Here is a 57,671-nt window from a genome sequence, read left to right as displayed (position 1 = left end):
GGAGGGCGGCTTCACGGACGAGGGCCGGGCCGCCGTCACCGGCGTGCTGCAGAAGCTCGAGACCCTGCCGGACGTCCGCGGGACCGTGGACCCCTTCGCCACACAGGCCCAGGTGGACCAGGCAGGACAGGCCATTTCCGACGGCGAGCAGCAGCTCGCCGCCGGGCAGGCGCAGCTGGACGCCTCCCGCGCCACACTCGAGGCCGGCAAGGCACAGCTCGCGGCGGCCGAGCAGCAGTTGGCCGCGGCTGGCGCCCCCGCAGCCCTGGTGGAAGCCCAGCTGGGGCAGCAGAAAGCGGAGCTGGCGGCGGGCGAGGCCCGGCTGCAGGCCGGCCAGCAGGAGCTTGATGCAAACAAGGCGAAGCTGGAACTGGGCAAGCGCCAGGCCGAGGCATCGTCCGCCATCCGGTTCGTGTCCGGGGACGGCCGGGCCGCCGTCGCGCAGGTGCAGTTCAACACCTCCATCAACGGGCTGAGCCCCGAAACCCGGCAGCAGGTGCAGGACATCGCCCACGAGACGTCCTCCGCCGGCGTCACCGCACTGGCCAGCAAGGAAATCACCGAGGATATCTCCGAACTCTTCGGCGCCGCCGAGATCATCGGCATCGCCGTGGCGGCCCTGGTGCTGATCATCATGCTCGGCACGCTGGTGGCGGCCGGCCTGCCCCTGCTCATGGCGGTGGTGGGCGTTGGCGTCGGCGTCGGCACCACCTTCGCGCTGTCCGGCCTCTTCGACATGAGCTCCATCTCGCCCATGCTGGCCCTCATGCTTGGCCTGGCCGTGGGCATCGACTACTCGCTGTTCATCGTGAACCGGCACCGTACCCAGCTCCTGGCCGGGATGGACCCCGAGGAGTCGGTGGCACGCGCCACGGGCACGTCCGGCAACGCCGTGGTGTTTGCCGGGCTTACGGTCATCATCGCCCTCGCAGCCCTGGTGGTTCCCGGGCTGCCGTTCCTCACAGTGATGGGCCTCGCAGCTGCCGGCACGGTAGCCGTAGCGGTCCTCGTGGCCATCACCCTCACCCCGGCCATGCTGTCCCTGATTGGCCGCCGGATCATTTCCCGGCGGGCCTGGGCCCAGGCAGAGGCCCATAACGCCGAGCCCGGGCACGAAGCAGCGGACGAGGCGGCCGACCGTGAACGCAGCACGCACGGCTGGGGCGGCATGGTCACCCGGCATCCGGTGCTGGCACTGCTCGCCGGCGTGCTCCTGCTGGGAACCCTTGCCCTGCCCGCTGCGCAGCTGCAGCTTGCCCTGCCCGACGGCGGTTCGGAGCCCCTGGAGTCCGAGGCCTACCAGGCCTACGACCTGACGGCCCGGAGCTTCGGCGAAGGCGTCACCGGCCCCATCGTGGCCGTGGGCGAGTTCCCCGCCAACCTTGACGAGGCCCGGGCGCAGGCCCTGCAGTACGACGTCGCGGACAAACTGCGTGAGGTCGAGAACGTGGTGGCCGCGGTGCCCGTAGCGCTCAGCGAGGACCGCCGGACGGCCGTCTTCCAGGTCATCCCCGAGGAAGGCCCGGCCAGCGCAAGCACCGTCAAGGTGGTCTCCGAACTGCGCGGCCTGAACGATGAGATCCAGGCGGAGTACGACGTGGCCATGGGCCTGACCGGCCAGACCGCCGGCAACATCGACGTCTCCACCAAGCTCGGCGAGGCCCTGCCGCCCTACCTGGCAATCGTCGTCGGACTGTCCCTGATCCTGCTGCTGCTCGTGTTCCGCTCCATCGTGGTGCCGCTGCTCGCCACCGGCGGGTTCCTGCTCTCCCTCGCCGCGGCCTTCGGCGCCGTGGTGGCCGTGTACCAGTGGGGGTGGCTGGGAAGCGTGTTCGACGTGGCCAACCCCGGGGCGGTCCTGAGCTTCCTGCCCATCATCCTGATCGGTGTCCTGTTCGGCCTGGCGATGGACTACCAGGTGTTCATCGCATCCGGCATGCGCGAGGCCTACATGCACGGCTCATCGGCGAAGGAGGCAGTACGGGTGGGATTCCGGCACGCCGCAGCGGTGGTCACGGCCGCCGCGATCATCATGGTGAGCGTGTTCGCCGGCTTCATTTTCAGCCACCTCACCATGGTGCGGCCGCTCGGCTTTGCCATGGCCTTCGGTGTACTCCTCGACGCCTTCGTGGTCCGAATGACCATCGTCCCGGCGGTCATGTACCTGCTGGGCGAAAAGTCCTGGTGGCTGCCCCGCTGGCTGGACCGGATCCTGCCGGACGTGGACGTTGAGGGGGCCAAACTGGTGAAGCCGGGCAGCGGCCACCCCAAGCACGCCAAAGCGGCCGAGCCGGTCCACTAGGCTTTATCCGTGGTCCGCCTGATTCTCGCCTCCCAGTCCCCCGCCCGCACCAAGCTCCTGGCCGAGGCCGGCATCCAGCATTCCGTCCTGGTCTCCGACGTGGACGAGGCCGCCGTCCAGGCCCGCTACGGCGTCACCGACCCGCACGATACGGCCTTGCTGCTGGCCCGGGCCAAGGCCGAAGCCGTGGCGGCGCTGCCCGAAGCCGAGGGGGCCTTGGTCCTGGGCTGCGACTCGGTCTTCGAGTTTGACGGCGAGGCACACGGCAAGCCATACACGCCAGACATCGCGCGCGAGCGGATGCTCCGGATGAGCGGCAACGCGGGGGTCCTGCATACCGGGCACTGGCTGGTGGACTGCCGGGACACAGACGGGGACGACGACGGCGGGGAGCCCGGCTCAGGTGCCACGCTGGGGGCGGTTGCCTCCGCGGCAGTCGCCTTCATGGAGATGGATCCTGAGGAGATCGAGGCATACATCGCCACCGGCGAGCCCCTGCACTGCGCCGGTTCGTTCACCATTGACGGCCTGGGCGGAGCGTTCATCCGCAAGGTGGACGGGGACCCGCACGCCGTCGTCGGGCTGTCCGTATCCACGCTCCGGGGCCTGCTCGCCTCCGCGAACGTCCGCATCACCGATCTCTGGCCCGCGCCATAAACCATCACCAATTCGAAGCATTTTGTAGCTTCCCTACAAAGCCGTCCCGGTTTACACGCGGATTCCGCAAGTAATATCGGCGAAACCTCCAAAAGCGCGCTAGGGTTCCTGAAGGAAAGAAGGAGACGCCTTGTCAGCAAATTTGGAGCAGTCCGCAGGAACCACGCAGTCGACCCTCACAAAGGTGCTGATCGCAAACCGCGGAGAAATCGCCGTCCGCATCATCCGCGCCGCCCGCGATGAAGGCATCGCGTCCGTAGCCGTGTATGCCGACCCGGACCGCGATGCCCTGCACGTCCGCCTCGCTGACGAGGCCTATGCCCTGGGCGGCAACACCGCGGCCGAGTCCTACCTGGTGATGGACAAGATCATTGACGCCGCCCGGCAGTCCGGCGCGGACGCCATCCACCCCGGCTACGGCTTCCTGGCCGAAAATGCCCAGTTCGCCGCGCGCGTGATCGAAGCGGGCATCACCTGGATCGGGCCGTCCCCGGAGGCCATCTCCGCCCTCGGCGACAAGGTCCAGGCCCGGCATATCGCCGAAAAGGTTGGCGCTCCCCTGGTTCCCGGCACCGCCGATCCCGTGGAATCCGCCGAAGAGATCCTGGCCTTCGTGGACCGGCACGGGCTTCCCGTGGCCATTAAGGCGGCCTTCGGCGGCGGCGGCCGCGGCATCAAGGTGGCTCGTACCCGCGAGGAGATCCCCGAACTCTACGAGTCAGCGGTCCGCGAAGCCACCGCCGCCTTCGGCCGTGGCGAGTGCTTCATTGAGCGCTTCCTTGACGCGCCCCGCCACGTTGAGACCCAGTGCCTTGCCGACGCCCACGGCAACGTGGTGGTGGTTTCCACCCGCGACTGCTCGCTGCAGCGCCGCAACCAGAAACTTGTGGAGGAAGCGCCTGCCCCGTTCCTGACGGAGGACCAGAACCGCCGGCTCTACGAATCCTCCAAGGCGATCCTCAAGGAAGCCGGCTACCTTGGCGCCGGAACCTGTGAGTTCCTGGTTGGCCAGGACGGCACCATCTCCTTCCTCGAAGTGAACACCCGGCTCCAGGTGGAGCACTGCGTCTCCGAAGAGGTCACCGGCATCGACCTGGTCCGCGAGCAGTTCCGGCTGGCCCGCGGCGAGGAGCTCGGCTACGGCGACCCCGAGGTCCGCGGCCACTCGTTCGAGTTCCGCATCACCGGCGAAGACCCGGGCCGCAACTTCATGCCCGCCCCGGGCACCGTGCGCGTTTTGAAGAACCCCACCGGCCCCGGCGTCCGCATCGATTCCGGCATCGAACAGGGTGACGTGATCAGCGGCAACTTCGACTCCATGCTGTCCAAGCTGATTGTCACCGGCGCCAGCCGGCCGCAGGCCCTGCAGCGCGCCCGCCGGGCCCTGGAGGAGATGGTGGTGGAGGGCATCCCCACCGTCATCCCGTTCGACCTGGCAGTGGTTTCCGACCCCGCGTTCGCCCCCGCAGAGGGACCGTTCAAGGTCCACACCCGCTGGATCGAGACGGAATTCTCCAACAACCTCCCGGCCTGGACCCCTGACGGCACCGCCGAGGGCGAAGCCGCGGAGGACCGCCAGCGGGTGGTGGTCGAGGTAGGCGGCAAGCGCCTCGAAGTGGTGCTGCCCGCGTCGCTGGCGTCGGCAGGCGCAGGAGCGGCGGTGGCATCCAAGCCCGCCAAGTCCAAGAAGCGGTCCCGCTCCGGCGGCCCGGCCGCCGCGACCGGCAACGCCCTCGCCTCCCCCATGCAGGGCACCATCGTGAAGGTGGCGGTGACCGACGGCGACATCGTGGTGGAGGGCGACCTGGTGGTGGTCCTGGAGGCCATGAAGATGGAACAGCCGCTGACCGCGCACCGCTCCGGCACCATCACGGGCCTCACGGCAGCAGCCGGCGAAACGGTCAGCGCCGGGGCCGTCATCGCCATCATCGAAGACTAGCCGCCGGAGGCAACCATGCTCGCACCCAGCTTTCAGGAAGAAGTGGACCGCTACCACGCCGCGGTTCCCGAGATCACCCGGGGCAACCCGGAACCCATCAAGGAGCTGTACTCGCGGCTCGACGACGTCACCCTGGCCAATCCCTTCGGCGGCATCGCCAGGGGCTGGGCGCAGGTGGAGGCACGGCTCGACCAGGCCGCACGGCAGTTTCAGGACGGCGAAATGCTCGGTTTCGACACCATCACGTCCTACAAGGCCAGCAACACGGCATTCCTGGTGGAAACCGAACACTTCCGTGCCCGCCTGGACGGCGCCGGTGTCGCCGAGGAGTTCGCGCTCCGGGTGACCAGCGTTTTCCGCCGCGAGGAAGGCTACTGGAAGCTGGTGCACCGGCACGCCGACCCGGCTGCCAGGCCGCAGTCGCGCCGCTCCCTGAGCCAGCCGGCCGGCGGCTGACAGCGGGCGCGCAGCAAGGCACACTTAGCAGATGCTGCCATTCCTGCTGCTCGCGTCCAGGGCCGAAGATGCCGCGGCGGAGGACGAGTACGCCGCCTACCTCCGGTACGGCGGCCTGGAACCGCAGGAACTCCACCGGATCCGGCTGGAGGCGGCGCCCATGCCCAGCCTTGACTTCTCCCGCTACTCCGGCGTCATTGTGGGCGGTAGCCCGTTCACGTCCAGTGACCCGCCGGCGGAGAAGACTGCCGTGCAGCACCGGTGGAACGTGAGCTTTCCGGGCTGCTGGATGAGCTGGTGGCGCGGGATTTCCCCTTCCTGGTGCGTGCTACGGCGTCGGGACCCTGGGCAGGCACCAGGGCGCGGTCATCGACAGGACCTATGGCGAACCGCTGGGCGGGGTGGAGATTGAACTGACCGACGCCGGGCTGGCGGACCCGCTGCTCGAGGGCATGCCGCAGAGCTTTCCGGCGTTCACGGGGCACAAGGAAGCCTGCACCGTCCTGCCGCCGCACGCCGTGCTGCTCGCGCGTTCCGCAGCCTGCCCGGTCCACATGTTCCGCATCCGCAAGAACCTGTACGCCACGCAGTTCCATCCGGAGCTGGACGTGGAGGGCCTCATCACCCGGATCGACATCTACCGGCACGCCGGCTACTTCCCGCCCGAATCGGCGGAGGAGCTGATGGACAAGGCCCGGCAGTACACAGTCACGGAACCCATGAAGATCCTGCGGAACTTCGTGGCCCGCTACGCGGCCTAAACACGAAAATGCCCGGCGGGTCCGAGGACCACGCCGGGCATTTTCGCAACCTGCGGCTGTTAGGCCACGTTGTTCTCGTAGTCCACGTCGCGGGTTTCCTTGCTCACGAACAGGGCGATGAGCGTGAGCACGGCCATGGCGGTCAGGTAGACACCCACCAGGACGGGGCTGCCGTCCGCTGCTTCCCACAGTGCGACGGCGATGAACGGAGCCACCGCGGCGCCGAGGATGCTGGAGAAGTTGTAGCTGACCGCGGACCCGGTGTACCGGACGTTGGTGGGGAACAACTCGGGCAGCAGCGCACCCATGGGGCCGAAGGTGAGGCCCATCAGCGAGAACCCGATGACCAGCAGCGCCATGGTGCCGACGAACCCGCCGCTGAAGAGCGGGACGAACAGCAGGCCGAACACGAAGATCCCGCCCGTAACCGCCAGGAGCATCTTGCGGCGGCCGTACTTCTCAGCCAGCGGCCCGGAGACGAGCGTGAAGATGCCGAAGAACACGACGCCGGCAATCAGCATCCAGAGGAAGTCGTTGCGGGTGTAGCCCAGGCCGGGGACAAAGGCGGCGGCAGCGGCTTCCGTCATCGGCTTGCCGGCCTTCTCGGCGGCAGCGCGGGCAGCCTCCAGGCTGGCCGGACGGGTGCCGTAGGTCAGGGTGAACGTGGTCATCAGGTAGAAGAGCACGTAGGTGGCGAGCATGATGAACGTTCCCAGGATCAGCTGGCGCCAGCTGGACTTGAACACGCGGCCCAGGGGAAGCTTTGCCACCTCGTTGGATTCGATCACCTTGGTGAAGGCGGGGGTTTCGATCAACTTCAGGCGGACGTACAGCCCGATGATCACCATGATGGCGCTGAGCAGGAACGGAACCCGCCAGCCCCAGGCCATGAAGTCAGCCGGGGACAATGCGTAGCTGAACACCAGGAAGATCACGTTCGCGATGATGAAGCCGATGGGCGCCCCCAGCTGGGGGAAGGTTCCGTAGATTGCACGCTTGTTCGCCGGTGCGTTCTCGGTGGCCAGGAGGGCTGCGCCGCTCCATTCGCCGCCCAGGGCCAGGCCCTGCGCAAACCGCATGACCACCAGCAGGGCGGGAGCCAGAATGCCCAGCCGGCACCAGCGCCGTAGGCAGGCAGCCGATCAGGAAGGTGGCGATGCCCATGGTGAGCAGCGAGGCAACCAGGGTGCCCTTGCGGCCGAACTTGTCGCCGAAGTGGCCGAAGACAATCGAGCCCAGCGGCCGGGCGATGAATGCGACGCCGAAGACGGCGAAGGAGCTCAGGAGCTGGGTGGTCTCGTTCTGGCTGGGGAAGAACAGCTGCGGGAACACGAGGACCGCGGCGGTGGCGTAGACATAGAAGTCATAGAACTCAACCGTGGTGCCGATCAGGCTGGCGACGATCACGCGGCCGCGGGAGTTCACCGGCTGGGGTGCGCCCGGCAGCGTGGACGTATCGGTGGAAGACATAAAAGGTAAACGCTTTCGTGAGAACCCGCCGGACGCAGACAGCCCCCGGCTCGAAATAGTTAGAGTTCAATCTTAGTTCCCGCGGTCCAGTCAATGGACGAAAGGTCCACGATACGGACCCGTGTCGTCCGTCTCATTGGGTGGATCTCCGGGAAGTCCTAACGGTGGCCGCAACGGCCCGATAGGCAAATGTCACAACGCGTTAACATCCGGCGTCGGTCTGTGAAACGCGCCGTCCCTACCTTGGAAGGACAACATCCCCCCGAAGGAGGTAACCCGTGACTGTCGACCGCACCGCAGATGCCGGCACCGGCAATTCCCTGGACCTTGACGATGCACAAGGGCCAGCAGCCGCATCCGCCAGCGCACAGCCCGGCACTACCCGCACCACTGACGCCCCCGCCCTTGAATTCCGTCCCGGCCGCTGGATTGCCAACTGGGATGCCGAAAACAAGGAGCAGTGGGAAACCGCAGGCCGCTCCATCGCCCGCCGCAACCTGAACTGGTCCATCTTCGCCGAATTCCTCGGTTTTGTCGTCTGGCAGCTGTGGTCCATCGTGGTGGTCCAGCTCCCCGCCGCCGGATTCACCTTCTCCACGTCGGAAATCTTCTGGCTCATCTCGATGCCCAGCCTGGTTGGCGCCACGCTCCGCATCCCCTACACCTTCATGGTCCCCCGCTTCGGCGGCCGCAACTGGACCATCGTCTCGGCCCTGCTGCTCCTGATCCCCTCCATCGGCCTGGCCCTGTGTGTCTCCAATCCGGAAACGCCGTTCGGTGTCATGCTGCTGATCGCCGCCCTGGCCGGTTTCGGCGGCGGCAACTTCGCCAGCTCCATGGCGAACATCACCTTCTTCTACCCGGCCCGCGAAAAGGGCTGGGCGCTGGGACTGAACGCCGCGGGCGGAAACGTCGGTGCCGCCGTCGCGCAGCTCGCCGTTCCGATCGCCATCACCCTCCTGGCCGCGGGCACCGTCAACCTGCCCATTGCGGGCTGGATGTGGGTCCCGCTGATCCTGCTCGCCGCCTTCGGCGCCTGGAAGTACATGGACAACCTCACCAGTGCCAAGGGTGACGTGGCCGGCTCCGTCGCGGCGCTCAAGGAACCGCACCTGTGGATCATGGCGCTGCTGTACATCGGCACCTTCGGCTCCTTCATCGGCTTCGCCGGCGTGTTCCCCAAGCTCATCAAGGACTACTTCCCGGAGTTCTCCTCGATCGCCGTCGGTACCGTCGCCCTCTCGCTCGCGTTCCTCGGCCCCCTGGTGGGCTCCCTGGCCCGCCCCTACGGCGGACGCATGGCAGACCGCATGGGTGGAGCCCGGATGACCGTGACCGCCTTCGCCGCCATGGGCGTCATCACCCTGACCATGATCTGGACCCTGCCGCTGAAGAACTTCTGGCTCTTCCTGGTCCTCTTCCTGATGCTCTTCACCGCCAGCGGCTTCGGAAACGGCGCCACCTACCGCATGATCCCGGTCATCTTCGCCACTTCCAGCCGGGCAGCGAAATCCGGGGCAAGCTCGGTGGCCACCCAGCGCCTGGCCTCCTCGGCACTGGGCCTGATTTCCGCCATCGGCGCCTACGGCGGTTTCGTCATCCCGCAGGTGCTGAACGCATCGAACTCGGCCAGCGGCTCCTACACCCCGGCCTTCTACGGCTTCGTCGCGGCCTACGCCTGATGCTCGCCGTCTGCTGGTTCTGCTACATCCGCAACGCCAACCGAAATGCGATGGGACACGTCTAACATGACCAACAGCGCCGACACGCACTGCCCTTACTGCGCCCTGCAGTGCGCCATGACGCTCACGTCTCCAGCGGAACTGGCCCCGGCTCCCCAGCCGGGGCCAGTCCCCGTGCCGCTCCTGCCCACCCTGCACTCCTCCGCCCCGGCAGCCGCGGCACCTGCCGCCCTTGAGGTCAGCGGACGCGATTTCCCCACCAACCGGGGAGGCCTGTGCCGCAAGGGCTGGACCTCCGCAACCCTCCTGAACCACCCGGGCCGGATCACCGAGCCCCTCCTCAAAGGTCCCGACGGCGTGCACCGGCCCATCAGCTGGGACCACGCCCTGGACCTGGCCGCCTCCGCCGTCCGGGACGCGCGCGCACGCTACGGTGCCGACGCCGTCGGCGTGTTCGGCGGCGGCGGGCTCACCAACGAAAAGGCCTACATGCTGGGCAAATTTGCCCGGCTGGCCCTGCGCACCTCGCGCATCGACTACAACGGCCGCTTCTGCATGTCCTCCGCGGCGGCCGCCGGAATGCGCGCCTTCGGCGTGGACCGCGGGCTGCCCTTCCCGCTGGAGGCCCTGGACACCGCCAGCACCATCCTCATGCTCGGTTCCAACGTGGCCGAAACCATGCCGCCCTTCGTCCAGCACCTCAAGGGAGCGCGCGACGCCGGCGGGCTGATTGTGGTGGATCCGCGCCGCTCCGCCACGGCCGCCTTCACGGCCGACGGCGGGGGCCTCCACCTCCAGCCCCTGCCGGGCACCGACCTCACCCTCCTGCTGGGCATCTCCCACGTGGTCATCCACGAAGGCCTGGTGGACACGGCCTTCGTCGAGGAACGCACTGCGGGCTACAGCGCCGTGGTCCGCAGCGTCAACTCCTTCTGGCCCGAACGCGTCCAGTCCCTCACCGGCGTCCCCGCCGACCTCATCCGGGAAACCGCCCGCAGGCTTGCCGCCGGCGCCCGCCAGGGCGGCAGCTACATCCTCACCGGCCGCGGCGTGGAACAGCACACGGACGGTACCGACACCGCCACCGCGGCCATCAACCTCAGCCTCCTGCTGGGCCTGCCCGGGTCCGCACGCAGCGGCTATGGCACGCTCACCGGCCAGGGGAACGGCCAGGGCGGCCGCGAGCACGGCCAGAAGGCCGACCAGCTGCCCGGCTACCGCAAGATCACCGACCCCGCCGCCCGCGCCCACATGGCCCGCGTCTGGGGTGTTCCGGAGGAAACCATTCCCGGTCCCGGCCTGCCCGCGGTCCAGCTGCTGAAGTCGCTGGGACAGCCCGACGGCGTCCGGTGCCTGTTCATCCATGCCTCCAACGTGGTGGTGGCCTCCCCTGACGCGAACGCTGTGACCGCCGGCCTGCGGAGCCTGGACTTCCTGGTGGTCTGCGATTTCTTCATGTCGGAGACCGCCGCAGAGGCCGATCTCATCCTCCGGTGCTCCAGTGGGCCGAGGAGGAAGGCACCCTCACGAACCTCGAAGGACGGGTCCTTCGCCGCCGCCGGGCCCTGGCCCCGCCCGCCGGTGCCCGCAGCGAACTGTGGATCATGGCGCGGCTCGCGGAGCGGCTGGACGCCCCGTCCACATACAGCGAGGACCCCGAAACCGTCTTCGAGGAACTGCGCCTCGCCTCCGCCGGTGGCCTGGCCGACTACTCAGGCATCGATTACGCGATGCTGGACCGCGGGGAAGCCGCCTACTGGCCCTACCCTGCCGGCAGCACGGGCACGCCCCGGCTGTTCCGGGACCGCTTCGCCCACCCGGACGGCAAAGCGTGATGACCGCCGTGGTCCCCCGCCGCCGTCGTACGCCTGCCGCCAGCCCTGACCCGGCAGCGAAAACCATGACCCTCATCACCGGCCGGCTCCTGGAGCACTACCAGTCGGGTGCGCAGACACGCCGTGTCACCGAACTGCTGGCATCCCAGCCCGAGGCGATGGTCCAGGTCCACCCCGCGGCCGCCGAGGCCATGGGCATCATGGCCGGCTCTTTGGTGTCCGTGGCGAACGAGCGCGGCGAGGTGGTGTGCAAGGCCGAGCTCAGCACCGACATCCGGCCGGACACTGTCTTCCTGCCGTTCCACTTCCCCGGCCTGGGCAGCGCAAACCGGCTGACAGAGGCCGCCACGGACCCGACATCCGGAATGCCTGAGTTCAAATTCAACAAGGTTTGGGTGCGGGCCGTGGCTGCACCCCTGTCCAGCAAAATGCTTCAAACGACGGAGGCCTCATGAGCGAGCAGGTTGTCATTGTTGGATTCGGCCCGGTGGCTGCCCGGCTGGTTGACGAACTCCTCCCCGCCGTACGTGCCGGACACGCGGGACTGACCGTGGTGGGCGAGGAAGCTGAAGCCGCCTACAACCGCGTCCTGGTGGCGGACCTCGGAGTTGGCCGCACCACGGCCGACGCCCTCGCCCTCTCCGACGCCGCCGCCCTGGTGGCCGAGGGCGTTGACGTCCGCCTGGGCGTCCGGGTCCGGCGCGTGGACCGCGCCCGGCAGCAGGTCCTCCTGTCCGGTGGCGACTCCGTCCACTATGACCGGCTGGTGTTCGCCACCGGTTCGCGTCCGGTCATCCCCAACCTGACGGGCGTCAACCCGGACCCCACCTCCCCGGTCCTGCCGGCAGGCGTGACGGCCCTGCGCGACCTTCGCGACGCCGACGTGCTCCGGCGGGCGGTGGACGGCGGCAAGCGCGTGGTGGTCCTGGGCGGCGGTGTCCTGGGCCTGGAAACAGCCCTCGCCGCGGCCGAGGAAGGCGCCACAGTGACGGTGGTCCACAACGGCCCGCACCCGCTGGGACGCAACATCGACCGCGGCGGCGGCGCCGTGCTGGCTGCAGGGCTGCGCCGCTGCGGCGTCCGGATGGCCGGAAACGCGCGATCCACCGGTGTTGAACACAACGCGCCCGACGGCGGTTTCTCGGCGTTGCTGCTCGATGACGGTTCGGCGATCGACGGCGACCTCCTGGTCATCTCATGCGGCGTCCGTCCCCGCACCGAACTGGCCGAAGGCTGCGGGCTGTCCACCGCTGCAGGCATCCTCGTGGACCACCGGCTCCGCGCCCACCATGAGCCGCACATCTTCGCCATCGGCGACTGCGCGGAGGTGCGCTGCCCGGACCCGGACTGCTCGGCCTGCCGCAACGCCAAGGGTCCGTCCGGCCTGGTGGGTCCCGGCTGGCGCCAGGCCGAATGGCTGGCGGAGTACCTGACCCTGCTCGCCTCCGGCGCCCTCGACGACGCAGAGGTCCTCCCGGAACTGCCGGCGGAACAGGCCGGCGTGATTGTTTTGAAGGCCCGCGGCCTGAACATGGCCGTGGCCGGCGACAACAGCGCCGATCCCTGGGATGACGAAGCCTTGAACGCTGGCGCCGTGAACGGGCGTCCCCGGCTCCAGGTGGCCCAGTGGGCGGATCCGGAACACGGCCGCTACGTGAAGATGACCACCCGGGGCGGTGTCCTGGAAGGGCTGGTGGCGGTGGGCATGCCCCGGACCGCCGCCGAACTCGTGGGACTGTTTGAGCGTTCGGCCGAACTGCCGGCGGACCGGTCGCTGCTGCTGCGCCTGGACGGCCCGGACCAGTTGCCCGGAGCCGGAACGGCCGATCCTGCAGGCACCGTCTGCCGGTGCGCGGGTGTCAGCGGCACTGCCATCCAGGACGCCGTCACGGAGGGCTGCTCCACCGTGGCTGAAGTCTCCAAGGCAACCCGCGCCGGAACCGGCTGCGGCGGCTGCCACGAGGACATCAAGGGGCTGATCGAAAAACATTTTCAGGCGGTCTCAGCCGCCTGAGTAAGGTACACCGCCGCGGTGCCAGGCTGCGGGTTTCCACACGGATTTGCTGATCTCATTCCACCGGCTGTCGCCGCTGGATAGAGTCCCCGCACGGGCCCGTCCCGGTTTCGCGGAACTCCTACAGAATGAGGTAAGCAATGCACAAGAAATCCTTGCTTGGGGCTGCCGTCTGCACGCTGGCCCTCGTCGGATCAGTTGCCGCTCCTGCCACTGCCGCGGGGCAGTCCGAGAGGGGCCCCGAACACGCCAACTCCATCTGTTCGTTCTCGGGGCTCAACGACGACCCCAACGAGGAGTACCCCTTCGGGGGCCGCGTGCAGTCCTACGGCCAGCTCATTAAGCTTCCCGAGTTCGATCCCGCTTTCGCCAAGTCCATAGGTGAACACCCAGGCATGGCGTGCAACGGCCATCTGATGCCGTACCCGGAAGCATTCCACCCGCCGGCACCATGAACGCAAAATGGGTTGGCCCCTTTTAGGGGCCAACCCATTGCTTTGTTTGCTATGCCGGCGCCTTCGGGATAATGATCCACAGCGCGATGTAGACCAGTTCGCCGATCCCCACCAGGCCGAAGATCACGAACGCCAACCGCACCAGGAACTTCGGAAGGCCGAACCGGGCCGAGAGCGCTGCGCAGACGCCGCCGATCATCTTGCCGCGGCGGGGCCGTTCAAGAGCCATTGCCATCGTTCCGCCTACCCCTCGGCCCGGGCTTCGGCGGCGGAGAATTCGCCGCCGGCCACTGCTTCCGCGTACTGGGTGAGGTCCGGTCCCGGCTGGAAGTCCACGAACTGCGGCTTCAGCTTCTCGTACAGGAACTTGTACACCTCATCCTTGCCGGCGTCGGAAAGGGACGATGCTGCTTCACGGACCGCTTCCTGCAGCGCCCTGTCGGCGTCCAGCAGGATTTTCTCGCGTGCCTGCCCGTTCCATTTGACGTCCTGCAGTTCCATGGGATTCTCCTCGCGTCGTCGGCTGATGCAGGGACGGCCGGAAATTCGTTAGGGAATTCCCGGCCGGTCCTTGAAGGAGTCTATGCAGGCGGCAGCGGCAGGGTCCAGACCCCCGCCGCCTCCCGGTTACCTGGCGTTACAGGTGCACGTGCAGGCGCCGGGCCGCCTCGGAAATGGATCCGGTCAGCGACGGGTACACAGTGAAGGTGCTTGCCACATCGTCCACATGCAGTTTCTGCTTCACGGCGATGGAAATGGGGAAGATCAGCTCCGACGCGTTGGGGCCTACCACCACGCCGCCGATCACCGTGCCGGATCCCTTGCGGGCGAAGATTTTCACGAACCCGTCCCGGGCGTTGCGCATCTTGGCCCGGGCGTTGCTGCGCAGCGAAAGCTTCACCACGTCGCCCTGGTACTTGCCCGACTCGATCTCGGCTTCCGAAACGCCCACGTTGGCGATCTCGGGGGACGTGAAGATGTTGGAGGCCACCTGGTGCAGCTTCAGCGGAGTAACGACGTCACCCATGAAGTGCGCGACGGCGATCCGGCCCTGCATGGCTGCCACGGAGGCCAGCGGCAGGACACCCGTGCAGTCGCCGGCGGCGTAGATGTTCGGCGCACTGGTGCGGGAGACGCCGTCGACCTTGATGTGGCCGCTTTCGCTCAGGGCCACGCCCGCCTCTTCCAGCCCGATGCCGGCAGTGTTGGGAATGGAGCCCAGGCAGAGCAGGCAGTGGCTGCCCGTCACCTTGGAGCCGTCGCTGAGGGTGACCACCACGCCGTCCTCCGTGCGTTCCACGGATTCCGCGCGGGAACGCGACATAACCCGGACACCGCGGCGTTCGAACACTTCCTCCAGCACCACGGCGGCGTCCACATCGGAGCCGGGCAGCACGCGGTCGCGGCTGGAGACCAGCGTGACCTTGGAGCCAAGGCCGTTGTAGGCGGAGGCGAATTCCGCGCCGGTGACACCGGAGCCCACCACGATCAGGTCCTCGGGCAGCTCATCCAGGTTGTAGATCTGGGTCCAGTTCAGGATGCGTTCACCGTCCGGCCGGGCGGTGGGCAGCTCGCGCGGATGCGCGCCGACCGCCAGCAGGATAGTGTCCGCCTCCACGATCTCGGTGCCGTCCAGCGTGATGACCTCGATGGTGTGGTTGTCCAGCAGCCGGCCGGAACCGGTCAGGATGCGCACGCCCTGGCCCTCGAGGCCGTCGTGGATGTCCTTCGACTGGCTCCGGGCAAGGTTCAGCAGGCGGTCATTGATGTGCTTCAGGTCGGCCCGCATCACCGGAACGAAATCGCCGCCGTCGACGTCGAACTTCACGCCCAGTTCGCCTGCCTCGGCAACGCGCGTCATCAGGTCCGCGGTGGCGATCAGGGTCTTGGACGGCACAACGTCCGTCAGGACGGCGGAGCCGCCCAGGCCCGCACGCTCGATGATGGTGACCTGTGCTCCCAGCGAGGCGGCCACCATGGCGGCCTCGTATCCGCCCGGACCACCTCCCAGGATTGCGATGCGGGGTGAACTGAAATCTGGATGCGTAGTCACAATCAATCATTCTCGCCCATCACTGCCGCAGCACCAAGAATTCCATGCTCCGCCGCGGCCGCCTGTGGCGGGTGCAACAGGAGCGGCAGGATAACTTGTACTGGTGAGTACAACAGACTTCCTGAACACGGATCCGTTTGCCGCGGCCCGCGCCGCTGCCGATTACATCGCCGAAGAAACAGGGGTGGACCGCCACGACGTGGCGCTGGTGCTTGGCTCCGGCTGGGGCGCCGCCGCCGACCTGATCGGTGAAACCACCGCCACCCTGTCCGCTGAAGAAGTCCCCGGTTTCCACGCCCCCGCTGTTGAAGGGCATGTTGGCACCATCCGCTCCGTGCTCGCCAGGGACGGCAAGCGCGCGCTGGTCCTGGGCGCCAGGACCCACTACTACGAAGGCAAGGGGGTGCGGGCCGTTGTGCACGGGATCCGCACCGCGGCCGCCGCAGGCTGCCGCACGCTGGTCCTCACCAACGGCTGCGGCGGGCTCAACGAGGACTGGGCTCCGGGCACGCCGGTACTCATCAAAGATCACATAAACCTCACCGCGGCATCCCCGCTGGAGGGGGCCACCTTCGTGGACCTGACAGATCTCTATTCCTCCCGGGTCCGCACCCTTGCCCGTGAGGTGGACCCCACCCTTGACGAAGGGGTCTATGCCCAGTTCAGCGGGCCCCATTACGAGACGCCGGCGGAAGTGCAGTATGCCAAGCGGATTGGCGCTGATCTGGTCGGCATGTCGACGGCGCTGGAGGCCATCGCGGGGCGGCATGCGGGCATGGAGGTGTTCGGGATTTCCCTGGTCACCAACCTGGCCGCCGGCATCAGCCCGCAGCCGCTCAGCCACCAGGAGGTCATCGAATCGGGACAGGCAGCAGGCCCGCGGATCTCCAAACTCCTCGCCGATATCATCGCCAAACTCTGACAGCGGCGCCGCCCAACCGGGCTCCGCGTTGCGCGATGTAAGGGAACAATGACGATAGCGTTATGCCCATGACGTCTTCCGATGCCGATTTCCGCCTGCTCGACGAAGCCCGCGCCTGGGCCTCCCAAGACCCGGATCCCGCAACGTCGGCGTCCCTCCTTGAACTGGTCAGGCTGGTGGAAGAGGGCGATCCGGCCGCCCGGCAGGAACTCGAAGACAGCTTCCGCGGCACCCTCCAGTTCGGCACGGCCGGCCTGCGGGCCGCGCTTGGCCCCGGGCCGAACCGCATGAACCGCGTGGTGGTGCGGCGCGCCGCGGCGGGGCTGGCAGCGTTCCTGGTGGACGCGGTGGGCCAGACGTCCCCGGGAACCCGGCCGCGCGCCGTCGTCGGGTACGACGCCCGCTACAACTCGGACATCTTCGCGGCGGAGACCGCGGCCATCTTCACGGCTGCCGGAATCGAAACCTTCCTGATGCCATCGGCGCTGCCCACCCCCGTGCTGGCCTACGCCGTGCGGGCACTGGGGTGCGACGGCGGCGTGATGGTCACTGCCAGCCACAATCCCCCGCAGGACAACGGCTACAAGGTGTACCTGGGCCGGCACGCAGTCCCTGACAGCGGCAACGGCGCCCAGATCGTCACCCCTTACGACGCCGAGATCGCGGCCCGCATCAGCGCCGTGGGGCCCCTGGAATCAATCACGCTGGCACCGGAAGGCTGGACCGTCCTGGACGGCTCCATCGCCGGGGACTACCAGCGCGCCGCGGCCGCCCTCGCCCTTCGGGACCACTTCCCTGCCCGGGACCTGCGCATCGTGCTCACTCCCCTACACGGCGTGGGCGGCGGAACAGCACTGGCCGTGCTCCAGGCCGCGGGCTTCACCGACGTCACCCTGGTGGCAGAACAGGCAGAGCCGGACCCCGGATTTCCGACCGTCAGTTTCCCCAACCCGGAAGAACCCGGCGCGCTGGACCTCGCCCTCGAGACCGCAGCCCGGCTGGATGCCGACATTGTGATCGCCAACGACCCCGATGCGGACCGGGCCGCGGTGGCTGCAAAGGACCCGGATACCGGCGCATGGCGGATGCTGCGGGGTGACGAAGTGGGGGCTCTGCTGGGCGCCCATGTGGTGGCCCGGCTGGCCGCCACTGCCCCCGGCGGTGAGGCCCAGGGTGTGACCGGCGTTTTCGCCAATTCCATCGTGTCCTCGCGCCTGCTGGCCCGGATTGCCACCGCCGCCGGCTACGCGCATGAGGAAACACTCACCGGATTCAAGTGGATTTCCCGGGTACCCGGGCTGGTCTACGGTTACGAGGAAGCCCTCGGCTACTGCGTGGCACCGGACCTGGTGAAGGACAAGGACGGCATCTCCGCCGCGGTCCTCATCGCCGAGCTGGCGGCGGCAGCCAAGGCCGGAGGAAAAACCATCTTCGATACCCTCGATGAGCTGTACCTCAAGCACGGCCTGCACGCGAGCGACCAGCTCAGCATCAGGGTCGCCGACCTGGGGCTCCTGGACGCGATGATGAACCGCCTCCGGGTGTCACCCCCGGAATCCTTCGGGTCATCCGCCGTGGAAGTCTTCACCGACCTCTCCCAGGGCACGGACCAGCTGCCGCCCACGGACGGCCTCCTGTATGTCACGCGGGACCTGACCCGGGTGATCATCCGGCCCAGCGGAACTGAGCCCAAGCTCAAGTGCTACCTGGAAGTGATCCACCATGCTGCCTCCGCCGCCGAACTGCCCGCAGCCCGGCAGTCAGCCCGGGCATCACTGGATGCAGTACTCCGCGACGTCAGCGAGGCGCTGGGGCTCTAAACCGCGAAAGGGGCGCCCTGCCTGGGCGCCCCTCTTCCTGCGTGGTTCGAAATCCTGTGCTGGTTACAGCTCCACTTCGACGAAGCCGTCCACGATGCGGCTGCTGAAGGCGGCAAGCTTCAGGCCGGGGGTGCTGAAGCACTCGCCGGTTTCGAGGTCGTAGACCTCTTTGTGCAGGGGCGAGGCGATGGTGGGCCGGGCCCCCTTGGAGCCAAGGATCCCGCGGGCCATGACGTGCGCTCCGGTGGCCGGATCCTCGTGGGCCACCGCGAAGACTTCACCGGGCCCGGTACGGAAGAGCGCGATCTGGCGCCCGGCGACGAGGGCCGCTTCACCCCAGGAGGGTTCCAGGTCGTCCAGGTGGCAGACGCGGTGCCACCCGGCGGCAGCGGCCGCTCCGGCCTCGGCGGTTGCGGTGTCGAGCGCCCCAAGTTCCAGTGTTGCCGTCATGTCCGGCTCCTTTCCCTGTGCTTGTTGTCCGTGGGTTGCGGCAGCCTGTGCCGCCGGATTCCACGCTAGGCGCGGGGTGTTTCGTAGGGATGCAGCAAATGTGTCCGGCGCGTAAAAGACACCTAACCCGGCCGGAAATGAGTTCGTGATGCAGAAGTTAAGTTCGCGAAACAATTGGGAAACTGAGGCGAAACTGCCTCTACCTAGTCTGGATGGACACTCGTCAGAGAAGGCCGGAGCACCGCTGCGGCCCATGCGAAAGGCCCACAGTGACCGAACAGACTTCAAACACCGAGACAACGCGCCGCATTGTCGTCGCCGGCGGCGGCCCCGCGGCCCACCGTTTTGCGGACGCGATGCATGCCCGTGGCCTCGATGGCTGGCATGTCACGGTCCTCACCGAGGAAGCACACCTCCCCTACGACCGCGTTGCGCTGTCCAAGGCCCTCACCGATACCGGCGTGGACCTGACCCTGGGATCCGCTTCCATGTGGGACCACCCTTCGCTGGAGCTGAAGACCGGCGAGCGCGTTGTGAAGATCAACGCCGCCGCGAAGACCGTGGAGACTTCCACCGGCAACACCTACCCCTATGACGAACTGGTGGTGGCCACCGGCTCGAACGCCGCCCGCCTGCCCATCCCCGGCAACGAGCTCACCCACGTCTACCGCACGCTCGAAGACGTCTGGACCATTAATCAGAAGATTGCCGAACTCACCGAGAAGCTCGGCCGGAAGGTCAACGCCGTCACCATCGGTGGCGGCCTGCTGGGCCTCGAATCGGCCGCCGGCACGGAACAGCTTGGCGCCAACCCCATCGTCATTGACGGCTCCCAGTGGCTGATGGCCACCCAGCTGGACGAAGGCGCGGGCCAGGCGATGGGCCGGCTCATCAAGGCCAAGGGCTTCGAAGTCCACGGTGGCGTCTTCCCGTCCGAGGTGCTCTCCGACGACGACGGCCAGGTCACCGGCGTCCTCATGGCAGACGGCCGCATCATCGAAGCGGACATGGTCATCGTGGCCATCGGCGTCCGGCCCCGCGACGAACTCTTCCGCGCCGCCGAGGGCGAGGAACAGGTCTTCAGCCTGGGTCCCCGCGGCGGCGTGGTCATCAACGACTACTGCGAAACCGAAGTGCCCGGCATCTGGGCCATTGGCGAGGTGGCCAACTACGGCGGCATGTGCCTGGGCCTGGTGGCTCCCGCCAACACCATGGCGGAGATCGTGGCCGACCGCCTCCACGGCGGCGACGCCACGTTCCCCGGCTTCGACACCGCCACCAAGCTGAAGCTCTCCGGCGTGGACGTGGCAAGCTTCGGCGACGCCTTCGCCAAAACCGAGCACGCCCTCGAGATCGTCTACGCCGACCCGGCCCGCGGCGTCTACCAGAAGATCGTCACCACCGACGATGCCAAGACCCTGCTGGGCGGCATCTTCGTCGGCGACGCCTCGCCGTACATGAGCCTCCGCCCGCTCCTCGGCCGCGAACTTCCCGCCGAGCCCGGCGCGTTCCTCAGCGCCGCCGGCGGCGGCGACGCACCCGAGACCGAACTGCCCGACGACGCCACCCTGTGCTCCTGCAACAACGTCACCGCGGGAAGCATCCGCGACGCCATCAACGGCTGCGGCGCCTGCGAGGGCAACGCACCCGTCCAGGAACTCGGCGAGCTGAAGGGCTGCACCCGCGCCGGCACCCAGTGCGGCTCCTGCGTTCCGATGCTCAAGAAGCTGCTGGAAACCGAACTCACCAAGTCCGGCGTTGAGGTCTCCAAGGCCCTCTGCGAGCACATCGAGCTGTCCCGCCAGGAACTCTTCGACGCCATCCGCGTCCTGGAACTGACCTCCTTCGAAGAGATCATGGCCAAGTACGGCAAGGGCGCAGGCTGCGACATCTGCAAGCCCACCATCGCCAACATCCTTGCCAGCCAGAACAGCGCCTACGTGCTGGACGCCGGCCGCGGCACCCTCCAGGACACCAACGACCGCGCCCTGGCCAACATGCAGAAGGACGGCACCTACTCGGTGGTCCCGCGCATCGCCGGCGGTGAGATCACGCCCAAGAAGCTCGGCGTCATTGCCGCCGTGGCCGAGAAGTACAACCTGTACACCAAGATCACCGGCGGCCAGCGGATCGACATGTTCGGCGCCCGGCTGGAACAGCTCCCCGAAATCTGGAAGGAACTGGTGGATGCCGGCTTCGAATCCGGCCAGGCCTACGGCAAGAGCCTGCGCACGGTGAAGTCCTGCGTCGGTTCCACCTGGTGCCGGTTCGGCGTCCAGGATTCGGTGGCCATGGCCATCAAGCTGGAGCTGCGCTACCGCGGCCTGCGCAGCCCGCACAAGCTCAAGATGGGCGTTTCCGGCTGCGCCCGCGAATGCGCCGAGGCCCGCGGCAAGGACGTGGGCGTGATCGCCACGGCGGACGGCTGGAACCTGTACGTCGGCGGCAACGGCGGTGCAACCCCCGCGCACGCACAGCTGCTCGCCAAGGACCTCGATGACGAAACGCTGATCAAGTACATCGACCGCTACTTCATGTACTACATCCGCACCGCGGACCGCCTGCAGCGCACGGCTCGCTGGCAGGAAGAGCTCGACGGCGGCATCAAGCACGTCGAGGACGTGGTGGTCAAGGACACCCTGGGCATCGCCGAGGACCTCGAGGCGGCCATGGCCAAGCACGTGGACACCTACATCGACGAGTGGGCTGACACCCTCAAGGACCCCGAGCGCCTGCGCCGGTTCCGTTCCTTCGTCAACGCCCCCGACCAGAAGGACGACTCCATCACCTTCGTCCCGGACGAGCGCGGCCAGATGCGCCCCGCCACTCCGGAAGAGAAGGGCAAGGTCCTGATCGGGGCCTCCATCCCGGTACGCTCCGGCAACGAGAACGAGGTATAGCCATGCAGCTCAGCATCGACCTCACCGGACGCGACGTCCTGGTCACGGGCTCCGACACTGCCGCCCGGCAGGCGGTGCGCCGCTACGAAGCCGCAGGCGCCGTCGTGTATCGCCTGAGCACCCCGCAGCGCGGGCCATGACGGCCCGCTGCCCGAGCGGCCGTTCCTCGTGGCGGCGGTCGACGACGGCCAGCCCGGCTGGGACGCCTCCTGGACCGCTGCCGGATCACCGGGATTCCCGTGGCCGCCGAACCCGCTGCCGGCGCCGCCGGCCACGTCACCCTGGTGGGCGGCGGCCCCGGCACCACCGACCTCCTGACCGTCGCCGCGGTCAAGGCCCTGCGCGACGCTGATGTGGTCTTTTACGACCGCCTCGCTCCGTACCAGGAGCTGCCGTCCCTCACCTCCGCCGAACTGGTGGACGTGGGCAAGAAGCCGGGCCACCACAAGGTCAGCCAGTCTGACATCGAAAAGCTCATGGTGGAAAGCGCCCTCGCCGGCAACAACGTGGTCCGCCTCAAGGGCGGTGACCCTTACGTCTTCGGCCGCGGCGGCGAGGAAGTGGCCGCATGCGTGGCCGCCGGCGTCAAGGTCCACGTCGTGTCCGGTGTCACCAGCGCCATCTCCGTTCCGGCAGCTGCCGGCATCCCGGTCACGCACCGGGAAGTCAGCCACATGTTCACCGTGGTTTCCGGCCACGCGCCGCTCACTGAAAAGGAGCACCAGCACCTCGCCGGCCTGGGCGGCACCATCGTGGTGCTGATGGGCATCGGCACCCTCCACCAGCTGGCCGCCGGACTCCGCCGGGCAGGCATGCGCCCCGACATGCCGATGGCCGTCGTCGAACGCGGCTACCGACCGGGCCAGCGGACCACCATCGCAGACCTGGGCACCATCACCTCGGCCGCTTCCGGGTGCAGCAACCCGGCCGTGCTGGTCATCGGCGAGGTGGTTCGGGTGGCGGAGGCCAACCGCGGGCATGCTGAGGCCGCCGCCGACCTGGACAGGCTGGCGGCCTCGCTGCTGGGTTCATGAAAGGATTGACCCCCATGACTGCACTTGCACCGGCCGAAACACCGCAGGTCGAAGAAACACCCGATGCTGCAGAATCCCCGCTGGAGGGTTTCCGCATCGGCGTGACTTCGGACCGCAGGTCCCAGGACCTGATCGACGCCCTGGAACGCCGCGGCGCTGAAGTGCTGCACGCCCCTGCCCTGAAGATCGCCCCCGTCCAGGAGGACATGCGCCTCATCGAGGACACCCGGGCCATCATCGCCGCCAAGCCGGACCTGTGCATCGCCACCACCGCCTACGGCATGCGGCGCTGGTGCGAGGCCGCGGATTCCTTCGGCATCGGCGACGAGCTCCTGGAGACCCTGGGCGCCTGCCGGATGTTCGTGCGGGGACCAAAGGCCCGCGGCGCCGTGCGCGCGGCCGGACTCGCCGACGTCGGAATCAGCAGCGACGAGACCACCGCCACGCTGGTGGACATGCTGCTCAACGAAGGTGTCCGCGGCAAGACGGTGGCGGTGCAGCTGCACGGCTACACGGATGTCCGCCAGCTGGAGCGCCTGCGCATGTCCGGCGCCACCGTCCTGACCGTTACGCCCTACCGCTGGGTGAAGCCCGACGGCGAGGACAAGCTTCCGCGCCTCATCGAGGCCGCCTGCAGCGGGAACCTGGACGTCCTCACCTTCACCAGCGCCCCCGCCGTGGATGCGATGTGGAGCACGGCGCACGAGATGGGCGTCTACAAGCAGCTGATCGACAGCCTGAAGACGAACGTCACCACCGCGGTGGTGGGGCCCGTGACTGCGCAGCCACTGATTGACGCAGGGGTGACGCCCCTGGTCCCGGAACGCTTCCGCATGGGTGCCCTGATCCGGCTGGTCTGCGAGCACCTGGCGCTGAACCACGTCCGCCGCCTGGAAACCAGGTCCGGGAACATCGAGCTGCGGGGGCGGAGCCTGCGCATCGACGGCCAGCCCGTGGAACTGGCGCCTGCCCCGCTGCTGCTGCTGCGGGCGCTGCTGGGCGCGGGCGGCGCGGTCCTCTCGCGGGAGTCGCTCTCCGAGCTGCTGGAACTGCGGGGATCCGTCCACGCCCTGGACATGACCGTGAGCCGGCTGCGGTCCTCGCTGCCGGACGGACGCCTGGTGGAAACCGTGGTCAAGCGGGGCTACCGGATCCGCGTCTAACCCCTTCGAGTTTTGTCCAGATACGGCGACCTCAAGGCCCTTATGGTCGCCGTATCTGGACAAAAGTCTCGCCTTTGGTTGTGGGCGGGTCGGGCCGAATGTGTCCGGCACCGGTGGGATGAGAGCCGCGTCACCGGTTCTGTTACCGGCCGGTAAAAACTGGCGAACGGGCCCCTTCAAAGCAGCAATGGACGGGAAACACAACGGTAAAGGCGTCCCCCTACGCTGGGTTCCATCACGAACTTCCGGCCGTCCAGGCCGCCAGCGAAAGGGCCAGCACATGTCCGCTCCGGCACCCACCCCGTCCACCTCCGCCACCCGCATCGTCATCGCCGGTGCCGGCCCGGCCGCCCAGGCCCTCGTCAGCCAGCTGGACCGGGCAAGCTTCGCCGGGACCATCACGGTCCTCAGCAGCCGGGACGACACACCAGAGGAGCTGCTGGAGCTCGCCCTGCTCCCCCAGGTTTCGGTGCGGTTCGGCCAGCCCGCCAGCCACATCGACGCCGTGAACCGGACCGTAGCCACGGCCGACGGCCTGGAATTCTCCTACGACCACCTGGTGATCGCCACCGGATCAGCCCCCGTTGCCAACCCCGTGGAGGGTGCGGCGCAGTGCCTGAGCTACTCCACCATCGACGACGCCGCACGGATCGCCGAGGCCGTGGGGAGGGTGACCCGGGAGCTGGGCCGGCGTCCGCTGGGCATCCTGGTGGGCAACGGGACTGCCGCGGGCCAGGCTGAAGCCGTCCTGCGTGCCCGCGGCGTGCGCCCCATCCGCACCACCGCCCGCCCGGCCGCCGTCGTTCCCGGGCAATCCGTGTCCGGACTGGCGGCCTCCGCAGTTGTCTTCGAGGACGGCAGCAGCATGAGCGGGGACCTGGTGGTCCTGGCTGAAGAGCGCGTGGCCCGGGACGGCCTCGCCGCCAGCGCAGGACTGCGGACCGCTGCCAGCGGAGGAATCGTCATCAGCCAGGACTTCCGGACGTCCGTCCCCGGCATCTGGGCCATCGGGGACGCAGCAGCGTACGACGGCGTCCGGCTGGGCCTGCTCGTGGCGGCAGCTTCCGCCGCGGGAGCCTGCGCCACGCAGCTTCTGACCGCCGCCTCGGCCGGGCCGGTCCTGCAGGCGGCCGCCTGACAGGCCGCACTTTGCCGGTGTCCCGGCTGTGACAAGATGGTGCCGAACCGAGTTCCAGGACGTGACCGAGTTCCAGGACGTGCCAGGGCCCACAAGGCCCCCCGGAAAGGACCATCATGAGCAACGAAGCCACCCCTTCCGTTCAGCCAGCCGCCGCTGATGCCGGAAGCATTGCCAGCTACATCGACCACACGCTTTTGAAGCCCGAAGCCTCCGAGGCGGACGTCCTGAAGGTCTGCGCGGAGGCGGCCGAGTACGGCTTTAAGTCAGTGTGCGTCAACCCGATCTGGGTCAAGACGGTCAAGAATGCCCTCAAAGGCTCGGGCGTCCTCACCTGCTCGGTGGTCGGCTTCCCGCTGGGTGCCACGCCCACGGACGTCAAGACGTTCGAGGCGCGCGGCGCGGTGCTTGACGGCGCCGATGAGGTGGACATGGTCATCAACATCGCGGCCGCCCGCGCCGGGGACAAGGGCGCACTCACCGAGGACATCAGTGCCGTGGCGGAGGCGGTGCACGCCAGCGGCGCCATTCTCAAGGTGATCATTGAGACCGCAATGCTCACGGACGACCAGAAGGTCCTCGCCTGCCAGGCAGCCGTTGAAGCCGGCGCCGATTTCGTGAAGACGTCCACGGGCTTCAACGGCGGCGGCGCCACGGCCGGGGACATCGCCCTCATGCGCAGGACCGTCGGCCCGGACCTCGGTGTCAAGGCCTCCGGCGGCGTGCGCTCCCTGGCCGACGCGCAGGCTATGATTGCTGCTGGTGCAACACGTATTGGTGCCAGCTCCGGCATTGCCATCGTCAAGGGTGAACAGGGTTCAGCCGCCTACTGACTGCGGGCCGGACGCCGCCACAGATTGAGCCCTGCGGGGCCGAGGAGGAACGAAATTGTCCAGCAAGATTAACGCGTCCGGCCAGGACTCATCGGACCAGCGCACTGTCCGGACCCCGCAGAACGAGAACAAGCTCTCCGGAAGCATCGTGCTGTTCGTGAGCATCATGGCGCTGTTCTTCGGGGCGATCTACTCGCTGTCCTTCCTCACACTCGGCAACCCCTGGCCGATGGCCGCCTGCCTGGTGCTGTTCGCCCTGGCGTTCTGGATTCCGCAGACCATCTGGGGCCGCTCGGACTCCGCCGGCGAGCACTAGAAGCCCGTTTTACGAAAAGGACCCCCGGACGCTGTCCGGGGGTCCTTTTCGTGCGCTAGAACCAGAGCCTGGTCCAGGCCACGGCGGCGTCCGCCACCCGTGTCCACTGGCTCTGCGCAATGGACCAGCCGGCCACCGTCATGCCCACCATGGCGTACGCGCTCACCGGGATCAGCACCAGCCACTCGCGTTTGGAGCCGGCCCGTCCCAGCAGCGGCACCGACAGTGCCCCGTTGGGCCGCCACACCTGCCGGAGCAGCGGAACCCTGCGGAGCGGCTTCGGGGGCCGGACCACCAGCGGCCACAGCAGCGGCACTCCCCCGGTGGTGATGAGGTCGCCCACGATGTGCACCACCACGCCAATGAGCATGGACACGGGAAGCCACGTCCACTGTTCCGGGGCATACACCGTGACCAGTCCGGCCATGGCCAGCGCGAAGGCCCAGTTGGTCAGGAACCCGCTTTTGGGAAAAAGCTTCAGCGCCTTCGCAGCGATGTTGATCAGGAACATGCACAGCAGGCCGGCACCCACGGACAGGAGCCCCCACGGGGTCTCCAGCTGGAACCGGGACGCCAGCGCGGCGAGCAGGACGAAGACCCCCGCGCCAAGGATTGAATGCGTTCCCTGCCGGTGCCCGCCGCTGGCGTTCTCAATGCCCCGGGCAATCGCATTGGACAGCGGCGGCAGGGACTGGGCCACGGTGCTGGACCGGTGGTCCCAGTCGCAAACCAGGGCCGTTCCTGCGGTGGCCAGGCCGCCTATCAGGATGCCGGCGGAATCCAGCGGGTACCAGCCAAGTGTGTACGGCCCTGTGGAGGCAACAGCCACCCACGCCGCGGCTCCCGACGCGGCGTGGTGTCCTCCCATCATCCGTCAGGCCCCCGTCTGCGCGACGGTGACCGGCTGGTCGGAGAAGATGTTGCGGATGACGCCGTCGGCCCATTCCAGGATTTCCGCGTCCTGCAGGTCGCGGCCGCCGATCCGTGCGGTCTTGGGTTTGGGAATCAGCACCGCGTCCAGTGCCGGCTTGGCCTGCGATCCCGGGTACATCCGGTTCAGGCGCATGACCTTGGACTCCGGCAGCTGGGCGGGCGAGAACCTGATGAAGTTGCCCTGCAGCGCCACGTCGGACAGTCCTGCCTCGCGGGCGCCCACCCGGAACCGGGCCACGGCCACCAGGTTCTGCGCCGGCAGCGGCAGCTCACCGTAGCGGTCCACCAGCTCGGCGAGGACCTCGTCGATCGCCTCGTGGGTCTGCGCTGCCGCCAGCTTGCGGTAGGCCTCGAGGCGCAGCCGTTCGCCGGGAACGTAGTCGTGCGGAAGGTGGGCGTTGACAGGCAGCTCGATCTTCATCTCAGCCGCCTTCTCCTCGGCCTCGCCGCGGAAGTCGGCCACCGCTTCGCCCACCAGCCGGATGTAGAGGTCGAACCCGACACCCTGGATGTGGCCGGATTGTTCGCCGCCCAGCAGGTTGCCCGCACCGCGGATTTCCAGGTCCTTCATGGCCAGCTGCATGCCCGCGCCGAGCTCGTTGTGCGCCGCCACGGCCTTGAGGCGTTCCAGCGCCACCTCCCCCAGCGGCTTCTCGGACGGGTACAGGAAATAGGCATAGGCACGTTCCCGGCCGCGGCCCACGCGGCCGCGAAGCTGGTGGAGCTGGGACAGGCCGTACTTGTCCGCGCCGTCCACGATCAGGGTGTTCGCGTTGGAGATGTCCAGGCCGGTCTCGATGATGGTGGTGCACACCAGGACGTCGAAGCGCCGCTCCCAGAAGTCCACAATGATCTGCTCCAGGCGGCTCTCGGACATCTTGCCGTGCGCCACCTCCACCCGGGCTTCCGGAACCAGCTCGCGGATCTTCGCCGCAGTCCGTTCAATGGTGGACACCCGGTTGTGGACCAGGAACACCTGGCCTTCGCGCATCAGCTCCCGCCGGATCGCGGCGGAGGTCTGCTTGTCCGTGTACGGGCCCACGTAGGTCAGCACGGGGTGGCGCTCCTCCGGCGGGGTGGCCAGCGTGGAGGTCTCGCGGATTCCGGTGAGGGACATCTCCAGTGTCCGGGGAATCGGGGTGGCGCTCATGGCCAGCACGTCCACGTTGGTGCGCATCTTCTTCAGCGCTTCCTTGTGCTCGACGCCGAACCGCTGCTCCTCGTCCACGATCACCAGCCCCAGGTCCTTGAACTCGAAGTCCTTGGACAGCAACCGGTGCGTGCCGATCACCACGTCCACCGCGCCGTTCTTGACACCTTCCGCCGTCTCCTTGGCTTCCTTGGAACTCTGGAAGCGGGACAGCGGCTTCACGCGCAGCGGGAAGCCGGAGAACCGTTCGGTAAAGGTTTCGTAGTGCTGCTGGGCCAGGAGCGTGGTGGGCACCAGCACAGCCACCTGCTTGCCGTCCTGCACCGCCTTGAAGGCTGCGCGCACGGCGATCTCGGTCTTGCCGTAGCCCACGTCCCCGGACACCAGGCGGTCCATCGGGATCTCCCGCTCCATGTCCGCCTTGACCTCGTTGATGGTGGTCAGCTGGTCCGGCGTCTCCACGTACGGGAAGGCTTCCTCCAGTTCCCGCTGCCAGGGGGTGTCGGGGCCGAAGGCGTGGCCGCGCGAGGCCATCCGTGCCGAGTACAGCCGGATCAGCTCCCCGGCGATCTCCTTGACGGCCTTCCGGGCCTTGGACTTGGTGCTCGCCCAGTCCGCGCCGCCCATCTTGCTCAGGACCGGCGTGTCTCCGCCCACGTAGCGGGTCACCTGGTCCAGCTGGTCAGTTGGCACGAACAGGCGGTCCCCCGGCGCGCCCCGCTTGGACGGCGCGTACTCCAGGACCAGGTATTCGCGCACGCCGTCGGCACCGCCGGCCACCTTGCGCTGGATGAGCTCGACGAACCGGCCGATGCCGTGCTGTTCGTGGACCACATGGTCCCCCGCCACCAGCTGCAGGGGGTCGACGGCGTTGCGCCGCTTGGACGGCATCCGCCGCATGTCCTTGGTGGAGGCTGCGGAGGTCCGGCCCAGCAGGTCGGCTTCCGTGAGCAGCCCCAGCTTCAGGCCGTCCAGGACGAAACCGCGTCCGACGGCGGCGGTGGTCACCTCGATGATCCCCGGCTGGGGCTCGTGGTCCAGGCTGTCCACCCGGGCACAGGGGATATCGGCGTCGTGGAACAGTTCCGCGAGCCGCTGGGCGGGCCCCGGGCCTTCCGTGGCCACGACGATCCGCCACTGGTCGCGCACGTGCGAGCCGATGAAGTCCATCATCTCCGCGACGTCGCCCTGGTAGCCGCGGGGCTCCCGTGCGTGCAGGTTCAGGACGTCGATCTCCGGGAGCAGTTCCGCGTCCTGGGCCAGCGAGGTGATGGACCACCACGACACGCCGTGCTCCAGCGAGGACGCGCGGGTCTCGCCGAGCGAGCGGAAGCTGGCCGAGTGCAGCGCCGCCGACGCCTGGGAGCTGAGGTCCAAAGGCGCCGTCCCGCCGTCGGACGCTGTGGACCAGGCAGCCTCCAGGAATTCCTCGTTGGTCGCCGCGAGGTCGTGGGCGCGGGTGCGGACCTTCTCGGGCTCGATCACAACGGCGATGGAGTCGGCAGGAAGCTGGTCCACAAACGGGACCATGGCATCCACCAGCACCGGAGCCAGGGATTCCATGCCCTCCACGGCGATGCCGCCGGCGATCTTCTCAAGCATGTCTGCAGCGGCCGGGAGCTGTGACTTGAGCGTCGCGGCGCGGGACATCACCGACGGGGTGATGAGGATTTCCCGGCAGGGCGGCGCATGCAGCTCGGTGGATGGTGGATTCCGGGGGCTGACAGCGAGCGCTGGTCGGCCACGGCGAACCAGCGCATCTGGTCCACCTCATCGCCAAAGAACTCCACGCGGATGGGGTGGTCCTCGGTGGGCGGGAAAACGTCGATGATGCCGCCGCGGACGGCGAACTCGCCCCGGTGCGTCACCATGTCCACGCGGGCGTAGGCGGCATCGGCGAGGCTCCGCACCACATCCGTGAACGGGATGTCCTGGCCCACCTTCAACGTGACCGGCACCAGGTCACCCAGTCCGGCCACCACGGGCTGGACCACGGCCCGGACGGGTGCCACCACCACCCGGAGCCGGCCCGCCGCCGAAGTCTCCGGATGGGCCAGCCGGCGCAGGACGGCCAGCCGCCGTCCCACCGTGTCCGAACGCGGCGAGAGGCGCTCGTGCGGCAGCGTCTCCCAGCTGGGGAACTCGGCCACGGCATCCGCGGGCAGGTAGGCGCGCAGCGCCGCTGCAAGGTCCTCCGCTTCCCGGCCCGTGGCGGTGACGGCGAGTACTACGCCCGGCCCGCCGCCGTCGGACTCTGCTCCCCCGGCGGCTGCGAGGCCGTCGGCCATCTCGGCGAGCAGCACCGGACGCAGCCCGGCGGGTGCGCTGATCTGGTAGTCCTGGCCGCGGACGCTGAATCCCCTGGCTGCTTCCGCCCGGACGCGCGAGAAGGTCTGGTCCTCGGCGAGGACGCGCCGCAGGCCATCAAGCGACGGGCCTGCAGTTGATGTGCCGGCGGCGGACGGGCCGGGAAGGCTCATGGCGGAAGCTCCTGTGGTGTTCAAGGGGATCGCAGGCAACGCGAAAACCCGAAATTCGCTGCGAATCCCGGGTAACCTCCAGCCTACCGCGCACCGGCGACATTCCGGCCCCCGGCAGTCCCGGAAGCGGCCCCTGCGCTTAGGCTGGCAGGGGGGCCGCTGATTAACAGGGGCCGCTGATTCAGCAGGGCCACTGATTTACGGGCGCGGCCGTCCGGACAGGCTGCCGCTCCGAACCGCTGAGGACGAACAGGAGCCAGCATGACCGGAACCAATGCAGCGCAGATCCCCAAGACAGTCCTGGTGACGGGAGCCACCGGCTACATCGGCGGCCGGCTGGTGCCCCGACTCCTCGAGGCCGGCCACACCGTCAAGGTACTGGTCCGCTCCCCGGACAAGATTGCCGGCGTGCCGTGGCGGGACAAGGTGGAGGTGGTGGAAAGCAGCCTGGACGACGGCGACGCGCTGCGCAAGGCGCTGGACGGAGTCGAGGTCTTCTACTACCTGGTGCACTCCATGGCTGCCGGGGCGGGTTTCGAAGCCAAGGAGAAGGCAATGGCCGGCATCGCGGCCCTGGCGGCGGCCGATGCCGGGGTGGGCAGGATCGTGTACCTTGGCGGACTGCATCCGCAGGGTGTGGAACTGTCCACCCACATGCGGTCCAGGGAGGCAGTGGGCCAGGTGTTCCTTGACGGCCAGGTGGACGCCATCGTCTTCCAGGCCGGCGTGGTGATCGGCTCCGGTTCGGCGTCCTTCGAGATGATCCGGCACCTGTCCGAGACGCTGCCCCTGATGCCGGCGCCCAGCTGGGTCCGGAACCGCATCGAAGCGATCGCCGTGCGGGACGTTCTGTACTATCTGGTGGCCGCGGCATCCCTGGACGGGCCCATCAACCGGAGCTTTGATATCGGCTGCCGCCAGGTGCTCACGTACGCCGCGATGATGAAGGAATACGCCGCCGAGGCCGGCCTGCCCCACCGGGTGGTGCTGGCCCTGCCGGTCCCGGCCCCCAAGCTCGCGGGAATGTGGGTGGCGCTCACCACCCCCATCCCGCTGTCCATGGCGTTCCCCCTGGTCCAGTCCCTGCAGCACGACGCCGTGTCCAGCGAGCATGACATCGACCGGTACATCCCCCAGCCCGACGGCGGCTTGACCCCCTACCGGACCGCCGTCGCGCTGGCACTGGGCAAGGAACGGGACGGGCAGGTGGAAACCACCTGGGCCAATGCCGGCGTGGCGTCCGATCCCCTGCCAAGCGACCCCGACTGGTCCGGCCACACGGTCTACATCGACGAACGCACCTTCCACGGGGATGTGGACCCGGAACACGTGTGGACCATCATCGAGGGAATCGGCGGCCGGAACGGCTGGTACTCCCTGCCGCTTGCCTGGCAGGTGCGCGGCTGGCTGGACAAGCTCACCGGCGGGGCCGGGCTGCTGCGCGGGCGTCGGCACCCCAAGATGCTGGCCGCCGGGGAAGTGGTGGACTGGTGGCGGGTGGAACGGATCGAACGCGGCAGGCTGCTCCGGCTGCGGGCCGAGATGCGGGCACCCGGCCGGGCATGGCTGGAGCTGTCCGTGGAGCCCGACGGCTCCGGCAGCCTGTACCGCCAGCGGGCCATCTTCTTCCCCAAGGGCCTCAGTGGCCGGCTCTACTGGCTGGCGGTCCTGCCGTTCCACAGCCTGATCTTCCCGGCGATGGCCCGGAACATCACCGGGGCGGCACAAAAGCTCATCGATGCGGAGCGGCCGGCCGGGACCCCGTAGGATGTCTTGAGTTAAATCCGTTCCCCAATGTCCCAGGAGGACCCATGGCCCTGAGCGCAACCACTTCCCTTCCGCACTCCGTCGACAGCGTCGCAGCTGTCCTGGTGAACGAGGACTTCCAGCGCCACGTCAGCCAGCTGGTGGGCGGAAACCTGGAATCCTTCACCGTGGACGGTGACGTTGCCGGCGCCTTCAGCGCCACCTCGGTGCGCACCCTCCCCACCACCCGCCTGCCCGAGATTGCCCGCAAGTTCGTGGGCGAGCACCTGAAGGTGACCCAGGTGGAAAGCTGGAACGCCCCCGCGGCAGACGGTTCCCGCCAGAGCAACATTTCCCTGAAGATCGCCGGCGCACCCGTGGACGTCACCGCCGTCCAGCGCCTGGTGGCCGAGGCCAGCGGAACCCGCGTTGAGCTCGAGGGCGAGGTCAAGTCCTCCGTGCCGTTCCTGGGCGGCAAGATCGCCGACGCTGCCGAGCCCATGGTGGCCAAGGCGCTGAACCTGCAGGCGCAGCAGGCGCAGGCCTGGCTGGAAAGCCACTGATCCGGTGGAACTGCCGGTTTTCGCGGCCCTGGTCCTGATCGTGGCCGGCGTCTGGTCCCTGGTGGTCTGGCCGCAGTTCCTGCGCCGGGTCATGAAGGACCCCCGGGCCCGGGACGCTGATGGAAAGGCAACCAAGTTCCTTACCGTCCACGTGGTGCTGGTGAGCGTATCCATGGTGCTCGGTGCGGCAACGGCACTCATCGGCATCATGGGGCTGTTCGCCTGACCTCGAACGCGCAAAAGGCTCTCCTCCCGGCGGGAGGAGAGCCTTTTCGCGTTGGTGGGCTGGCGGTCAGGCTGCCTGGTTCAAGGCATCCTCGGCGGCCACCCAGGAGATCATGGCGCATTTCACCCGGGCAGCGTAGCGGGCCACACCCTCGAACGCGGCGGCGTCCCCGAGCAGCTCCGGATCGGCATGGATCTTTCCCCGCGAGCGCAGGACTTCCCGGAAGCTGTCGATGACTTCGTGCAGCTCCGCCACGGTCATGCCCTCCGCCAGGTCGGTGAGCACCGACGCCGATGCCATCGAGATGGAGCAGCCGGCCCCGTCCCAGGAGACCTGGGCGATCCGTCCGTCCTCCACCGCAAGGCGCAGGGTCACTTCGTCCCCGCACACCGGGTTGAGCTGGTGGGACTGCCCGGTGGATGCCCCTTCGGGGGCTTCGGTCGCGGCCAGGCCGCTGCCGTGCCGGGCCTTGGAATGGTCAAGGATGATCTGCTGGTACAGCTGGTCAAGGCTCATGGGTTACCTTCCATCGTCAGGCTAGGCGCCGAAGTAGGCCCGCACGCCGGACACGGCATCCAGGAACTGGTCCACGTCATCCGTGGTGTTGTACAGGTAGGTGCTTGCCCGGGTGGTGGCTGTCAGGCCCAGCCTGCGGTGCAGCGGCTGGGCGCAGTGGTGGCCCACCCGCACCGCGATTCCGCGGGAGTCCAGGAACTGCCCCACGTCATGGGCATGGACGCCCTCGACGTCGAACGCCGCCAGGCCGATCCGCTCCTTTCCGGCGTCAGGCCCCAGGACCCTGATGCCGGGGAGCGATTCGAGTCCCGCGACCATCCGTGCACCGAGTTCGGCTTCCCAGCGGTGGATCCGGTCCAGCCCGGTTTCCGTGAGGTAGTTGGCGGCGGCGGCCAGGGCAACGGCCTGTGAGATGCGCTGTGTACCGGCTTCGAAACGCTGGGGTGCCGGCAGGTATTCGGCGCGCTCCATGGTCACGGTGGTGATCATGGAGCCGCCGGTGAGGAAGGGCGGCAGGATGTCGAGCAGTTCCTGCTTGCCGTACAGGACGCCGATGCCCGTGGGGGCCAGCATCTTGTGGCCCGAGAACACGGCGAAGTCCACGTCCAGGTCCTTGACGTCCAGCGGAAGGTGGGGTGCCGACTGGCACGCGTCCAACACCACCAGTGCGCCGGCCGACCGGGCAAGGGCCACGAGTTCGCGGACCGGATTGATGGTCCCGAGGACGTTGGAGGCGTGGGTGAAGGCCAGAAGCCTGGTGCGGCTGCCAATGATCTGCGCCGCCTGGTCCATCCTGAGGCTTCCGGCATCATCGATGGGGATGTAGCGGAGCGTTGCGCCGGTACGGAAGGCAAGTTCCTGCCACGGTATGAGGTTGGCGTGGTGCTCCATCTCGGTGACCACGATCTCGTCCCCGGGAGCCAGCGCGAGGTCCCTGAGCCCGGCATCGCCGCGGCCCTGCGAAGCCCAGAGCCCGGCGTTGGACAGCGCATAGGAGATGAGGTTGAGGCCTTCGGTGGCGTTGGAGGTCCAGATGGTCTCGGAGTAGTCGGCACCAACAAAATCAGCTACGGTCTGCCGGGCGTCCTCGAAGGCCTCCGTGGCCTCCACGGCAAGGTGGTGGGCGCCCCGGTGAACCGCGGCGTTCCGCTGCTCATAGAATTCCTGCTCGGCTTCCATGACGCTCACGGGATTTTGCGAGGTGGCGCCCGAGTCCAGGTAGACCAGGGGACGTCCGTTGACGAGCTGGTGGAGGACCGGAAAGTCGTTCCGGATGCGCATCACTTCGGCGTTATCCATCACCGGCAGGGCCTGCTCCAGTGTGGCTGGCGTTGATACTAGGGCCAAAACGAACTCCTTGAGATGCCAACGGATGACACTCAATTGTCCCACAGCACGGCTGTGGCGGCCGCCCGAGGGGGGCAGCCGCCACAGCCGCTCCGGGCTTCAGCCCGCGGAGCGGAGGGCCGGCGACGGCTGGGGGGAGAGTCTCGGTCTCAGAAGACTCTGACGTCGCCGGCCCCGTCTCGGCCCGGTCCCTTGGGGCCGGAAGTCGAAAGAGGCCTTGATGTCCTGCGGCAATCTCTGCGGCTTCCTTCCCGCCGCTCCTTTGCCTCCTTAAGTAAATCCTGCGGCACCCGTCTATACACGAGTAGGGTGTACTCGTTTTCCTCCGGAAGGCACTACTTGGGCTGCCGCGCGGGACAGGGGCTGCCGGATCGCGCGCCATTCGCCCGCCTCCATCCAGGGCGCGCAGGTTTCGACGTGCGGCAGTCAGGCAAGGGCACGACGGCGGGAGGCAGCTTTTGCGGTTCCAATCGCCCTGAGGCGGCTGCTACTTGGGCAGCGCGGACTCCAGTTCGTCCCTGCTGCGCACGCCCAGCTTGACGTAGGTCCGGTACAGGTGTCCTTCCACCGTCCGGACCGACACCATGAGGCGCTGGGCGATCTCACGGTCGGTGAGGCCCTGGACGGCCAGCTCCACGATGTCCTGTTCCCGGCGGGTAAGGTGCACGGCGGGGGCCGCGGCGATGAAGCGTCCCTCGCGGAACCGTTCCCCGAGTTCGTGGTCGCATTTCTCCCGCTGGGCCACCGCCTGCCGGGACCGGCGGCGTTCCCCGGCCTGCTCCAGGACTGTGCTGGCACGGGCGTACGCCTCACGGGCGAGGTTGACGAAGCCGGATTCCTCCAGTGATGCCGCGGTTGCCATCAGGGCATCGCCGTCGGCAGCTTCCCAGCTGGTGGCCAGGGTCAGCATCGCAGCAGCCCAGCGTCCCTGCACGGCGCCTGCGGTGTCCTTCACCATGGGGATCACCGAGGGATCCCCCAGGTCCCAGCACACGGCCAACAGCTCGAGCAGGTGTCCGGTCCGCCCGGCGGCTTCCGCGGCAGTCATCATGGTGTGCAGCGAGGCGAGGCCCTTGCCGTCGTGGGCCAGGTATTCGCCCGCCGCGGCGGCATAGGCGCCGGCCAAGAGGTCGTGCTGCGGACCGCCGGCAACAGCATCCTTGTAGTCCTGTTCCAGGCGCTTGGCCTGGGCTGCATCCCCCAGCCGCGCCGCGACGTAGAAACCAAGGGAAGATCCAAAGCGGAACAGGTGGAGCGGGTCATTGAGCCTCAGCGCTTCCACGGCCGGCAGCAGCAACTGGTAGGCGCGCTCCATCCTGCCCTGACGCAGCAGCGAGTAGCCCCTGAGCAACTGCAGGCCGCCGTCAAACGTTCCAGCACCGGCGGCGTGGTGGGCGGCATAGCTGTTCAGCTCGCGTTCCGCCGATTCCCATTCGCCCATGGCCAGGTAACTGGCGACCAGCCGGCCCAGCACAAACTCGGGGAAGAAGAACAGGCTGCCGTCCAGGGGCGGCAGCTCGGATGCGGCCAGGAGCGCGGCATCCAGGCCATCGGCAGGGCGGCCGGCGGCGGTGAGGGCATGGGCCAGCAGCGCTTCAGCAACGGCCGCCACTGGCTGGTGGCCGTCATCCAACGGACGGTGCCTGATGGTCTCCACGGCCGCTGCCAGCGCACGGTGGTCCACTTCTGACCCTGCCTTCAGCAGCTGGAGGATATCCTCCTGCCAGGCCCCGGATCCCCTCCCCCGATGAACCTGCCTGTTCCCGCACGTCCTCCGCGATGGCAGTCAGCTGGTGACCGGCCGCCTGGTGCGCCGATACCCGCAGCAGCAGGACTGCCGGGCCCTGGGGAAGGTCAGTGAGCGGAAGCCAGCATTCGTCGAGCAGGGCGGCCGCATCAGCATAGGCCCCCTCGTTGTACAGGGCGCGGGCCTGGACCGCCTGGGCCAGCGGCAGGAGGTCCGGGGCATGCACCGGGCCGCGATGCTTCGCGCGCTGGGGTTGCGGTACCGGGACAGCGCCTCGACGGCGGATTCAAGCAGGTCGGCGTCAGGCACGCGGAGTCCGCACTCCAAAGCCCATTCCACCGAGCGCAGCCGGCCTTCGCCCCGGAGTAGGGTGCCGTCCTGGTGGGCACGGATTTTTTCCTGCAGCTGGAGGCTGCGCGAGACGGAGATGGTGTTCCTGATGGCCTCGGCGAAGAGGCCGTTCCAGAGGGAAAGTTCAGCCGGAACGCCGGATGTTTCCACCACCATCTGCTGGTCCAGCAGGGAGCGGACCACCGGCGCCCCGCAGATGTCCTCGATGACTTTCCTGCCGACCGGCCCGGCGAGGGCGATGAGTTTGAGTGCTTCCTGTTCTTCGGGCCGCCGCCGGAGGTGGTCCTTGGCCACCACCGCCGTCAGCCGGGCACCATCAGAGGGCAGTGAGCCCAGCAGGACCCAGATGCCGTTGCGCTTGGACAGGATCCCTGCTTCGGCGGCGTCGTGGAGCAGCGCGTCCAGCAGGCGGGGGTTGCCGCCGGATGCGCTCCAGGCGGCGTCTATGGTGGCCGCCGGGACCGTTCCCGACAGGAGGTGTTCCAGGACCTCCTCGATCTGTTCCCGGTTCAGTGGCCGCAGGTCAACGCGCTCGGCAAGGCCGTCGTACCACAACTGGTCGAGCGGCTGCGGGAGTCCGGGCCGCGGCCTCGCCGCCGCCACCACGGTGGCCCAGCCGGCCGAAATCAGGTCCGCCAGAACGCCGGCGGAGGCCTCATCCAGATGGTGGGCATCGTCCACCAGCAGCAGGACCGGGTTGCCGTTCCCGGCTTTCAGCTTCTCGAAATACGTCCACATGGACCGCAGGACCGCCACGGGCGAAACTGATTCCTCGGCGGTCAGGTCGGTGGTGTAGGGGGTCAGCACGCCAAATGGCACGGCGGCGAGCGCCGAACTGCCATGGACCTGCAGGATGTTCAACTCCCCCGCGAACCGCTCTGCCACCGTCTCCGTCAGCGACGACTTGCCGATGCCCGGCCCGGCCATGACGAAGACGGCCTGGCTGGTGCGGTTCCGGACAATGTTGCAGATCCTGTCCAGCGGCTCGCGGCGGCCCGTAAGTGACCGGTGCGCGGCGCCGGGCTTGTGTCCATTAGACGAGTCCAGTCAGATCACCCCTGGAAGTTACGCCGAGCTTGGTGAACACCTGGTAGAGGTGCCCCTCAACAGTCCGGACTGACACGCCCATTTCCAGGGCAATGTCGCGGTTCGACGCACCCCGGCCGGCCAGTCGCGCAATCTGGCGCTCCCTGCTGGTGAGCAGCGGGCTGCCGCTGCTGGGCACGATCGGCAGGTTGGTCACTGTGGCGGCCAGGATGTCCAGGCGGGCCTGGGCGGTCCGGGCGGACATTGAGTCCCCGTCCTGCCGTGCGAAGTCCACGGCGAGGGCCATGCACCGGGCCTCGACGGCGTCCAGTTCCAGGGTGGCGGCGAGCTCTCCGCCGGCGAGGAGTACCTTGGCGTCCCTGGTGCGGCTGCCCAGCGCTATCAGTCGGGACACCTCTGCAAGGGGTCCCTGCCGGTGGTCTGCAATCTCCTCCAGAAGCCGGAAGTCGGCATCGCTCCCGTTCACTGTGGCCGCGAGGAGCTCCACCCCTGCAATCGTGTACCGCCCTGCATCCATGTTCCGGCGGGCCGATTGCTTGAGCTTGCTGACGGCGTCGGGGTCGTTCAGCCAGCGCCCCGCCACAAGGGCACAGAAATCGATGAGGCTGTCGGTGGCGAAACCTGATGTGCCGGAGACCCGTTGGAGTTTGGCGAGGTATTTCCTGGCCTGGACCACGTTGCCGATCTGTGCGTGGGCAAGGGCTGTGGCCGAGTATGCGAACCGGAGTGCGGTCTGCACCGGCTGCAGTTCCAGTTGGGCTGCGGCGGACATCAGGGGATCGAGGGCGGCGGCACCACGGCCGGAATAGACATAGGCGATTCCGGCGGCGAGTTCTGCTGCGGCGCTGCCGAACGGCAGCCGGGATGGTTCCTCGGCGTTGTGCGTGCCCAGGAGGTCGATGCACCGCCGCCACTGGCCTGCCATCAGCAGCACCAGGTAGGCCTCACGGTTGTAGCGCTCGCGGAGGCCCACAACGTGGGAGGCATCGCTGATCTGCCCGCCGAGCTGCCGCATCAGGCTCAGGGCATCCATCTCCCGCCCGGTCAGTGCCAGTGCCGTCATCAGGATGATGGCGGCATTCATGCGGTATTCGGTGTCGGGATTCGATGCCGGGTCCGCGGCGGACTCGAGCGCGGGAATCAACGCCGCGTAATCGCCGGCAAACGCCCGGTATTCGAACTCCGCCAGGGCAACGCGGTTGAGCGCCGCGGCGCCCGGTTCAGGCCAGGATGCACCCCTTCCAGCGGAGGCGAGGCGTTCCCTTGCCTCCGCAAGGAGGGCGGGCACCTTGCCTGCCTGGTTCGGAAGCCGCATCATCACCCGGGCCTTCGCAGCCACCAGGTGGGCGTATTCCTCGGCGTCGTCCAGCGCATCGATTTCCGGCCGGGTGATCTCATCGAGGGCTGACAGGGCCTGGACCGGCATGTCCAGCTGAAGGTAAGCGGCAGCTTTCTGCCGCTGTGCGGGAACCCACTGGGGGTCGGTCCTCTTCAGCATGTCGGCGTAGGTGAGGGCGAACTTGGGGTCGAACAGCTGGACCGCCGCTTCCGCGGCCGCGAGGGCGAAGGCCGGGCTCAGCTCAGCCTCGCATTCATGGGTCCAGGCGGCGAAGGCCATCAGCTCCTCGACCGTCATTCCAACGGGGTCGGGTTCCTGGCCGCCAAGCAGGACGCTGCGCAGTTCCCGGCGCCGGGCGATGCTCAGCCAGGTCCGTACGACGTCGCCAATGTACTTTTCGCGCAGCGATACCCAGCGGTGGTCGGAGTCGTCAATCCCGAGCAGGCCGCCGTCTTCCATGTCGGCCACCACGTCGGCACTGTAGATGGAGGTAAGCCGGGACAGTTCCACGCGCCGTGCGCAGGAGAGCATCTCGATGACTTCCCGGGTTTCCGGGGTTTCCCGTGACCAGCGGGACCGGACGATGTCATCGAGGCTGGCGGCGCCGTCGAGCACCACCTTGTCGCGGAGGGTCCAGACGGAATCGGACAGCACCAGGTTTCCGGACAGCTGCTGCTCAGTGACCAGGGCCTTGAGCAGGAGCGGGTTGCCGCCCACCATGCGGTGGTAGGTGTTGACCAGGGAGGCCGATACCCGGTGGCCCAGCAGGGACAGCAGGACCTGGCGGGTCTGCAGCTCGTTGAGGTTGCTGAGCCGCACCTCGGTCAGCCGGTGGTCCGTGAGCAGCCAGTGGAAGTCGGCCGGAAGGTCGCTGATGCCCGGTGCCACAGCAATGATTTTGGCGGTACCGGTCAGGAGCACGTTCAACAGCACGCCGGCGCTCATGTCATCGATGCTGCCGGCGGTGTCGAGGGTGATGATGCAGGGCCTGCCTGCCGCGTCGCTGCGGATGAGCGAGGTGATGCCGCGGAGGATGGCTGTGGGCGACCCCATGTAGCCTGCGGAAGCCTGGCCAGCAGGAAGGAAAGGCACCCATAGGGGGTGGTGGATCCGGCGGGCCCGTTGCGGAGCTGCAACGACCAGACGTCCGGGCCAAGGTCGGCCACGGCTGCGCGGGCGAGGGAGGATTTTCCCACCCCCCGGCTGCCGGTGATGACGGCTCCCAGGGAATTTTCGCTCGTCAACGCTGTGTGGATGGCTTCGAGGTTGGCACTGCGGGCAGGCGCGGACCATTGCTGCTCCGGTGCTTCCGAGGCATGGGCGCGCAGCCCAACGTCGTGAGGTGTTGACCCACGTCCCCAGCTGAGTGGCTCGATTGACATGAACTTATCCCCTACATCCCCGATAGCGGGTTGTAGCCCCATTGCTCCCCCGCATAGCAAGAAGAGTACCCTGTGGCACCCACAGGGAAACAGGTTGAAACGGGTTTAAGTTTCTATATTGCTACCGCCCGGTTTTGGCGGGATGGTACTTCTGCTGCGCTGCCGTAAGGCCCTCGTGCAGCAGCGCCTCCACGGCATCCGCCGCTTCATCGAGCAGGAACGGCAGTTCCTTGAGCTCCGCGGTGCCAAAATCCCGCAGCACGTAGTCGGCGGTGTCCATCCTGCCGGGAGGACGCCCGACCCCCACCCGGACCCGCAGGTAATCCTTGGTGGCCAGCGCTTTCGAGATGTCGCGCAGCCCGTTGTGGCCGCCTTCGCCGCCGCCGATCTTGAGCTTCACAGTGTTAAAAGGGATGTCGATTTCGTCGTGGACGGCAACCACATGGTCGGGCGAGATGCCGTAGAAGTTGGCCAATGCGGACACCGGGCCGCCGGAAACATTCATGTAGGTCATCGGTTTGGCCAGGACAACCCGGGGGCCGCCAATCCCCAGCCGTCCTTCCAGCACCTGGGCGCGCGCCTTGTGGGTCTTGAACCCGGCACCGATCCGGCCTGCCAGTTCGTCGAGGACCATCTGGCCGACGTTGTGCCTGTTGCCTTGGTACTGGACTCCGGGGTTTCCGAGGCCAACGATCAGCCAGGTGTCAGTCATGGGTCAATCCTAAGGTGGGCGGTTGGGACAAGCCGCAGGCCAGCGGCGGTGGACATGGCAGTGGCCGGACCCCAGGGGGATCCGGCCACTGGCAAGGGCATAGCGGTTGTTACTCGGCTGCTGCTTCCTCGGCTGCTTCGGGAGCTTCTTCGGAAGCGGCCTCGGCTTCTTCGGGAGCTTCTTCCTCGGCGGCGACTTCCTCGGAGATGTTGACCACGAGGGCCTCGGCGTCGGTCAGCAGGACCGAACCCTTGGGCAGGACCAGGTCGGAGGCGTGGATGTGCTCGCCTGCGGCGCGGCCTTCGATGCTGACCTCAACGGACTCGGGCAGGTGGGTTGCCTCGGCCTCGAGGGACACAACGGTCAGTTCGAGGTTGTGGACGGTGCCGGGGGCGGTTTCACCTTCAACGTGGACGGGGACGTCAACGGTGACCTTCTCGCCCTTGCGGACGGTCAGGAGGTCGATGTGCTCGATGATCTGCTTGATCGGGTCGCGCTGGATGTCCTTGACCAGGGCCAGGTGGCCGTCGCCGTTGATGTCCAGGGACAGCAGGGCGTTGGGGGTGCGGACAGCCAGGGTGGTGGCCTTGGCCGGGAGGGTGATGTGGATGGGCTCTGCGCCGTGGCCGTAGATGACGGCGGGGATCAGGTTGGCCATCCGGGCGCGGCGGGCGTAGCCCTTGCCGAATTCGGTGCGCAGTTCTGCTGCGAGCTTCTGCTCAGACATGGAAATCTCCTTGAAGACTAAACGGTGTTCAGCAAGGGCGGAGGTCTGGTTCGACCTTCAACGCCGGGCGGCCCGGAGGCGGCTCTTCACGAAGGCGCCCTTCGCAATGAAGGGCAGATCAGACCCAGTCGATAACGGAGACTGCAGGCCGTTGCCGGGCGTACACCCAACCGGCTGCTCTCCCTCGCCAAGGTATCGGGGACAAGCCTACCAGCGGCGGGCCGGTTTCCTTAAACCGGGCCCGGTCGCCGGTGGATGAGCCTGTCGAAACCGGGTTTCGACAGGCCTAACCACCAGGAGCGCTACGCGTTGCCGTCGAACAGGCTGGTGACGGAGCCGTCGTCGAACACTTCACGGACGGCGCGTGCGATCAGCGGCGCGATGGACAGCACGGTCAGCTGCGGGAACCGCTGGGAGGCGGACAGCGGAAGGGTGTTGGTGACAACCACTTCGCGGGCACCGGAGTCCGAGAGCCGCTGGGCGGCGGGCTCGGAGAAGACGGCGTGCGTGGCGGCGATGATGACATCTTTGGCGCCGGCGTTCTTCAGCACCTGGACTGCACCGGAGATGGTTCCGCCGGTGTCGATCATGTCGTCGATGAGGACGCAGGTGCGCCCCTCGATCTGGCCCACCACGGTCTTGGACACGGCCTGGTTGGGGACGGTCAGGTCGCGGCTCTTGTGCACGAATGCCAGGGGCGCGCCGCCCAGCCGTTCGGCCCACTGTTCAGCCACCCGGACGCGTCCGGTGTCGGGGGAAACAACGGTGATGTTGTCGGCGTCCACCCGGGTGCGGATGTAGTCGGCCAGCAGCGGGATGGCCATCAGGTGGTCCACGGGACCGTCGAAGAAGCCCTGGATCTGGGCGGTGTGCAGGTCCACGCTCATGATGCGGTCCGCGCCGGCGGTCTTGTACATGTCGGCCACCAGGCGGGCGGAGATGGGCTCGCGGCCGCGGCCCTTCTTGTCCTGCCGGGAGTACGGGTAGAACGGCGATACCACGGTGATCCGCTTGGCTGAGGCGCGCTTCAGCGAATCGATCATGATCAGCTGTTCCATCAGGTGGTTGTTCAGCGGGGCCGGGTGCGCCTGGATTACGAAGGCGTCCGTGCCGCGGACGCTTTCGCCCGCGCGGACGTAGATCTCACCGTTGGCGAAATCGTAGGCGTCCACCGGGAGGAGGTCCGTCCCGAGCTCCTTGGCGATTTCCCGGGCAAGCTCCGGGTGTGCCCGCCCGGTGGCGAGCACCAGCTTCTTCTCGCCGTGCGCCGTAATTTCGCTCATTATTACTTGCCCTCTTCTGTAGATGCCGGGGTACTTGAGGAGTCTTTGGTGGCCGCCTGGGCCAGTTCGGCCGAACGGGTTCCCGGCCTGTGGGCGGGGACCCAGCCTTCGGTGTTGCGCTGGGCAGCGATGCTCAACGCAAGGGCGCCGGCGGGTACGTCTTTGCGGATCACCGCACCGGCGCCGCTGTAGGCGCCGTCCCCCACGGTGACCGGAGCAACAAAGACCGTATTGGAACCTGTACGCACACCGGAGCCGATGACCGTCCGGTGCTTCTTTTCGCCGTCGTAATTGGCTGTGATGTTTCCGCAGCCGATGTTGGTGTCCTCGCCGATTTCGGCGTCACCTGCATAGCCGAGGTGGGACAGCTTGGAGCCGCGGCCGATGGTCACGTTCTTGGTTTCGTAGAAGGCGCCGATCTTGCCGCTTTCGCCCAGGACCGTGCCCGGGCGGAGGTACGTGAAGGGCCCGACGGCGGCGCCCTTCCCGATCACGGCACCGGAACCATGGGTGCGGACCACCTTGGCTCCTTCGCCGACGGTAACGTCCGTCAGGGTGGTGTCCGGGCCCACGACGGCGTCCCGTGCCACGGTGGTGGCTCCATGGAGCTGGATGTTGGGCAGGAGCCGGACGTCCTCGTCGAGCGTGACGGAGGAATCGATCCAGGTGGTGGCGGGGTCCACGACGGTGACGCCGGCGCGCATCCAGGCTTCCACGGTGCGCCGGTTCAGTTCCGCGCCAAGCGCTGCGAGCTGGACGCGGTCGTTGGCGCCTTCCACCTGCCAGCGGTCCGCAGTGACGACGGCGGCCACGCGGCCCCCTGCCTCCCGCGCCAGTCCGAGGACATCCGTGAGGTACTTCTCCCCCTGCGCGTTCTCGGTGGTGACCTTGCCCAGGGCTTCCCGCAGGACCGCGGCGTCGAAGGCGTAGATGCCGGAGTTGACCTCGCGGATGAGCTGCTCGGCCTCGGTGGAATCCTTGTGCTCCCTGATCCCGGTGACCGTGCCGTCCTCACCGCGCAGGATCCGCCCGTAGCCGGTGGCGTCGTCCAGCACCGCGGTCAGGACGGTCACCGCGTTGGCTTCGCGCTCATGGGTGGCAACCAGTTCGGCCAGGAGCCCGCCGGACAGCAGCGGGACGTCGCCGTAGGTGACCACCACGGTGCCGGTGAGCTGCTGCTCCGCGTCAAGGGCCTGGAGTGCCGCTTCGACGGCGCGGCCGGTGCCGGGGATGTCGTCCTGGTCAACGATCAGGGCCGACGGGTCGAGCCGGGAAACGTGCTCCGCCACCAGGTCGCGTTCGTGGCGGACCACGATGGCGAGCTGCTGCGGGTTGATGCTGCGGGCCGCCAGGAGCGCGTGCCCCACCATGGACCGCCCACCGATTTCGTGGAGGATCTTGGGGGTACGTGACTTCATCCGCGTACCGGCGCCTGCTGCCAGGACGATGACGGCGGCCGGGCCGGTTTTCTCGGGGATCACGTACGGGCTCTCCTTGCCTGGGTTGCGCTGGCGCTTGCGGTGTCCGGCCGGCCTGTTGGCGCGGTACCGGGTGTCCTCCTACTGAACTCCTCGCACAGCAGTTCCGCCCATAGGATTCGAACCTATACTCCACGGCTCCAAAGGCCGGGGTGCTGCCGTTACACCAGAGCGGACCATGCCCCAGGCGCTAGGCCCGGGCACAAGTCCCTATTTTGCCATGGGTTCGGGGCGCGGCGCGACACGGGCCCGCCGCGCCCGCTCCGCAGCCCCGGAAAGCCGGGCCAGGGCCGTAGGGCATGATGGAAATGTGAGCAACACCCCCCCGCGGACCCGGATGACCGCACTGCAGCGCCGGAGCCAGCTGATCGGCGTCGGACGGGGCCTCTTTGCCGTCCGGGGCCTGGACGGCACCACCATCGAGGAGATCGCCGCCTGCGCAGGCGTATCCAAGCCGGTCATCTACGAACACTTCGGTTCGAAAGAGGGGCTCTACACCGAGGTGGTGGACTGCGAGTTCCACATCCTCCTGGATTCCATCAGCGCCGCCCTGGCCGAGGAGGCAAAGCCGCGGGTCCTCGTGGAGCGCGCCGCGCTGGCGCTGCTGACCTACATCGAGGACCGCACGGAAGGCTTCCGCATCCTGATGCGGGACGCCCCGCCCTCCCAGCCCGAAGGGGCCTTCTCCACCCTGCTCTCGCACGTCACCGCCCGGGTGGAGCACATCCTCTCCGACGAATTCTCCCGCCGCGGCTTCAGCGGTGAAGACGGCGCCATGTACGCCCAGATGCTCGTGGGCATGGTGGCCATGACCGGCCAGTGGTGGCAGGACAGCCGCCAGCCCGACAAGCACACTGTGGCAGCGCACCTGGTCAACCTCGCCTGGAACGGCCTGACCGGCCTCAAGAAGGACCCGGAGCTGCGGTCTGAGGCGTAACTGCCTGGTTCCGTCCGCGGCACAGGAGCCCTTCGCCGTCGCTTAGACACAACGCATAGGGGCACCTGCGGTCGCTGGGCGACCTCCGGCGCCCGATGCGCCGCGATGCGCGACTACACGAAGGCCTCCTGCACCGCTGGTGCCCGCGTCGCCTTTGTCAGTCGCCCAGGAGCTCCGAGGCTTCGAGCCACTCCATTTCCAGGGCGTCCTTTTCCTCGCCCAGGTCCTTGAGCTGCTTGTTCTGTTCCGCCAGGGCGTCGAAGTCGGACTTCTCCGTGCTCTTGACCATGTCGTCGTGGAGCTTCTTTTCCTGCTGCTCGAGCTTCTTCAGCTGCCGCTCGATCCGGTTGAGGGCCTTGCGGGCCTCCCGCTTTTCCGCCTCGGAAGGGCCTGACTGGGCGGCGGCCGGAGCCGCGCCGCCGGCGCTGGTGACAGGGTTGCCGCCGCCGGTCACCGTGGATCCGGCGAGGGCGGACTCACGGAGCTCAAGGTACTGGTCCACGCCGCCGGGCAGGCCGCGGAGCTTGCCGTCGCCGAGCAGGGCCATCTGGTGGTCCGTCACGCGTTCAAGCAGGTAGCGGTCGTGGCTGACCACCACCAGGGTGCCCGGCCAGCCGTCCAGGACATCCTCAACCGCAGCCAGGGTGTCTGTATCCAGGTCGTTGGTGGGCTCGTCCAGCATCAGGACGTTGGGCTCCCCCACCAGGAGCCGCAGGAGCTGCAGGCGCCGGCGTTCACCGCCGGACAGGTCCTTGACCGGGGTCCACTGCTTCTGGTTGGTGAAGCCCAGCTGCTCCACCAGCTGGCCTGCCGTGAATTCCCGGCCGCCCACGTTGAAGGACCGCTTTTCCCGCTCGATGACCTCAATGACGCGGAGGTCGGAGACGTCGTCGAGTTCCTTGACTTCCTGCGTGAGCACGGCCGTGACCACGGTCTTGCCGCGCTTCAGCTTGCCGGCGTCAGGCGTAATCTCGCCGTTGAGCAGCTTGAGGAGGGTAGTCTTGCCGGCGCCGTTGACGCCCACCAGCCCCAGGCGCTCACCCGGCGCCAGGCGCAGGGTGATGTTGTCGAAAAGCTTCCGGCCGTCGTCGCCGCCGCGGAAGTTGAGCGAGACGTGCTCGAGGTCCAGTACATCCTTGCCCAGCCGGGCCGTGGCCATCTTGTTCAGCGCCATGGAGTCGCGCGGCTCCGGGACATCCTCGATCAGGGCGTTGGCCGCTTCGATCCGGAATTTCGGCTTGGACGTCCGGGCGGGCGCGCCGCGCCGGAGCCAGGCCAGTTCCTTCTTGACCAGCTGCTGGCGCTTGCTCTCCACGACGGCGGCCATCCGGTCCCGCTCCGCGCGGGCAAGGACGTAGGCCGCATAGCCGCCTTCAAAGGGGTCCACGATGCCGTCGTGCACTTCCCACGTCTTGGTGCACACTTCATCGAGGAACCACCGGTCGTGGGTCACCACCAGGAAGGCGCCCTGGTTGGCGCGCCAGCGCGATTTCAGGTGCCGGGCCAGCCAGGCCACACCTTCAACGTCGAGGTGGTTGGTGGGTTCGTCAAGCATGATGACGTCATGGTCCTCGATGAGCAGCTTGGCGAGGGCAACCCGCCGTTTCTGCCCGCCGGACAGGGCATGGACATTGGCGTGCCAGTCGACGTCGGACACCAACCCGCCCATGATTTCCCGGATCCGGGGATTGCGTGCCCACTCGTAGTCGGCCTGGTCCCCCACGATCGCGGCACCCACGGTCAGGTCGCCGTCGAGCACGTCGCTTTGGTCCAGGTAGCCGATGTTGACGTCGCCGCGCTTGGTGACCCGGCCGGAATCCGGCGTGGAACGCAGGGCGAGCAACCTCATCAGGGTGGACTTGCCATCGCCGTTGCGGCCCACCATGCCGATCCTGTCGCCCTCCTCGAGTCCCAGGGTGACGCCGTCAAGGACGGTGCGGGTTGCGTAGGAAACCGTCAGGTTTTCGCCGCCAAGAAGGTGTGCCAAAGGGAACTGCTTTCTGCTGCTCGGGTGGGAGTAAAAGGGGTCAGATCAGAGTGTCGGAGACGATGCGCGCCCCCGGAACCGGACCGTGCACGGCCAGGGCCGACAAGCCGTAGCGCTGCAAAGCCTCAGCCAGGGCCTCCGCGGCCACCGAATCATCCGCGAGCAGGGCCACGGTTGGACCGGAGCCGGACACAATGCCGGCAATGGCCCCGTGGGATTCGCCGATGCCCAGCGTATCGCGCAGGGACGGGGCAAGTTCAATGGACGCCCGCTGGAGGTCGTTGACCAGGACCCGGCTCAGCGCTTCAGCGTCACCACCGCGCAGGGCAGTCAGGATCTGGGGGTCGACGCCGGTGGGCTCGGCTGCTTCCACCCCTTCAGCTTCACGCAGCCGGTCCAGGGTCCGGTACACCTCAGGTGTGGACAGGCCGTAGTCGGCGGTGACCAGGACCCAGTGGGTTTGCGCCTTGGCCAGTGCCGGGGACAGCTTGTCGCCCAGGCCCAGGCCGACGGCGGTGCCGCCCAGAAGGGAGAACGGGACATCGGCACCGAGCTCCGCGGCCAAGTGGGCCAGTTCTTCACGGGAGAGGCCGCTGTTCCAGAGTGCGTCGCAGGCCAGGAGTGTCGCCGCGGCGTCGGCGGATCCGCCGCCCATGCCGCCGGCCACCGGGACGCGCTTGGTGATTTCCAGGTGCACTCCGGTGGCATGTTCGGAAACGTCCGCCATGATGGCGGCGGCTTTGTACGCCAGGTTGTTGCCGTCGAGGGGAATGTCGACGGCGTCCAGGTCCAGTGTGCTGTCCGGGCTGATGCTGACCGTGATCCCGGGCGTCTCGGTGCTGGTGGCGGCCACTTCCTCATACAGGGAGACCGCGAGGTAAACGCTGGCCACCGAGTGGTAGCCGTCGGGGCGGAGGGGCCCGACGTCCAAGGACACGTTGACTTTGCCGGGTGCCTTGACCCTGACGGTCCTGGCAGTGAACCGGCCCGGCCGCGCCGCCGTCACGCCCCGGTTTCCTTGGCCTCGGCGATCCGGGCAAACGCGGCGATGTCAATGACTTCACCGCGGGCAGTGGGGTCCACGCCGGCTGCCAGCAGGCAGCGTTCAGCTTCCGGCGCTCCCCCGGCCCAGCCGGCAAGCGCGGCACGCAGGGTTTTGCGGCGCTGCGCGAACGCGGCGTCCACCACCGCGAACACCTGTTCACGGGTTGCCGTGGTGGCCGGCGGCTCGCGGCGGGTGAAGGCAACCAGGCCGGAGTGGATCTTTGGCGCGGGCCAGAAGACATTCATGCCGATGACGCCGGCCTTGCGCATGTGGCTGTACCAGGCGGCCTTCACCGATGGGACGCCATAGGTCTTCGAACCGGGGCCGGCCGCGAGGCGGTCCGCCACTTCGTCCTGCACCATGACCAGCCCGTGCTGCAGGCTGGGGAATTGCTCCAGCAGGTGCAGCACCACGGGCACCGCCACGTTGTATGGCAGGTTGGCCACAAGTGCTGTGGGCTGGACCGGAAGTCCGGTGACCTTCATGGCATCGGCGTGCACCAGGTGGAAGGCAGCTGCGGCGGCGGGACGCCATTCCTTCACGGTTTCGGGCAGTTTCGCCGCAAGGACGGGATCAATTTCGACGGCGACCACAGCGGCAGCGGCGTCCAGCAGTCCAAGGGTCAGGGACCCGAGGCCGGGGCCCACCTCCAGTACTGTCTCGCCAGGCTCCACGTCAGCGGCAGCGACGATCCGGCGGATGGTGTTGCCGTCGATGACGAAGTTCTGGCCGAGGGTCTTGGTGGGCCTGACCCCTATTTCCTCCGCCAGCCGGCGTATATCGGAGGCACCAAACAGCGGTGCGGGCGCGGCGGGGATGGGTTCAGTCACCTAGGTATCCTATCCCGCGCGGAGATTCCGTCCGGGACAGCCGCATATGCCGGACCTGTCCGGAAAAGAACTCCGGGCCGCCGGTTAACGGCTGCGGCCGGGCCCGGAAAGTCCGGACCCGGCCGCAGGCGCCAAGGGCGGGGCAGCTGGCGGTCAGCTGGTGGCTGCCCAGCCGCAGCCCCAGGGCTGCAGGCCGCGCTGTGCGTAGACGCGGTTGGCGATGTCGATCTGCTGGGCTTTGGTGGCGAGGCTGGCGTTGGGGGCATAGGCCCCGCCGCCGGCGCCAATCCAGGTCTGGATATCGAACTGCAGGCCGCCGTAGTAGCCGTTGCCAGTGTTGATGCTCCAGTTTCCACCGGACTCACACTGGGCAATCTTGTCCCACATGGCCTCGTTCATCATCGCCGGCGCGGCAGCACCGGTGTTGCTGCCGGTGGTTGCCGGGGCAGCCTGGGTGACGGGCTTGGGTTTGGTGCCTACCGTGATCTTTTCCGCCACCGGCTGCACGGTGACCGTCTCGGACACAAGGGTCCGGGAGGCCTCGCGGCCATCCACCAGGACCAGCTTGTAGGTCTTCTCCACCTTGCCGGCGGAACCGGCCTGGGTGACTTCCTTTTCACCCTTCAGCAGTTCGGCGCTTTCGGTGGTCACCGTTTCAAAATCAACGTCCTCGGTGGCCACAGCGGTCTGGGCGTTATCAACACGGGAAACCTTGATCACCATGTTGTTGACCACGTGTGCGTTGGCGGGCTGGGAGGTGCGGTCGTTGGCGCCAAGGGCCAGGCCTGCATCTTCCAGGACATTGCCCACGGTAGCGGCCGTAGTGGTGGTGGTGTCCACCTTGCCGTCGGCGACGATGCTGACGGTCTTGGGCGTGGAGATGGACACGAATGAACCCTCGACGGCGAGCTGGGCGTCCTTGGGAGCGGATACCGATGAGGCACTGGCAACACCGAGTTCGGTCACCAGGTCCTCCACGTCCTGGGCGGTGGTGTTGACGGTCTTTTCCGCCCCGTCCAGGCTCACGGTGACTTCCTTGGCCTGGTTCACGTTGATGACGGTGCCGTCCTGGACGGTGGCGTCAACTGCGGGGGAAACCCTGTCCGTCGCCTTGAGTTCCAGGTTGGCGCTTTTAACCACCTGGCCGACCGTTCCGCCGAAAGTCTGCACGGACGTGACTTTGCCGTCCACGTTCACCGTGACGGTTTTGTTATTGCCCACGAAGCTACGAGCCCCACCACCAGTGCACAGAGCACCAGCATCTGGGCACCGACCTTGAAAAAGCTGATCTTGCCGTCCGTTGTGAAGAACTTGACCACGTTTGCCCGTAACTTTAGGTCCTTCCGGGCACGGGGATCGCGCAATAAAATGCCCGGCACTACCGTGTATAACAGCAGTCCGGGCACCGTTGCGCCGCCACACTCCGCGCAACGGCCAGGGCGGACCAAGGCCCGCCCGCGCGTGTTGCAAGATGAAGTGAATTACCCGATGGCCTTCCCCGACCCCGGCTAACAGTTTCCCACTGTAACCGTAGCGTTATAAACCGGCCAACAAATCTGCATACCAGGTATTCCCCTGAACACCCAGGATTGCGCTGCTATCACGACCAGGATCCGTATGCCCGCACGGTATTTTCGCTGATTCGGGTACAAAGCGCGCCCAGGTCGGATTCTGTCAATTCGGCCATCGCCCGGACGGTATAGGGCACCATGTAACTCGCGTTCGGGCGCCCCCGGTGGGGATGGGGGGTCAGGAACGGCGCGTCGGTCTCCACCAGGACCAGGGCGGGATCCGCAACGGTGAGCGCCGCGCGCAGGTTCGCGGCATTCTTGAAGGTCAGCGTGCCCGCGAAGGACATCCACCAGCCCTCCCGGTTGCAGATTTCCGCAAGCTCTTCGTCCCCCGAAAAGCAGTGGAACACCACCCTCTCCGGTGCGCCCTCCTCGCGCAGGACCTGCACCACCTCGCTGTGCGCATCCCGGTCATGGATTTGCAGCGTCAGGTCCAGGCGCTTTGCGATGTCGATGTGGCGCCGGAAGGAGTACTTCTGGTGGGCCAGGCCTTCGCCCCTGGTCCGGTAAAAGTCGAGCCCGGTTTCGCCGATGGCGCGGATCCGCGGGTGGGAGGCCAGCTTCTCGATCTCGTCAAGGGCCTCCTCCAGTTCGCCCCTGGCCGCATAACGGGGTGCGTCGTTGGGGTGCAGGGCAACGGCGCCGAGAAGCCGTTCGTCCTGTTCCACCGCCTGGACAGTGAAACGGGAGGACTCCAGGTCGCATCCCACCTGGACGGCTCCCTGGACTCCCACCGCGGCAGCAGCGTCAAGGGCCGCCCGGATTCCAACCGGCGCTTTCCCCTCCGGGAAATCAAGATGGGTGTGGTTGTCCATGACCGGCACCGGCAGCGGTTCCGGTGCCGGCGGGAAATCCCTGGTCCGGCCGCCTGCGTCATCCGGGGCTTCCCCGGCGGCGGTGGTGCGGTAAGCGTCGGGAATCAGCGAAGTGCACATCCATCCAGCCTAACCGCGGGAGGGTGCCCCATTTTTGTCGGAACTCTCTGTCTGCCGGTGCAGTTGTGTTAGTAGTCTGGTACGAACAGATGCGAACGCCCACCGAGGGGCGAAGGCAGGCTTGCTGTCACGTCCAGGTGAAACCCGGGCTGAAAGGTTGCCGATGGAACCCCACCGACGTATTGCCACCGAGGGAAGCACTGCCGCCGGTAATTTCAAGGGCGTCGCAGAGCCTGTCAGCCGGCTGAACGGTCACCGGCAGGCGGCCGCGATGGACGGTGAGTCGTTCCACGCCGCCAGCCAGCGCATCCTCACAACAGTCAATACCGTGATCGACGGGAAATCCGATGCCGCCAAGCTTGCTCTGACCGTCCTGCTGGCTCAGGGCCACCTGCTGCTTGAGGACGTGCCCGGAGTGGGAAAGACGCTCCTGGCGAAGACCCTGGCGCGGACCATCGACTGCACCGTCAACCGCATCCAGTTCACGCCTGACCTGCTGCCGTCCGACGTTACGGGTGTGTCCATCTACAACCAGGCCTCCCGGCTGTTTGAGTTCCGGCCCGGGGCAGTCTTTGCCAACATCGTCATCGGCGACGAAATCAACCGCGCCTCGGCCAAAACCCAGTCAGCACTGCTGGAGTGCATGGAGGAACACCAGGTGACGGTGGACGGTACCTCCTACCGCCTGGGCGAGCCTTTCATGGTGGTCGCCACCCAGAACCCCATTGAAATGGAAGGGACGTACCCGCTGCCCGAAGCCCAACGGGACCGCTTCATGGCGCGGATTTCCATGGGCTACCCGGACAAGGACGCTGAGATCGAGATGCTCGAGACGCACCAGGCGGCATCACCGCTGGCCATGGTGTCGGCGGTGGTCAGCACGGCAGAAGTGGCGGCCATGATTTCCACGGTCCAGCAGGTGTACGTGTCCCAGGCCGTCAAGGAGTACACGGTTTCGGTGGGCAGGGCCACCCGGGAAAGCCCGCTCCTGAGGCTGGGCGCGAGTCCACGCTCCATGCTGCAGCTGCTGCGCGCTGCCAAGGCCACTGCCGCCCTTGACGGCCGCGATTTCGTGCTTCCGGACGACGTGGTCCACGTCGGGGAGGCGGTCCTGGCGCACCGGATCATCCTGGACCGGAAGGCCGCAGGCTCGGGCGAGACGCCCCACAGCGTCCTGCGGGGCATCCTGTCGAAGCTGCCGGTTCCGCACGCGCCCTCGGATTCCAACGCTGCTCCGGCCGGCAGGAGTACTGCATCCGTGGCCGGCCTGGGCAGGAACCGCTAGGCGGAACCATGGCGCTGCTGGACAGGCTTCCGCGGCATCTCTTCACCCCGCGAGGCTGGGGGATGCTGGGCGCCGGCGCCGCCGCCCTGGCCGCCGCATACATCATGGGCCGGCGCGACCTGCTCACGCTCAGCGTCCTGCTGCTGGTCCTTCCCCTGGTTTCGCTGGCCGGCATCCGCCTGGTCAAGCCGCGTTTCCGAGTCTCCCGGGAGTTCAACCCCTCCCCCGTGGAAACGTCGGCCCCCACCACTGTGCGGCTGGCCGTTTCCCGGACCGGAAACGGCAGCGGCCGGGCCACCATGGAGGAGCGCCTGCCGCCACGGTTCGGTGAATCCCCCGCATTCCGGTTCCCGTCCCGGTCAGCCACAGGCGGAACCAGCCGCTATGAGTACCACCTGCGCTCTGCCCGGCGGGGCCAGTTCCGCATTGGGCCGGTCACGGCTGAGTTCACCGACCCGTTCGGGCTTTCCCTGCACCGCCAGGCCATCGACGACGGCGACATCCTGACGGTGACGCCTGCCGCCGTCGTACTGCCCCTGACCGGACTCGCCGGGGCACGCGGCAACGACGGCGTCACAGCGACCAGGATCCGGGCCAACCCGAGCGACGACGACGTCATGACCCGCGAATACCGCCACGGCGATCCCATGCGCCGGGTCCACTGGGCGGCCACCGCCCGGCACGGCGCCCTCATGGTGAGGCAGGAGGAATCCGTCACCACGCCCGAGGCGACCATCATCCTGGACCACCGCTTTCCGGCGTTTTCCTCCGGTTCCACGGCCGTGTCTGCCGGGCTGTCCGCACAGGACGGGCCTTCCATGGCCACCAGCGGCACGTTCGAGTGGGCAGTGGTGGCGGCGATGTCCATCAGCGCGCATCTCTCAGAACGCAACTACGGCCTGCGCCTGCTCGATGTCCGCGGGGAACCGGCGTTCCTCCATTCCCCGTCTGCGCCCGACCCGGAAGCGGAGGAATACAGCGGCACCTCCGGTCTCCAGTCGATCGCCGAAAGCCTTGCCGCGATCCAGCTCACCGCGCCACACCACCACCAGCACCGCGACGGCCGGCTCCCGGACGCGGCGCCCCGCGGGTTCTCCCTCCCCGGGCTCTCCGGCCACCGTAACCGCGCCAGCCAGGATTCCGGGCCTCCATCCTTCGACGACCGGCTGATGGACAAGCTGTCAGCCCACCGCATGCGGGGGCCCCTGATTGCCGTGCTGGGGAGGATCTCGCCCGAGGAGGCGCTGTCCCTCGCCCCTGCCGCCGGTTACGGCACGAACGCCTTCGCCATCGTGGTGGCGGACAGGCCTGCGGACTTCGATCCTGTCCTCGAGGCGCTGCGCCAGGGCGGGTGGCGTGCGGTGGCCGTACCGCCGTCGGTCCCGGTGGCCTCGGCGTGGGGACAGTTCGACCAGGACGTGGAGCTCCCGGCACCGGCCGTGGAAGTCAGGCGCGGGGCGGGGGTGGTCCGGTGACCATCGCCCCGGCCCGGTCTCCGGAGACCGGGCAGCATCAGCAGGCTGCGGGAGCCTCCCCCGCCCGGTCCCGCGTTGGTGCCTTTCCCTGGGCGATGGCGCTGGCGGTATCGGTAGCGGTCTGCGGTGCTGCCCTCTCCCTGAACGGTGTGCTGAGGGGCTGGGGCTGGTACTGGCCCGTGCTCACCACGGTGCTGGCGGTAAGCTTCACCCTGGCATCGCTGCGCGCCATCCGGGCCCAGCCGCTGCTGGTGACTGCCGGCGGTTTCCTGTCGCTGGCCGCAATCCTGACCCTCACGTTCTTCCGCGGTTCGAGCGTCCTGGGGTTCATCCCCACCCCTGCCACTTTCACCGAGCTGGGCCGGTTCATCCGGCGCGCCAGCGAAACCGTCCTCTCCGAAACCGCGCCGGTGGCGCCGAACGCCGGAATCGTCATGGTGATGTGCGCCGTCCTCGGCCTGGCCGTCATCCTCGTGGACGCACTAGCCGTACCCCTGGGCATGCCCGCCGCTACCGGGGTGGGTTTGTTCGCCATCCTGGTGGTTCCGGCCGTGATCAAGCCGCAAAGCGTCGGATTCTGGGGCTTCACCGGCGCCGTTGCCGGCTACCTGATGATCCTTGCGTTCAGCCAATGGTTCGCCCCCGACCCGCGCACCCAGGCCGATTCCGCGCGGACCCCCGGGCAGGTCCGGCGGGCAGCGTTGACGGGTGCCGCTGCCCTGGTTGCCGCCCAACTGGTTGCACTGGCCATCCCCGGATTCGACCAGGGGACATTCCCGCAGGGCTCCCGGCTCAATCCGTGGGGCACCTCCACCGGACTGAACCCCATGATCACCCTGGGAAACAGCCTGCGGGCCCCTGACGGCAGCGGCCGGATCACCTACGCCACCAATGCGGCCAGCCCGCTCTACCTGCGGTCGGTCACGGTGGACAACTTCGACGGCGAATCCTGGGGCCCGGACGACCGCAACGCCTCCCGGCTTCCGCTCGTGGGGCAGATCGACCCCGGCTACGCCGCCCCGGCAAGCGACCAGGTGCAGCAGGTGACTGCCATCGATACCGGCTCCTTCAACAGCCCCTACCTTCCGGCACCGTACGCTCCCGAATCAGTGCGGGGGCTGGACGGCCGTTGGACCTGGGATCCGGCCACCCTCAGCATCAAGGGTTCGGACACCACCTCCCGGCGGCAGGAATACGTGGTCACGTCGTCGGTGCCGAACCTTTCCGCCGACCTCCTGGCGCAGTCCTCCGCGCCGCTGCGGAACATTCCCGAGGACTTCACCAGGATCCCCGGCAACGTGCCGGAGATCGTGCGGACCACTGCCGGGACCGTAGCAGGCCCCGGCAACACCCCGTACCAGAAGGCGATGGCCATCCAGCGGTACCTTCGCTCGGCAGAGTTCACTTATTCCCTGCAGTCACCGGTCCAGAACGGCTATGACGGCAACGGCCTGTCCGTCCTGGCTGACTTCCTGGAGCAGAAGAGCGGCTACTGCATCCACTACGCATCGGCCATGGCCGTCATGGCAAGGCTGGAAGGTATCCCCAGCCGGATCGCGGTGGGCTACGCTCCGGGAAGGCTGACCCGAGCCACTGTCACGGTGGCCGGCCAGGGAGCGCTTCCCGAGTTCGAGGTGGATGCGCGCGACGCACATGCCTGGCCGGAACTGTACTTCCAGGGCGTGGGCTGGGTGCCTTTCGAGCCCACCCCCTCCCGCGGCGTGGTTCCCGGCTACGCGAGCGAGTCCTCGTCCCCATCCGCCCCGGGTGCAGTCGACAATGGGGATGACCTGGTTCCTGACGCCACTCCGGCGCCAGCCCCCGCGCCCAGCGCTGCCCCTGTTCCGGTTCCGGGCACGGGCGGCGGCACGGACGCCGGCCTGCAGCTCCTGCCGTTCCTGATCGGCGCCGGCGCAGTCCTGGGTGCGGCCCTGCTGGCCGCGTCACCGCACCTGGTCCGGGCCGCTGCCCGGACCTGTCGGCTCCGGCCCAGGAACCCGGGTGAGGCTGTCCCGCTGGCGTGGAGCGAAGTGGTGGACCTGGGTACCGACTTCGGGGTGGCCCCGGTCCCAAGCGAGACCCCGCGGGCCTATGCCGGCCGGCTTCGCAGCCGCTTTGGGGAACCCGGCGGCATGGATGCGGCTGCCCATCGGGCCGTGGGGGTTCTCACCTCGGATTTCGAGCGGTACAGGTACGGCCGGCCCCAGCCGGCGGGGCCGAACACGGGCGGCCCTGGGCGGGAGCGGCAGGATGCGGGCGGCGCCGACCCGGCGGAACACATTGGAGCCCTGGAGTTCGCCTTGCGCTGCAACGCCACCCGGTGGCAGCGGTTCCGCGCCGCCTGGCTTCCGCCGTCAGTCATGGGCCGGCTGGGACGGA

Annotated in this window: 38 protein-coding genes, 1 tRNA gene and 7 pseudogenes (2 of these 46 cut by a window edge); 24 read left to right on the top strand and 22 right to left on the bottom strand. The window is 67.8% G+C overall.

Annotated elements, in window-relative coordinates; genetic code table 11:
- The 5 genes and pseudogenes from G205_RS00490 to G205_RS00470 form a co-directional block, all read left to right on the top strand.
- Nucleotides 1-2,302: the 3' portion of an MMPL family transporter gene (locus G205_RS00490; protein WP_009356288.1), read on the top strand. Its footprint begins 233 nt before the window's first position; 2,302 of the gene's 2,535 nt are visible here — the last part of the coding sequence; the start codon falls outside the window, past its left edge; the stop codon is at nt 2,300-2,302.
- Nucleotides 2,303-2,311: 9 nt separating this feature from the next.
- Nucleotides 2,312-2,959 carry a Maf family protein gene (locus G205_RS00485; RefSeq protein ID WP_009356287.1) on the top strand — a complete coding sequence of 216 codons (648 nt, stop codon included), beginning with the start codon at nt 2,312-2,314 and terminating at the stop codon, nt 2,957-2,959.
- 130 nt (nt 2,960-3,089) lie between these two features.
- On the top strand, nt 3,090-4,898 hold the full coding sequence (locus tag G205_RS00480) for an acetyl/propionyl/methylcrotonyl-CoA carboxylase subunit alpha (RefSeq protein WP_052013964.1): 1,809 nt from the start codon (nt 3,090-3,092) through the stop codon (nt 4,896-4,898).
- A 15-nt stretch (nt 4,899-4,913) separates the two neighbouring features.
- Entirely contained in the window at nt 4,914-5,354 is a 441-nt protein-coding gene (locus tag G205_RS00475) for a YybH family protein (protein ID WP_009356285.1), read from the top strand.
- A 31-nt stretch (nt 5,355-5,385) separates the two neighbouring features.
- Nucleotides 5,386-6,115: pseudogene (locus tag G205_RS00470) on the top strand (glutamine amidotransferase).
- 59 nt (nt 6,116-6,174) lie between these two features.
- Here G205_RS00470 and G205_RS00465 read toward each other — a convergent pair.
- A pseudogene (locus G205_RS00465) lies at nt 6,175-7,585 on the bottom strand (MFS transporter).
- Nucleotides 7,586-7,863: 278 nt separating this feature from the next.
- Here G205_RS00465 and G205_RS00460 point away from each other — a divergent pair.
- The 4 genes and pseudogenes from G205_RS00460 (at nt 7,864) to G205_RS00445 (ending at nt 13,571) form a co-directional block, all read left to right on the top strand.
- A pseudogene (locus G205_RS00460) lies at nt 7,864-9,332 on the top strand (MFS transporter).
- A 1-nt stretch (nt 9,333) separates the two neighbouring features.
- Nucleotides 9,334-11,557 (top strand): annotated as a pseudogene (locus G205_RS00455) (molybdopterin oxidoreductase family protein).
- A complete protein-coding gene (locus tag G205_RS00450) occupies nt 11,554-13,116 on the top strand; it encodes an FAD-dependent oxidoreductase (RefSeq protein ID WP_009356283.1) in 1,563 nt (520 codons plus the stop codon). The pseudogene G205_RS00455 and the gene G205_RS00450 overlap by 4 nt, the downstream one beginning before the upstream one ends.
- Before the next feature lie 140 nt (nt 13,117-13,256).
- Nucleotides 13,257-13,571, top strand: coding sequence for a hypothetical protein (locus G205_RS00445; protein WP_009356282.1), 315 nt, complete (start codon nt 13,257-13,259; stop codon nt 13,569-13,571).
- A gap of 49 nt (nt 13,572-13,620) precedes the next feature.
- Here the strand turns inward: G205_RS00445 and G205_RS00440 are convergent, their stop codons facing one another.
- The 3 genes from G205_RS00440 to G205_RS00430 form a co-directional block, all read right to left on the bottom strand.
- Nucleotides 13,621-13,806, bottom strand: a complete 186-nt coding sequence (locus G205_RS00440) for a PspC domain-containing protein (RefSeq protein WP_133350128.1) — start codon at nt 13,804-13,806, stop codon at nt 13,621-13,623.
- An 8-nt stretch (nt 13,807-13,814) separates the two neighbouring features.
- Complete coding sequence (locus tag G205_RS00435) at nt 13,815-14,072, bottom strand: hypothetical protein (RefSeq protein ID WP_009356280.1); 258 nt, start codon at nt 14,070-14,072, stop codon at nt 13,815-13,817.
- A gap of 136 nt (nt 14,073-14,208) precedes the next feature.
- On the bottom strand, nt 14,209-15,624 hold the full coding sequence (locus tag G205_RS00430; RefSeq protein WP_009356279.1) for an NAD(P)H-quinone dehydrogenase: 1,416 nt from the start codon (nt 15,622-15,624) through the stop codon (nt 14,209-14,211).
- Nucleotides 15,625-15,727: 103 nt separating this feature from the next.
- On the opposite strand from G205_RS00430, the gene G205_RS00425 reads away from it, so the two are divergent.
- Together G205_RS00425 and G205_RS00420 are read left to right on the top strand one after the other, a co-directional pair.
- Nucleotides 15,728-16,546, top strand: a complete 819-nt coding sequence (locus G205_RS00425) for a purine-nucleoside phosphorylase (protein WP_009356278.1) — start codon at nt 15,728-15,730, stop codon at nt 16,544-16,546.
- Between the two features lie 68 nt (nt 16,547-16,614).
- Nucleotides 16,615-18,366 (top strand): phospho-sugar mutase, encoded by a 1,752-nt coding sequence (locus G205_RS00420; RefSeq protein ID WP_200859117.1) that lies wholly within the window; start codon nt 16,615-16,617, stop codon nt 18,364-18,366.
- A 63-nt stretch (nt 18,367-18,429) separates the two neighbouring features.
- Here G205_RS00420 and nirD read toward each other — a convergent pair whose 3' ends face one another.
- Complete coding sequence (gene nirD / locus G205_RS00415) at nt 18,430-18,816, bottom strand: nitrite reductase small subunit NirD (protein ID WP_009356276.1); 387 nt, start codon at nt 18,814-18,816, stop codon at nt 18,430-18,432.
- A gap of 269 nt (nt 18,817-19,085) precedes the next feature.
- On the opposite strand from nirD, the gene nirB reads away from it, so the two are divergent.
- From nirB to G205_RS00385, 6 genes and pseudogenes are all read left to right on the top strand, one after another.
- The gene (gene nirB / locus G205_RS00410) at nt 19,086-21,716 is read left to right on the top strand and encodes a nitrite reductase large subunit NirB (RefSeq protein ID WP_009356275.1); all 2,631 of its coding nucleotides are present in this window, start codon (nt 19,086-19,088) and stop codon (nt 21,714-21,716) included.
- 2 nt (nt 21,717-21,718) lie between these two features.
- A pseudogene (cobA, locus tag G205_RS00405) lies at nt 21,719-22,750 on the top strand (uroporphyrinogen-III C-methyltransferase).
- A gap of 14 nt (nt 22,751-22,764) precedes the next feature.
- Nucleotides 22,765-23,913 (top strand): uroporphyrinogen-III synthase, encoded by a 1,149-nt coding sequence (locus G205_RS00400; protein WP_009356274.1) that lies wholly within the window; start codon nt 22,765-22,767, stop codon nt 23,911-23,913.
- A gap of 280 nt (nt 23,914-24,193) precedes the next feature.
- Nucleotides 24,194-25,051: an FAD-dependent oxidoreductase gene (locus G205_RS00395; RefSeq protein WP_009356273.1), complete on the top strand. Its 858-nt coding sequence runs from the start codon at nt 24,194-24,196 to the stop codon at nt 25,049-25,051.
- A 116-nt stretch (nt 25,052-25,167) separates the two neighbouring features.
- The gene (deoC, locus tag G205_RS00390) at nt 25,168-25,884 is read left to right on the top strand and encodes a deoxyribose-phosphate aldolase (RefSeq protein WP_009356272.1); all 717 of its coding nucleotides are present in this window, start codon (nt 25,168-25,170) and stop codon (nt 25,882-25,884) included.
- Between the two features lie 55 nt (nt 25,885-25,939).
- Nucleotides 25,940-26,200, top strand: coding sequence for a hypothetical protein (locus G205_RS00385; RefSeq protein WP_009356271.1), 261 nt, complete (start codon nt 25,940-25,942; stop codon nt 26,198-26,200).
- A 55-nt stretch (nt 26,201-26,255) separates the two neighbouring features.
- On the opposite strand, the gene G205_RS00380 is transcribed toward G205_RS00385, so the two are convergent.
- Both G205_RS00380 and mfd read right to left on the bottom strand, forming a co-directional pair.
- On the bottom strand, nt 26,256-27,068 hold the full coding sequence (locus tag G205_RS00380) for a metal-dependent hydrolase (RefSeq protein WP_009356270.1): 813 nt from the start codon (nt 27,066-27,068) through the stop codon (nt 26,256-26,258).
- A gap of 6 nt (nt 27,069-27,074) precedes the next feature.
- Nucleotides 27,075-30,763 (bottom strand): annotated as a pseudogene (gene mfd, locus G205_RS00375) (transcription-repair coupling factor).
- 261 nt (nt 30,764-31,024) lie between these two features.
- On the opposite strand from mfd, the gene G205_RS00370 reads away from it, so the two are divergent.
- Genes G205_RS00370 through G205_RS00360 form a run of 3 tightly spaced genes read left to right on the top strand, consistent with a single transcriptional unit; the run spans nt 31,025 to nt 33,298 of the window.
- Nucleotides 31,025-32,530, top strand: coding sequence for an SDR family oxidoreductase (locus G205_RS00370; RefSeq protein WP_009356269.1), 1,506 nt, complete (start codon nt 31,025-31,027; stop codon nt 32,528-32,530).
- A gap of 44 nt (nt 32,531-32,574) precedes the next feature.
- Nucleotides 32,575-33,072 carry a DUF2505 domain-containing protein gene (locus G205_RS00365; protein ID WP_009356268.1) on the top strand — a complete coding sequence of 166 codons (498 nt, stop codon included), beginning with the start codon at nt 32,575-32,577 and terminating at the stop codon, nt 33,070-33,072.
- A 4-nt stretch (nt 33,073-33,076) separates the two neighbouring features.
- Nucleotides 33,077-33,298 (top strand): SCO4848 family membrane protein, encoded by a 222-nt coding sequence (locus G205_RS00360; RefSeq protein ID WP_009356267.1) that lies wholly within the window; start codon nt 33,077-33,079, stop codon nt 33,296-33,298.
- A 66-nt stretch (nt 33,299-33,364) separates the two neighbouring features.
- On the opposite strand, the gene sufU is transcribed toward G205_RS00360, so the two are convergent.
- The 10 genes from sufU to G205_RS00315 form a co-directional block, all read right to left on the bottom strand.
- Nucleotides 33,365-33,814 carry a Fe-S cluster assembly sulfur transfer protein SufU gene (gene sufU / locus G205_RS00355; RefSeq protein WP_009356266.1) on the bottom strand — a complete coding sequence of 150 codons (450 nt, stop codon included), beginning with the start codon at nt 33,812-33,814 and terminating at the stop codon, nt 33,365-33,367.
- A 21-nt stretch (nt 33,815-33,835) separates the two neighbouring features.
- Complete coding sequence (locus G205_RS00350) at nt 33,836-35,161, bottom strand: SufS family cysteine desulfurase (RefSeq protein ID WP_009356265.1); 1,326 nt, start codon at nt 35,159-35,161, stop codon at nt 33,836-33,838.
- Between the two features lie 487 nt (nt 35,162-35,648).
- The gene (locus G205_RS22295; RefSeq protein WP_235046724.1) at nt 35,649-36,845 is read right to left on the bottom strand and encodes a helix-turn-helix transcriptional regulator; all 1,197 of its coding nucleotides are present in this window, start codon (nt 36,843-36,845) and stop codon (nt 35,649-35,651) included.
- Nucleotides 36,846-36,947: 102 nt separating this feature from the next.
- A complete protein-coding gene (locus G205_RS22290; RefSeq protein ID WP_338058351.1) occupies nt 36,948-38,306 on the bottom strand; it encodes an AAA family ATPase in 1,359 nt (452 codons plus the stop codon).
- The gene (locus G205_RS00340; RefSeq protein WP_338058348.1) at nt 38,293-40,698 is read right to left on the bottom strand and encodes a helix-turn-helix transcriptional regulator; all 2,406 of its coding nucleotides are present in this window, start codon (nt 40,696-40,698) and stop codon (nt 38,293-38,295) included. Before G205_RS00340 ends, G205_RS22290 begins: the two co-directional genes overlap by 14 nt.
- 450 nt (nt 40,699-41,148) lie before the next feature.
- Nucleotides 41,149-41,739, bottom strand: coding sequence for an aminoacyl-tRNA hydrolase (pth, locus tag G205_RS00335; RefSeq protein WP_009356263.1), 591 nt, complete (start codon nt 41,737-41,739; stop codon nt 41,149-41,151).
- Nucleotides 41,740-41,848: 109 nt separating this feature from the next.
- Entirely contained in the window at nt 41,849-42,466 is a 618-nt protein-coding gene (locus G205_RS00330; protein ID WP_009356262.1) for a 50S ribosomal protein L25/general stress protein Ctc, read from the bottom strand.
- Between the two features lie 302 nt (nt 42,467-42,768).
- Entirely contained in the window at nt 42,769-43,749 is a 981-nt protein-coding gene (locus G205_RS00325; protein ID WP_009356261.1) for a ribose-phosphate diphosphokinase, read from the bottom strand.
- A gap of 2 nt (nt 43,750-43,751) precedes the next feature.
- On the bottom strand, nt 43,752-45,230 hold the full coding sequence (gene glmU / locus G205_RS00320; protein ID WP_009356260.1) for a bifunctional UDP-N-acetylglucosamine diphosphorylase/glucosamine-1-phosphate N-acetyltransferase GlmU: 1,479 nt from the start codon (nt 45,228-45,230) through the stop codon (nt 43,752-43,754).
- Between the two features lie 101 nt (nt 45,231-45,331).
- Nucleotides 45,332-45,403, bottom strand: a tRNA-Gln gene (locus G205_RS00315).
- 134 nt (nt 45,404-45,537) lie between these two features.
- Here G205_RS00315 and G205_RS00310 point away from each other — a divergent pair.
- The gene (locus tag G205_RS00310) at nt 45,538-46,164 is read left to right on the top strand and encodes a TetR/AcrR family transcriptional regulator (RefSeq protein WP_009356259.1); all 627 of its coding nucleotides are present in this window, start codon (nt 45,538-45,540) and stop codon (nt 46,162-46,164) included.
- A gap of 157 nt (nt 46,165-46,321) precedes the next feature.
- On the opposite strand, the gene G205_RS00305 is transcribed toward G205_RS00310, so the two are convergent.
- The 5 genes and pseudogenes from G205_RS00305 to G205_RS00285 form a co-directional block, all read right to left on the bottom strand.
- Entirely contained in the window at nt 46,322-48,151 is a 1,830-nt protein-coding gene (locus G205_RS00305; protein WP_009356258.1) for an ABC-F family ATP-binding cassette domain-containing protein, read from the bottom strand.
- 40 nt (nt 48,152-48,191) lie between these two features.
- Nucleotides 48,192-49,157 carry a 4-(cytidine 5'-diphospho)-2-C-methyl-D-erythritol kinase gene (locus G205_RS00300; RefSeq protein WP_009356257.1) on the bottom strand — a complete coding sequence of 322 codons (966 nt, stop codon included), beginning with the start codon at nt 49,155-49,157 and terminating at the stop codon, nt 48,192-48,194.
- Nucleotides 49,154-50,026 carry a 16S rRNA (adenine(1518)-N(6)/adenine(1519)-N(6))-dimethyltransferase RsmA gene (gene rsmA / locus G205_RS00295; protein WP_009356256.1) on the bottom strand — a complete coding sequence of 291 codons (873 nt, stop codon included), beginning with the start codon at nt 50,024-50,026 and terminating at the stop codon, nt 49,154-49,156. The genes G205_RS00300 and rsmA overlap by 4 nt, the downstream gene beginning before the upstream one ends.
- A 153-nt stretch (nt 50,027-50,179) precedes the next feature.
- Nucleotides 50,180-51,345: pseudogene (locus tag G205_RS00290) on the bottom strand (transglycosylase family protein).
- Between the two features lie 281 nt (nt 51,346-51,626).
- Nucleotides 51,627-52,532 (bottom strand): TatD family hydrolase, encoded by a 906-nt coding sequence (locus G205_RS00285; RefSeq protein ID WP_009356255.1) that lies wholly within the window; start codon nt 52,530-52,532, stop codon nt 51,627-51,629.
- A gap of 163 nt (nt 52,533-52,695) precedes the next feature.
- Here G205_RS00285 and G205_RS00280 point away from each other — a divergent pair, with 163 nt between their 5' ends.
- The 3 genes in view from G205_RS00280 to G205_RS00270 are tightly spaced (at most 8 nt apart) and all read left to right on the top strand, a layout consistent with a single transcriptional unit that may run on beyond the window.
- Nucleotides 52,696-53,817 (top strand): AAA family ATPase, encoded by a 1,122-nt coding sequence (locus G205_RS00280; RefSeq protein WP_009356254.1) that lies wholly within the window; start codon nt 52,696-52,698, stop codon nt 53,815-53,817.
- 8 nt (nt 53,818-53,825) lie between these two features.
- A complete protein-coding gene (locus G205_RS00275) occupies nt 53,826-55,292 on the top strand; it encodes a DUF58 domain-containing protein (protein ID WP_009356253.1) in 1,467 nt (488 codons plus the stop codon).
- Nucleotides 55,289-57,671, top strand: partial view of a transglutaminase TgpA family protein gene (locus tag G205_RS00270; protein WP_009356252.1) — the 5' portion only. Its footprint extends 89 nt past the window's final position; only the first 2,383 of its 2,472 coding nucleotides appear in the window; its start codon is at nt 55,289-55,291; its stop codon lies off the right edge, out of view. The genes G205_RS00275 and G205_RS00270 overlap by 4 nt, the downstream gene beginning before the upstream one ends.

Origin of the sequence: Arthrobacter nitrophenolicus (assembly GCF_000332815.1) — a bacterium.
Classification (GTDB): domain Bacteria; phylum Actinomycetota; class Actinomycetes; order Actinomycetales; family Micrococcaceae; genus Arthrobacter; species Arthrobacter nitrophenolicus.
This window is presented reverse-complemented; position numbering and strand designations above follow the sequence as displayed.

Bases quoted from the DNA above. Each gene is read 5' to 3' on its own strand.
- G205_RS00475 (WP_009356285.1), top strand. From the start codon at position 4,914: ATGCTCGCACCCAGCTTTCAGGAAGAAGTGGACCGCTACCACGCCGCG.
- G205_RS00450 (WP_009356283.1), top strand. From the start codon at position 11,554: ATGAGCGAGCAGGTTGTCATTGTTGGATTCGGCCCGGTGGCTGCCCGG.
- G205_RS00445 (WP_009356282.1), top strand. From the start codon at position 13,257: ATGCACAAGAAATCCTTGCTTGGGGCTGCCGTCTGCACGCTGGCCCTC.
- G205_RS00440 (WP_133350128.1), bottom strand. From the start codon at position 13,806: ATGGCAATGGCTCTTGAACGGCCCCGCCGCGGCAAGATGATCGGCGGC.
- G205_RS00435 (WP_009356280.1), bottom strand. From the start codon at position 14,072: ATGGAACTGCAGGACGTCAAATGGAACGGGCAGGCACGCGAGAAAATC.
- G205_RS00420 (WP_200859117.1), top strand. From the start codon at position 16,615: ATGACGTCTTCCGATGCCGATTTCCGCCTGCTCGACGAAGCCCGCGCC.
- nirD (WP_009356276.1), bottom strand. From the start codon at position 18,816: ATGACGGCAACACTGGAACTTGGGGCGCTCGACACCGCAACCGCCGAG.
- G205_RS00400 (WP_009356274.1), top strand. From the start codon at position 22,765: ATGACTGCACTTGCACCGGCCGAAACACCGCAGGTCGAAGAAACACCC.
- G205_RS00395 (WP_009356273.1), top strand. From the start codon at position 24,194: ATGTCCGCTCCGGCACCCACCCCGTCCACCTCCGCCACCCGCATCGTC.
- deoC (WP_009356272.1), top strand. From the start codon at position 25,168: ATGAGCAACGAAGCCACCCCTTCCGTTCAGCCAGCCGCCGCTGATGCC.
- G205_RS00380 (WP_009356270.1), bottom strand. From the start codon at position 27,068: ATGGGAGGACACCACGCCGCGTCGGGAGCCGCGGCGTGGGTGGCTGTT.
- G205_RS00370 (WP_009356269.1), top strand. From the start codon at position 31,025: ATGACCGGAACCAATGCAGCGCAGATCCCCAAGACAGTCCTGGTGACG.
- G205_RS00365 (WP_009356268.1), top strand. From the start codon at position 32,575: ATGGCCCTGAGCGCAACCACTTCCCTTCCGCACTCCGTCGACAGCGTC.
- sufU (WP_009356266.1), bottom strand. From the start codon at position 33,814: ATGAGCCTTGACCAGCTGTACCAGCAGATCATCCTTGACCATTCCAAG.
- G205_RS00340 (WP_338058348.1), bottom strand. From the start codon at position 40,698: ATGGGGTCGCCCACAGCCATCCTCCGCGGCATCACCTCGCTCATCCGC.
- pth (WP_009356263.1), bottom strand. From the start codon at position 41,739: ATGACTGACACCTGGCTGATCGTTGGCCTCGGAAACCCCGGAGTCCAG.
- G205_RS00330 (WP_009356262.1), bottom strand. From the start codon at position 42,466: ATGTCTGAGCAGAAGCTCGCAGCAGAACTGCGCACCGAATTCGGCAAG.
- G205_RS00325 (WP_009356261.1), bottom strand. From the start codon at position 43,749: ATGAGCGAAATTACGGCGCACGGCGAGAAGAAGCTGGTGCTCGCCACC.
- G205_RS00285 (WP_009356255.1), bottom strand. From the start codon at position 52,532: ATGTGCACTTCGCTGATTCCCGACGCTTACCGCACCACCGCCGCCGGG.
- G205_RS00280 (WP_009356254.1), top strand. From the start codon at position 52,696: ATGGAACCCCACCGACGTATTGCCACCGAGGGAAGCACTGCCGCCGGT.
- G205_RS00275 (WP_009356253.1), top strand. From the start codon at position 53,826: ATGGCGCTGCTGGACAGGCTTCCGCGGCATCTCTTCACCCCGCGAGGC.